The organism is Ruegeria sp. BH6, from assembly GCF_056538105.1.
The window spans coordinates 113,833-171,503 of record NZ_JBQFSR010000008.1 but is presented as its reverse complement, the minus strand read 5'-3'; the positions used below and the strand labels follow the sequence as shown (position 1 = coordinate 171,503).

53 protein-coding genes (2 of these 53 only partly in view) are annotated in these 57,671 nt (G+C 57.7%); 27 read left to right on the top strand and 26 right to left on the bottom strand.

From position 1 onward, the window contains the following. The 11 genes from ACR0B8_RS16410 to ACR0B8_RS16360 form a co-directional block, all read right to left on the bottom strand. Positions 1–117, bottom strand: the start of a protein-coding gene (locus tag ACR0B8_RS16410) for an alpha-hydroxy acid oxidase (RefSeq protein ID WP_170362146.1). Its footprint begins 984 nt before the window's first position; the window shows 117 of its 1,101 coding nt (coding positions 1–117); the start codon lies at positions 115–117; its stop codon lies off the left edge, out of view. After that, positions 117–671: a sulfopyruvate decarboxylase subunit beta gene (gene comE, locus ACR0B8_RS16405; protein ID WP_170362111.1), complete on the bottom strand. Its 555-nt coding sequence runs from the start codon at positions 669–671 to the stop codon at positions 117–119. The genes ACR0B8_RS16410 and comE overlap by 1 nt, the downstream gene beginning before the upstream one ends. Then, complete coding sequence (gene comD, locus ACR0B8_RS16400) at positions 668–1,174, bottom strand: sulfopyruvate decarboxylase subunit alpha (protein WP_170362110.1); 507 nt, start codon at positions 1,172–1,174, stop codon at positions 668–670. The genes comE and comD overlap by 4 nt, the downstream gene beginning before the upstream one ends. A gap of 48 nt (positions 1,175–1,222) precedes the next feature. After that, a complete protein-coding gene (locus tag ACR0B8_RS16395; RefSeq protein ID WP_170397855.1) occupies positions 1,223–1,633 on the bottom strand; it encodes a universal stress protein in 411 nt (136 codons plus the stop codon). A 23-nt stretch (positions 1,634–1,656) separates the two neighbouring features. Further along, entirely contained in the window at positions 1,657–2,637 is a 981-nt protein-coding gene (locus ACR0B8_RS16390; RefSeq protein ID WP_170350912.1) for an alcohol dehydrogenase catalytic domain-containing protein, read from the bottom strand. Further along, a complete protein-coding gene (locus ACR0B8_RS16385; protein ID WP_170362107.1) occupies positions 2,634–3,395 on the bottom strand; it encodes an SDR family NAD(P)-dependent oxidoreductase in 762 nt (253 codons plus the stop codon). Before ACR0B8_RS16385 ends, ACR0B8_RS16390 begins: the two co-directional genes overlap by 4 nt. After that, positions 3,388–4,695, bottom strand: a complete 1,308-nt coding sequence (gene hisD / locus ACR0B8_RS16380) for a histidinol dehydrogenase (protein WP_170350910.1) — start codon at positions 4,693–4,695, stop codon at positions 3,388–3,390. Before hisD ends, ACR0B8_RS16385 begins: the two co-directional genes overlap by 8 nt. Positions 4,696–4,707: 12 nt before the next feature. Beyond that, entirely contained in the window at positions 4,708–6,036 is a 1,329-nt protein-coding gene (locus ACR0B8_RS16375; RefSeq protein ID WP_058282850.1) for a TRAP transporter large permease, read from the bottom strand. 11 nt (positions 6,037–6,047) lie between these two features. Next, positions 6,048–6,560, bottom strand: a complete 513-nt coding sequence (locus ACR0B8_RS16370) for a TRAP transporter small permease (RefSeq protein WP_170350908.1) — start codon at positions 6,558–6,560, stop codon at positions 6,048–6,050. Between the two features lie 111 nt (positions 6,561–6,671). Next, entirely contained in the window at positions 6,672–7,817 is a 1,146-nt protein-coding gene (locus ACR0B8_RS16365) for a TRAP transporter substrate-binding protein (protein ID WP_170350907.1), read from the bottom strand. A 25-nt stretch (positions 7,818–7,842) separates the two neighbouring features. Further along, entirely contained in the window at positions 7,843–8,028 is a 186-nt protein-coding gene (locus tag ACR0B8_RS16360; RefSeq protein WP_170350906.1) for a hypothetical protein, read from the bottom strand. A gap of 138 nt (positions 8,029–8,166) precedes the next feature. Between ACR0B8_RS16360 and ACR0B8_RS16355 the strand changes: the two genes are divergently transcribed. Further along, a complete protein-coding gene (locus tag ACR0B8_RS16355; protein ID WP_170362105.1) occupies positions 8,167–9,192 on the top strand; it encodes a LacI family DNA-binding transcriptional regulator in 1,026 nt (341 codons plus the stop codon). On the opposite strand, the gene ACR0B8_RS16350 is transcribed toward ACR0B8_RS16355, so the two are convergent. Together ACR0B8_RS16350 and ACR0B8_RS16345 are read right to left on the bottom strand one after the other, a co-directional pair. After that, positions 9,189–10,160: a LysR family transcriptional regulator gene (locus ACR0B8_RS16350; RefSeq protein WP_170350904.1), complete on the bottom strand. Its 972-nt coding sequence runs from the start codon at positions 10,158–10,160 to the stop codon at positions 9,189–9,191. The genes ACR0B8_RS16355 and ACR0B8_RS16350 overlap by 4 nt on opposite strands. A 90-nt stretch (positions 10,161–10,250) precedes the next feature. Then, on the bottom strand, positions 10,251–12,686 hold the full coding sequence (locus ACR0B8_RS16345; RefSeq protein ID WP_480659021.1) for a GcvT family protein: 2,436 nt from the start codon (positions 12,684–12,686) through the stop codon (positions 10,251–10,253). Between the two features lie 182 nt (positions 12,687–12,868). Here ACR0B8_RS16345 and ACR0B8_RS16340 point away from each other — a divergent pair, with 182 nt between their 5' ends. Beyond that, the gene (locus ACR0B8_RS16340) at positions 12,869–14,389 is read left to right on the top strand and encodes a trimethylamine methyltransferase family protein (protein WP_226689657.1); all 1,521 of its coding nucleotides are present in this window, start codon (positions 12,869–12,871) and stop codon (positions 14,387–14,389) included. A 72-nt stretch (positions 14,390–14,461) separates the two neighbouring features. Continuing rightward, positions 14,462–15,433, top strand: a complete 972-nt coding sequence (locus ACR0B8_RS16335; protein WP_170413463.1) for an agmatinase — start codon at positions 14,462–14,464, stop codon at positions 15,431–15,433. On the opposite strand, the gene ACR0B8_RS16330 is transcribed toward ACR0B8_RS16335, so the two are convergent. The 7 genes from ACR0B8_RS16330 to gntH all read right to left on the bottom strand — a co-directional run bounded on the left by ACR0B8_RS16330 (position 15,430) and on the right by gntH (position 24,969). Continuing rightward, positions 15,430–16,410: an arginase family protein gene (locus ACR0B8_RS16330; RefSeq protein WP_226689656.1), complete on the bottom strand. Its 981-nt coding sequence runs from the start codon at positions 16,408–16,410 to the stop codon at positions 15,430–15,432. The genes ACR0B8_RS16335 and ACR0B8_RS16330 overlap by 4 nt on opposite strands. Positions 16,411–16,464: 54 nt before the next feature. Continuing rightward, entirely contained in the window at positions 16,465–18,054 is a 1,590-nt protein-coding gene (locus ACR0B8_RS16325; RefSeq protein ID WP_170362101.1) for an ABC transporter permease, read from the bottom strand. After that, a complete protein-coding gene (locus ACR0B8_RS16320) occupies positions 18,047–19,084 on the bottom strand; it encodes a quaternary amine ABC transporter ATP-binding protein (protein ID WP_170350898.1) in 1,038 nt (345 codons plus the stop codon). The genes ACR0B8_RS16325 and ACR0B8_RS16320 overlap by 8 nt, the downstream gene beginning before the upstream one ends. A gap of 77 nt (positions 19,085–19,161) precedes the next feature. Beyond that, entirely contained in the window at positions 19,162–20,112 is a 951-nt protein-coding gene (locus ACR0B8_RS16315; RefSeq protein WP_170350897.1) for an ABC transporter substrate-binding protein, read from the bottom strand. Positions 20,113–20,506: 394 nt separating this feature from the next. Next, a complete protein-coding gene (locus tag ACR0B8_RS16310; protein WP_226689655.1) occupies positions 20,507–21,757 on the bottom strand; it encodes a HupE/UreJ family protein in 1,251 nt (416 codons plus the stop codon). Further along, on the bottom strand, positions 21,754–23,511 hold the full coding sequence (locus ACR0B8_RS16305) for a hypothetical protein (protein ID WP_480659017.1): 1,758 nt from the start codon (positions 23,509–23,511) through the stop codon (positions 21,754–21,756). The genes ACR0B8_RS16310 and ACR0B8_RS16305 overlap by 4 nt, the downstream gene beginning before the upstream one ends. Before the next feature lie 129 nt (positions 23,512–23,640). Continuing rightward, on the bottom strand, positions 23,641–24,969 hold the full coding sequence (gene gntH, locus ACR0B8_RS16300) for a guanitoxin biosynthesis MBL fold metallo-hydrolase GntH (RefSeq protein ID WP_170552735.1): 1,329 nt from the start codon (positions 24,967–24,969) through the stop codon (positions 23,641–23,643). Between the two features lie 306 nt (positions 24,970–25,275). Here gntH and ACR0B8_RS16295 point away from each other — a divergent pair, with 306 nt between their 5' ends. Next, entirely contained in the window at positions 25,276–26,490 is a 1,215-nt protein-coding gene (locus tag ACR0B8_RS16295) for a tetratricopeptide repeat protein (protein WP_226689652.1), read from the top strand. Positions 26,491–26,645: 155 nt separating this feature from the next. Then, positions 26,646–27,515, top strand: a complete 870-nt coding sequence (locus ACR0B8_RS16290; RefSeq protein ID WP_170413467.1) for a bifunctional allantoicase/(S)-ureidoglycine aminohydrolase — start codon at positions 26,646–26,648, stop codon at positions 27,513–27,515. Between the two features lie 178 nt (positions 27,516–27,693). Here the strand turns inward: ACR0B8_RS16290 and ACR0B8_RS16285 are convergent, their stop codons facing one another. Genes ACR0B8_RS16285 through puuE form a run of 3 tightly spaced genes read right to left on the bottom strand, consistent with a single transcriptional unit; the run spans position 27,694 to position 31,067 of the window. Beyond that, the gene (locus ACR0B8_RS16285; protein ID WP_170362095.1) at positions 27,694–29,118 is read right to left on the bottom strand and encodes a uracil-xanthine permease family protein; all 1,425 of its coding nucleotides are present in this window, start codon (positions 29,116–29,118) and stop codon (positions 27,694–27,696) included. A 54-nt stretch (positions 29,119–29,172) separates the two neighbouring features. Further along, complete coding sequence (locus ACR0B8_RS16280; RefSeq protein ID WP_170362094.1) at positions 29,173–29,658, bottom strand: ureidoglycolate lyase; 486 nt, start codon at positions 29,656–29,658, stop codon at positions 29,173–29,175. After that, on the bottom strand, positions 29,655–31,067 hold the full coding sequence (gene puuE / locus ACR0B8_RS16275) for an allantoinase PuuE (RefSeq protein ID WP_226689651.1): 1,413 nt from the start codon (positions 31,065–31,067) through the stop codon (positions 29,655–29,657). Before puuE ends, ACR0B8_RS16280 begins: the two co-directional genes overlap by 4 nt. A 147-nt stretch (positions 31,068–31,214) precedes the next feature. Between puuE and uraH the strand changes: the two genes are divergently transcribed. Further along, on the top strand, positions 31,215–31,568 hold the full coding sequence (gene uraH, locus ACR0B8_RS16270) for a hydroxyisourate hydrolase (RefSeq protein ID WP_170362092.1): 354 nt from the start codon (positions 31,215–31,217) through the stop codon (positions 31,566–31,568). Between the two features lie 8 nt (positions 31,569–31,576). Here uraH and ACR0B8_RS16265 read toward each other — a convergent pair whose 3' ends face one another. Further along, positions 31,577–32,494: a LysR family transcriptional regulator gene (locus ACR0B8_RS16265; RefSeq protein WP_170350890.1), complete on the bottom strand. Its 918-nt coding sequence runs from the start codon at positions 32,492–32,494 to the stop codon at positions 31,577–31,579. A 101-nt stretch (positions 32,495–32,595) separates the two neighbouring features. On the opposite strand from ACR0B8_RS16265, the gene ACR0B8_RS16260 reads away from it, so the two are divergent. After that, positions 32,596–33,828: a urate hydroxylase PuuD gene (locus ACR0B8_RS16260; protein WP_480659013.1), complete on the top strand. Its 1,233-nt coding sequence runs from the start codon at positions 32,596–32,598 to the stop codon at positions 33,826–33,828. Positions 33,829–33,886: 58 nt separating this feature from the next. Here the strand turns inward: ACR0B8_RS16260 and ACR0B8_RS16255 are convergent, their stop codons facing one another. Beyond that, positions 33,887–34,795: a LysR family transcriptional regulator gene (locus ACR0B8_RS16255; RefSeq protein WP_480659011.1), complete on the bottom strand. Its 909-nt coding sequence runs from the start codon at positions 34,793–34,795 to the stop codon at positions 33,887–33,889. A 156-nt stretch (positions 34,796–34,951) separates the two neighbouring features. On the opposite strand from ACR0B8_RS16255, the gene xdhA reads away from it, so the two are divergent. The 10 genes from xdhA to ACR0B8_RS16205 all read left to right on the top strand — a co-directional run bounded on the left by xdhA (position 34,952) and on the right by ACR0B8_RS16205 (position 46,482). Next, complete coding sequence (gene xdhA / locus ACR0B8_RS16250) at positions 34,952–36,415, top strand: xanthine dehydrogenase small subunit (protein ID WP_170362089.1); 1,464 nt, start codon at positions 34,952–34,954, stop codon at positions 36,413–36,415. A gap of 14 nt (positions 36,416–36,429) precedes the next feature. Beyond that, on the top strand, positions 36,430–38,748 hold the full coding sequence (gene xdhB / locus ACR0B8_RS16245) for a xanthine dehydrogenase molybdopterin binding subunit (RefSeq protein WP_170362088.1): 2,319 nt from the start codon (positions 36,430–36,432) through the stop codon (positions 38,746–38,748). A 3-nt stretch (positions 38,749–38,751) separates the two neighbouring features. Next, complete coding sequence (gene xdhC, locus ACR0B8_RS16240; RefSeq protein ID WP_170362087.1) at positions 38,752–39,630, top strand: xanthine dehydrogenase accessory protein XdhC; 879 nt, start codon at positions 38,752–38,754, stop codon at positions 39,628–39,630. Between the two features lie 43 nt (positions 39,631–39,673). Beyond that, positions 39,674–41,275: a xanthine/uracil/vitamin C permease gene (locus tag ACR0B8_RS16235; RefSeq protein ID WP_170350884.1), complete on the top strand. Its 1,602-nt coding sequence runs from the start codon at positions 39,674–39,676 to the stop codon at positions 41,273–41,275. A 64-nt stretch (positions 41,276–41,339) separates the two neighbouring features. Continuing rightward, entirely contained in the window at positions 41,340–42,677 is a 1,338-nt protein-coding gene (gene guaD / locus ACR0B8_RS16230; protein ID WP_226689650.1) for a guanine deaminase, read from the top strand. A gap of 230 nt (positions 42,678–42,907) precedes the next feature. After that, positions 42,908–43,498, top strand: a complete 591-nt coding sequence (locus ACR0B8_RS16225) for a TetR/AcrR family transcriptional regulator (protein WP_226689649.1) — start codon at positions 42,908–42,910, stop codon at positions 43,496–43,498. Continuing rightward, the gene (locus ACR0B8_RS16220; protein ID WP_170350881.1) at positions 43,495–43,758 is read left to right on the top strand and encodes a hypothetical protein; all 264 of its coding nucleotides are present in this window, start codon (positions 43,495–43,497) and stop codon (positions 43,756–43,758) included. Before ACR0B8_RS16225 ends, ACR0B8_RS16220 begins: the two co-directional genes overlap by 4 nt. 9 nt (positions 43,759–43,767) lie before the next feature. After that, complete coding sequence (locus tag ACR0B8_RS16215; protein WP_170362084.1) at positions 43,768–44,919, top strand: aromatic ring-hydroxylating oxygenase subunit alpha; 1,152 nt, start codon at positions 43,768–43,770, stop codon at positions 44,917–44,919. Positions 44,920–44,937: 18 nt separating this feature from the next. Beyond that, positions 44,938–45,411 (top strand): hypothetical protein, encoded by a 474-nt coding sequence (locus ACR0B8_RS16210; RefSeq protein WP_170362083.1) that lies wholly within the window; start codon positions 44,938–44,940, stop codon positions 45,409–45,411. 12 nt (positions 45,412–45,423) lie between these two features. Continuing rightward, on the top strand, positions 45,424–46,482 hold the full coding sequence (locus tag ACR0B8_RS16205) for a ferredoxin--NADP reductase (protein ID WP_170362082.1): 1,059 nt from the start codon (positions 45,424–45,426) through the stop codon (positions 46,480–46,482). A gap of 31 nt (positions 46,483–46,513) precedes the next feature. Here the strand turns inward: ACR0B8_RS16205 and ACR0B8_RS16200 are convergent, their stop codons facing one another. After that, complete coding sequence (locus tag ACR0B8_RS16200; protein ID WP_170362081.1) at positions 46,514–47,047, bottom strand: ZrgA family zinc uptake protein; 534 nt, start codon at positions 47,045–47,047, stop codon at positions 46,514–46,516. 235 nt (positions 47,048–47,282) lie between these two features. Between ACR0B8_RS16200 and ACR0B8_RS16195 the strand changes: the two genes are divergently transcribed. The 10 genes from ACR0B8_RS16195 to speB form a co-directional block, all read left to right on the top strand. Beyond that, positions 47,283–48,554 carry an imelysin family protein gene (locus ACR0B8_RS16195; protein WP_170362080.1) on the top strand — a complete coding sequence of 424 codons (1,272 nt, stop codon included), beginning with the start codon at positions 47,283–47,285 and terminating at the stop codon, positions 48,552–48,554. Positions 48,555–48,686: 132 nt separating this feature from the next. After that, the gene (locus tag ACR0B8_RS16190) at positions 48,687–48,980 is read left to right on the top strand and encodes a (2Fe-2S)-binding protein (RefSeq protein WP_170350875.1); all 294 of its coding nucleotides are present in this window, start codon (positions 48,687–48,689) and stop codon (positions 48,978–48,980) included. After that, complete coding sequence (bfr, locus tag ACR0B8_RS16185) at positions 48,928–49,413, top strand: bacterioferritin (protein WP_170350874.1); 486 nt, start codon at positions 48,928–48,930, stop codon at positions 49,411–49,413. The genes ACR0B8_RS16190 and bfr overlap by 53 nt, the downstream gene beginning before the upstream one ends. Next, positions 49,373–50,914 (top strand): di-heme oxidoreductase family protein, encoded by a 1,542-nt coding sequence (locus tag ACR0B8_RS16180; RefSeq protein WP_226689648.1) that lies wholly within the window; start codon positions 49,373–49,375, stop codon positions 50,912–50,914. Before bfr ends, ACR0B8_RS16180 begins: the two co-directional genes overlap by 41 nt. 3 nt (positions 50,915–50,917) lie before the next feature. Beyond that, entirely contained in the window at positions 50,918–51,928 is a 1,011-nt protein-coding gene (locus ACR0B8_RS16175; protein WP_480659009.1) for an imelysin family protein, read from the top strand. A 4-nt stretch (positions 51,929–51,932) separates the two neighbouring features. Beyond that, positions 51,933–53,015, top strand: coding sequence for a DUF1513 domain-containing protein (locus ACR0B8_RS16170; protein ID WP_480659007.1), 1,083 nt, complete (start codon positions 51,933–51,935; stop codon positions 53,013–53,015). Between the two features lie 100 nt (positions 53,016–53,115). Next, complete coding sequence (gene speA / locus ACR0B8_RS16165) at positions 53,116–55,005, top strand: biosynthetic arginine decarboxylase (protein WP_170362076.1); 1,890 nt, start codon at positions 53,116–53,118, stop codon at positions 55,003–55,005. Between the two features lie 22 nt (positions 55,006–55,027). Continuing rightward, positions 55,028–56,251 (top strand): saccharopine dehydrogenase family protein, encoded by a 1,224-nt coding sequence (locus ACR0B8_RS16160; protein WP_170362075.1) that lies wholly within the window; start codon positions 55,028–55,030, stop codon positions 56,249–56,251. A gap of 75 nt (positions 56,252–56,326) precedes the next feature. Next, the gene (gene nspC / locus ACR0B8_RS16155) at positions 56,327–57,496 is read left to right on the top strand and encodes a carboxynorspermidine decarboxylase (RefSeq protein ID WP_170362074.1); all 1,170 of its coding nucleotides are present in this window, start codon (positions 56,327–56,329) and stop codon (positions 57,494–57,496) included. Further along, positions 57,493–57,671, top strand: the start of a protein-coding gene (gene speB / locus ACR0B8_RS16150; RefSeq protein WP_170362073.1) for an agmatinase. Its footprint extends 664 nt past the window's final position; only the first 179 of its 843 coding nucleotides appear in the window; its start codon is at positions 57,493–57,495; the stop codon falls past the right edge of the window. Before nspC ends, speB begins: the two co-directional genes overlap by 4 nt.

Genomic DNA, 57,671 nt, shown 5'->3' with positions numbered 1-57,671 from the left:
GGCCGCGCCGGTTCCAAGCCCCGCCGCGCCATCAATGTAGTCGAATACCATCCACGGCAGACGCCGCCGCGAAATGCGGCGAGCGTCTTCTGCGCTGTGGATCGCGTTGCTTGGGATCAAACCTGAACGGCCTTCATAAAGCGGTCACGGATGACTACCGGATCCATTGTGATGACAGGCATCTTGGCATTCCCGCTTTCGCATTTGCTGACAATGATGGTCATCTGTTTGGCATCCAGCGCCTCTTGCAGCACACGGCCTGTATCTTCGGCCTGGCATTCGATCACACGTTCGCACCCGGCAGCCTCGGCCATTTTCGCCAGAGATGTTTTTTGCCCTGCATAGGTCGGTTGATCCCCGGTTGAGCCATAAGAGCCATTGTCGACGATCAGCAGGATATAGTTATCGGCCACGTTGTTGGCGATGGTCGGCAGCGTGCCAAGATTGGTCAGGATCGAACCATCCCCGTCAATCACGATCACCGGCTTCGGCTGCGACAGCGACAGCCCAAGACCGATGGATGAGGCCAGCCCCATCGTGCCCAGCATATAGAAATTGGTCGGCTGATCATCGATTGCGTGCAGTTCCTGGCTGGGGATACCGATGTTGCAGACAACCAGTTGATCACGCAGGATCGGGGCGATTTCTTTCAGAATCTCAGAACGGATCATTGGTCGCCGTAGCCTCCCCAGAAATTGGCATCGGTCAGGATTGCGACCGGCTTGTTGCACATGAAGGTGTATTTCAGGATCGCATCCAGTTCCTCGACATCCGCCTGATGGTGAAAGTGGTAGGTCGGGATGTTCATCTGCGCCAACAGGGCCTTGGTATGCACCGCCATTTCCACCTGACAGGCAACGGGTTCGCGCAATTCTCCACGGTATGAGATCAGCATGGGCAGCGGCATGCGATAATACTGGATCAGCGTTGCCAGCGTGTTGATGGTCACACCAATCGCCGTGTTCTGCATGATGATGGCCGGACGCTTACCGCCCATCCACGCGCCTGCGCACAGGCCCATCCCTTCGTCTTCCTTGTTTGACGGGATGTGGAAAATCTCGTCCCGCGCGTCGATCTCCTCGATCACGCCAGCAAGCTGCTTACACGGGACGGTGGTCACAAACGAAATATCGTTCGCCACCAGATCGTCAGTGATCTTCTTGTCTATGTTCATTTCCGGTCTGTCAGTCCTGTTTGGGGCGCCCGGGGCGCGATTGATGGTTCAGATGCTGCGATGCACATGCACCGCGCATCCGGCATGACGGACGACGCGCGACGCGGTCGATCCCAGAAAATAGTCGCTGAGGCCCGGCTTGTGCGAACCGATGACGATGCAGTCAAAATTATTGCTGTTGGCGTAGTCAATGATGCTCCGGGCGGTGTGGCCCTTGACGATCTCAGGCTGGATGCCCTCAAGATCCTCAGTCTTTTCTTTCAATACTCTGGCAGCGGCCCGAAAGCCTTCCGCGACCATCTCTTTGTCCAGATAGGCACTGACCGAACCCTGTGGCATCTCATAGACGTGCAGCGCGACGATCTCGCCGCCCTCGGCGGTCAGCGCGCGGGCGACCTCTAGCGTGTGTTGCGAAATATCGTGATCCAACGCCATTGGAACCAGAATTTTCTTATACATGAATCCCTCCGTTTCTTCCGGGCCTATGCCCACGGCATGAGGATGATTTTCGGTGCCGCAACGACCCCATTGCGCAAGTCACGAAACGCCTCGGCGCCTTCAGACAGGGCCCGTTCTTCAACCCAATCCAAACCACCCAATCGGCCATCAAAAATGGCCTGCGCGGTTTGCCGGAAATCCTCGGCCGTATATGTATAGGTGCCGATAAAAGTGATTTCCTGCAAGGTCATGCGGCGTATATCCAGCCCTCCGGCGTCTTCTCCCAACCCGACATGGGCAATTACCCCGCCCGGCTGAACCATCGTTGAGGCCATGGACCTAGTGGCAGCAAAACCGACCGCGTCGATCACAAGGGGGAAGTCTTGCATCGTCTCTTTGACCACGTTGAACGCACCAGTGCTCTGCAAATATGCGCGCCGTCCGTCGCTGGGTTCAACGATAACCACATCATCAACATCCATCGCAGACAATGCCAGCGCTGCGGCCACACCGATGGCGCCGCCGCCAATCACCAACGCCTTGCGATCCATCGTGGGATGCAGCGCCTCAAGGCCAAGCCGGACCGCGTGCCAACTGACCGCCAGAGGCTCGGCCAGCGCAGCCATTGCAAAGCTCACGTGTGCCGGGACTTCGACCAGATTGCTGGCGGGCATGGCGACATATTGGGCAAAGGCCCCTTCACGCGGTGGCATTGAAATGATCTGACGGTCGGCGCACAGGTTCTCGCGCCCCGACTTGCACGCGCTGCACTTGCTACAACTCACCAGCGGGTTGATGGTGACGCGCGCGCCATCGCGTGGGCCGCCTACAATCGTGCCTGCGGCCTCGTGCCCAAGGATCAAGGGTGCCGGGCGGCGTGCATCGTGGCCCAAATAGGCGTGCATGTCCGATCCGCAGATGCCAGCGGCCTCGATCCGGATAAGATGTTCGGCTTCTCGCGGCGCAGCATCCGGGACATCCCGAAAGGCCACTTGTTCTACACCTTCATAGACCAGAGCTTTCATTTCGCCGTAAACCCTCCGTCAACCATCAGCACCTGCCCGGTGACGTAATCCGAGGCTTTCGAGCACAAAAACAGGATCGGCCCGTCGATATCCTCAACCCGCCCGTTGCGCTGGGTACAAGTCTGAGCCGCGTTGCGAGCGGCCCGTTCGGGATCATCGAACACGGCTTGGGTCAGTTCGGTCGGGAAGAACCCCGGCCCGATGGCGTTGGCGGTGATCCCGTGCGGCGACCAGGCCTCGGCCATGGCGCGGGTTAGTTGCCCGATCCCGGCCTTGGTTGCACCATAAGCAATGCCCCCCGGAAAAGCCCGTGTGGTTTGCAGCGAGGCGAAATTCACAATCCGTCCCCAGCCGCGTTTCTTCATGGCAGGCACCATCGCCTGGCTCAGGAAAAACGGCGCGCTGAGGTTCAGCGCGAGCGTTGCATCCCAACCTTCGGCGGTGACATCATCCGCTGCTTCGCGCGTGTTTACCCCGGCCGCGTGAATAATAATGTCCGGCGATCCGAATTTCGAGCCTATCTGTTCCACCAACGCCCCTGTTACCGCTCGATCGGCCACATCGGCAACCACGGTTTCGGCACGCTCACCGATTTCGCGTTTCAAATCTGACAGTGCCTCGGCCCGGCGGGCCACGCCAACCACCTGAGCACCGGCAGCAGCCAGAACAACCGCCACCCGGCGACCAAGCCCCGAACTGGCCCCGGTCACGCAGGCCACCTGCCCCGTCAGATCAAAGAGAGATCGGGGGTCATCCATCTGAGGTCAGGTCAAACTGTTCATCAGGAAAATACTTGGCCAGACGAACATCTGCCGCCCGGGCGTGCCCCTCCATCCCTTCCAGGCGGGAAATCCGGGCAGTTGCCACAGCAATAGGCTTTGAACCTTCGCGCGTGGCCCTCTGCCAGGTGACGATTTTCATGTACTTGTGAACACTCAGCCCGCCGGTATAGCTAGCGGCACCCGATGTCGGCAGCACATGGTTGGTTCCGGTCGCCTTGTCGCCGTAAGAAACCGTCGTTTCCTCACCCAGAAACAAAGAGCCATAGCAGGTCAGCCGGTTCAGCCACCAATCCAGATCTTCGGCCTGAACGGTCAAATGCTCGGGCGCGTATTCGTCAGAACAGGCCGCCATTTCTTCACGATCCGAACAAACGATCACCTCGGCATAATCACGCCACGCGGCCGAGGCGTTTTCGCGGTTCAGTTCCGGCAAGTCTTCGATAAGCGTTGGCACCAACTCCATCACTTTTTCGGCCAGGGCACGATCATCAGTGACCAGCCAAACCGGCGAGTTATAGCCGTGTTCAGCCTGAGAGACCAAATCGGTCGCAACCACATGCGCATCGGATGAACTGTCGGCAAGGATCAGGCTGTCAGTAGGCCCTGCGATCATGTCGATGCCGACCTTGCCGTAAAGGATACGTTTCGCTTCGGCGACAAACTGATTGCCAGGGCCAACAAGGATATTGGCGCGCGGCAATCCGAACAGGCCATAGGTCATCGCGGCCACACCCTGCACGCCGCCCATGGCCAGAATGCTGTCAGCACCACAGATATGCGCCGCATAAACTATCGCCGGGGCCACCCCTGCACCAGGGCGTGGAGGGGAACAGGCCGTGATATGGCGGCACCCGGCAACCTTGGCCGTCGTGACCGTCATGATCGCGCTGGCGATATGGCTGTACCGGCCACCAGGCACATAGCATCCCGCCGCATCCACCGGGATCGCCTTTTGGCCAGCGACGAAACCCGGCACGATCTCCATCTGAACATCGGACACGGTTGCCTTTTGCGTTTCCGCAAAGCGGCGCACGTTATCATGGGCAAATCGGATGTCAGCCTTCAGTTTTTCCGGCACCAGCGCGATGGCGGCGTCAATCTCGTCCTGCGTCATCAGGACATTGCCGTCGAATTTGTCGAACTTGGCGGCATATTCCATGGCCTTGGCGTCGCCACCTGCCTCGATATCGGCAAGGATGGTCTTGACCGTTTCATGCACTTCGGACGCATGAGATTCAGGGGTCAGCGTCGCCTTTTTCAGATAGTCACGAGGCATAGTCAGCAAGTCCTATTGGTAGATTTCAGGTAGCAAAGTGGTCGACACCGCCGGGACATACGCGATCAGCAAAACCACGATCAGCATCGTTAATACGAAAGGCACAGCACGGGCGGCAATCTTCAGAATGGACTCGCCTGTAATGCCAGATACGACAAACAGGTTCAGGCCCAGAGGCGGGGTAATAAAACCCACACCCAACGCGGTGATCATCATGATACAGAACTGAATTTCGTTCATGCCGATATTGTCCGCCAACGGCTTGAGGATGGGGGCAAGGATGACGATATTCGGTGTCGTTTCCATGACGCAGCCAGCGGCGATCAGGATGCCGATCATCAGCAGGATCAACAGATAGGGGTCATCGGTCAACGATGTGATCGAGGCCACGAACCCCTGCGGCACACCCATGATCGCCAGCGCCTCGGCTAAGGGAGCGGAGAAGGCGATGATGGGCAGGATAACGCCGTTCACCTTGGCGGAACTGACCAGCATTGAGGGGAAATCGGCCAGCGTCAGCGTACGCAGGATAAAGCCCATGATGATAGTGACAACAACGGCGGTGGCGCCGGCCTCGGTCGGAGTCAGACGCCCCGAGAAGATACCGTAAAAGATAATGCCTGGCACGATAAAGGCGTACCAGCCGGATTTCAGCGCTTTGCCTAGATTGGCCAGCCATTCGCCCATGGTCATCATGCCGCCGCCCTCATAGGCATAGAGGCGATTCATGATGATGTTGGTGACCAGAATCGACACCAGAATGGCCAGACCGGGGATCAACGCCGCCAAGAACAGGGTCGAGGCGGAAATTCCCAACACAAGACCGATGATGATGTAAGCAATGGAGGGCGGGATCAGAATACCAGTACAGGCACCGGCGGCCACCAGCGCGCAGGCATAGGGGCGCGGATAACCACTTTCGACCAGCCGGTTGATGGTCATGCGGCCCACTGCGGCAGCCCCCGCCGCGTCCGAGCCGGAAATGGCCGCGAACATGCCGCAGACCAAAACGGTGGCGGATCCGAAACCGCCCTTGGCGAAACAGGTCAGCGCCTCGGCTACATCCAGAAACTTGCGTGACAGCCCGGTGCGCACCAGCACGTCGCCGGTTAGGATAAACAGCGGCACGGCGGTCAGCGCAAAAGCGTCGATGCCGGTGAACAGGCTTTCGCCAACAAGGCTGAGCGGCAGGTCGCCCGACATAATCAGCATGACAATCGCAGCCGTACCAATCGCGGCCCATACCGGAACCGCAAGCGCGATCAGGCCCACGAACATGATTACAGGCAGATAAAAATCCCAGCCCAGCTCAACGGTTTGATTGAGGGAATTCCAGAGCATCCTGTTTCTCCTCAGTCAAACAGCTTGTCGCCTTCGAAAACGGGCGTGCCGTCACGAAGGGATTTCAAATCACGCAGGAAGGATTGGATCAGACGCCAGATCATCAGCGCGAATCCGGTGGGCACCGCCATCAGGAACCACACCTTGGACACTCGCAGCCCGTCCGTCACCGAGCCGAACTTGGCCGAAACGTGGACCGCCTCAAACGACCAGTATAGTGCAATGATCGCCACGACGAACATCACAAGGTCACCGAAGATATACAACAGCGCTTTGGGTCGTTGCGGCAGGTAATGCATGATTACGTCAATGCGGATATGGGCGCGTTCCCGGACCGCAGCCGCAGCCCCGATCCAGGCAAGATAAATGAAGGAATAGCGAACGATTTCCTCACCCCAGATCGAGGAAAACGCGAAAATCTCTCGCCGCAGAACCTCGATGGCCATTGTAATCACCAGCATCACGTAGAACACCAGCAGCAGCCAGCGTTCGGCGTTGCGGTCTATGTTTTGAAGAACGGTCATCGTATCCCTCGACAAAAGAGCAGTCAGGCGTTGGCCTTCTGTTACGGGCCGGTTTCGGCCTGACTGCTAAGGATGATAGCGGGCACGTTGGCTGCGCCCGTCGGCTTGGTATTACGCGTCGTGGACGTAGTATTTGCCCTGCGTTCCGGCCGCTTCGACCAGCTTTTCAAAATTGTCCATTGATCCGGCCAACTCGGTCTTGAACGGATCCCATTCCGACCGCTGATAGCCACCGACGTCTTTCCACTCGGCCAACTGATCATCTGTCAGCGACTGGAATTGCACACCGGCCTTGTTCAGTTCAGCCATGGCAAAGGCGCGGGCCGAGGGTACTTTGGACAGGTTCTGGTGGCTGGTCATTTCCGCCCCCCACATGATGCCTTCCTGCACATCCGCAGGCATCGAGTTGAACCATTCCAGGTTACAGGAATAAACCTGACTGTCCGGCACCGCCTGCGTGAAGGTCACGTTGCTGAGAATGTCTTTAAACCCAAAGACATAAAGCGCGCCGACCGACGGATCCAGCGCATCGGCCACGCCTTGTTTGATTGCCGAAGGTGTTTCACCCCAGGCCACCGGCGTCGGGTTCGCGCCAACCATCCGGTAGTATTGTTGCAGCATTTTTGAGCCCGGCACACGGAACTTCACGCCGCTCATATCTGCTGGTGTGACAATGGGGTTCCCGCCCTGACGCACCGCAACGACACGCGGGTCGATCACCACATAGAACAGCGCCTTGAACCCGGCGGCCTCGACCTTGGGATGGACCTCATTCTTCCAAGTTTCGGAATGCACCAGGTTGGTGAAACGCTGGTTCGAGCCGCACAGATACGGCATGTTAATCAGGTCAACGGTGGACGCGAAAGGCGCAAAGTTCGACAGCGAATGTTGCGCGGCCTGAATGGTGCCACCTTGCACTTTCTGCACCAGCGAACCGCCTGCACCCAACTGACCACCCGGCGCCAGTTTCACATAAACTTTGCCGTTGGTGGCATTCTGGATGTTTTCCTTCAGATCCAGCTGCATGATCGGATAGCTGCGCGACGCGCCCAGCACATAGGCCGTGGCGATCGTCATCACATGATCCGCAGCGTTTTCACGCTCTTTTTCCTCTTTTGCGGTTTGCGCTGCCGCTTCGGATGACCACAACACGCCGCCTGCTCCGGCCACGAGTGCAGCAGTGAATGCACCGCTAGCGCTGAGCTTCAGGAAATTGCGGCGCTCTGCTGAGGCCAGTTCTTTTTTGTCGTTGTTCATTAATTGCCCTCCCAAGCAAAAAAAGTCAGCCGTCGCTTTCTGCGTCGCGGTCAGCTTCCCTTTTCAGAATTGCGACAACGAACAGGATCGACGCCGCGAACAGGACCAACATCTCTCCTACGTCCCCAAGAAACGCGCTGCCTGCAAATGCCCCCATGGCAACGTTCGCAAAATAGATGACGAACACGATGATGGATGCGGTCAGAAACATTTCTCAGGACTCCCTTTGGAATCGGTCCGGTCTCATTTGTAAGCGCTTACATGAAAAATGCAAGCGCTTACATAACGGCTTTCCTTGCGACCCGGTTAAGTTTAGACTTATTGGCAAAAGTAAATGGCGGATTTGAAAATGTCGAAACTTGGATCGGCGCCAACATTGGATGATGTGGCCAAACTGGCTGGCGTTTCGACCGCAACCGTATCACGTTGCCTCAACAACCCAGATCAGGTGGTCAAGGCGACGCGCCAGCGCGTTCAGTCAGCTGTAGACGCGCTGGGTTACGTGCCAAACTTTGCTGCGCGCGTGATGGCAGCCAAGCGGTCCTCCACGATTGGTGCGATTATTCCGACGATGGAGAACGCCATCTTCGCCCGTGGCCTGCAGGCGTTTCAGGAAGAATTGCACCAGCACGGATATACGCTGCTGGTCTCAAGTTCGGCCTACAAACCGGAGATCGAGGAAGAGCAGATCCGAACGCTGGTCGCGCGTGGCGCGGACGGCTTGCTGTTGATCGGACATGATCGCAAACCGCAGATTTACGAAAACCTTGAGCGATGGAAAATTCCAACTTTGGTCGCTTGGTCATACCTGCCCGATGGGCAGCTTCCCTGTATCGGCTTTGACAACCGTGCGGCAATGGCCGAACTGGCAAACCGTGTGATCGGTTTGGGCCACAGAAGGATCGGCGTGATTTCAGGCATCAGCGCAGGCAATGATCGCGCACGCCTGCGGATCGAAGGTGTACAGGATGCGATCAGACAGAATGATCTGACCTTGTCAGACCTGACTATCATCGAAACCCCTTATGAGATTGAAAACGGGGCCGCGGCCTTCTCGGGCTTGATGGCGCAGGATATGCCACCCACCGCGATCCTGTGCGGCAACGATGTTTTAGCCGTGGGCGCCCTGCATCGGGCGCAGGAAATGGGATTGAATGTGCCCGGGGATGTCTCCATCACCGGATTTGACGATATCGAGCTGGCCCGGATTGTCACGCCCCGCCTGACAACCGTACACGTCCCGCACCGGGAAATGGGTCGCAGGGCCGCATCAGAGCTGATCGGAATGCTTGAAAACCAGGCAGGTGGCAGCGGTAAGCGGCTAGACACACATATCGTAGAGGGCCAATCCCTCGGGCCGCCTGCTAACAGCTAGGCGGCTTCGGCCTCCATGGTGCGGAAATCATCTTTTAGCCAGGCATGACTCGCACTCATGGGGTCGGTGAAATGCTGCCGTATCAGCGTCGCCATTACCTTTTGGATCAGTTTCGAGGTTGTTTCGGGATACACCTCGGTTGTGAACAGCGACACGGTGCGCACAAAGTTCCGCCCCGGAAACGGGATCGCCCTAAGACTGTCGTGGAACCTCTGAGCGCGATGGAAACAGGCGGCGGTCGTAATTGCCCAGCCGCTACCCTCGGCAACCAGCCCGATGATCGAGTGATTGCATTCCAATTCGAACCGGTTGGGCAGGTTGTATTTGCTGCGGGTCAGCTGAATCTCAATCTGTTTGCCGATCATAAGGTCGCGTGAATAGCGCAGCAGAGGCAACTCTGCATCAGGCGTCAGCAGATCTTCGGGTGTACCCTGATATCCAATGGGCAGGATCACAATAAACGGATCGCGCATCAGCGGGTATTCGATCAGCCCTTCCGTCCGTTCCGAAGGCCGCGTGGCGACGCCAGCGTCCAGTTTATGCTCTTGCAGGTTGGCGATGATCTCGTGACTAGGGCGCGTATAATGGCGGAAACTGCATCGCGGCAGGGCCTGAGCCAGAAAGCGGAATAAATCCGGCGCGATCTGATTGTCGAAATCGTCGATCAGGGCCAGCCGCAGGTCTGTTGCATGCTGCCAGTTGCCGGATCGGATTTCAGCCTCGCCCCGTTTCAGCACAGTCAGCCCATCGCGAACATATCGCGCAAAAACCTCACCCGCAGGGGTCAGACCCATTGGGCGACGCCCGTGATCGACCAGATCGACGCCCAGCGCGCCCTCAAGGCTACGCAGGTGGTTCGAGACGGTGCTGATCGACAGCCCCGTCTCGGATGCGACCTGTTGGATCGACCCTGATTTGGCCACCAGCCGGAAGACTTCCAGCCAACGAAGGCTCAGAGATTTCGACACCGCAAACACCCAATGTTTCGATTTCTTCGAAACGAACCCAAGCAAAGTTTTGCGCTGGCGGCAATGGTGAAGTCGACTGACGGGCTGGAATTACTCTCGCATCCGCTCGAATCCCGGATCGTAGGGTGACGGCGGTATGACCGTAGCGCGCACGCGATGACCGCAGGAATCCAGCTCCATTTCAGCCCCGATATCGGCCAGTTCGGGATCGACAAACCCATGTGCCAGATTGAGCCCGGTGCGGTGCCCCCAATCGCCCGAGGTAATTGTGCCCACAACACGCTCACCTTGCATCAATGACGCGCCGGGATGCGCAGGCTGTTGTGTTGCGTGGACCTGCAGAGCAACCAGTTTTTTGCGCGCACCCTCTGCCTGCCGTTTCAGTAATGCGTCGCGCCCGATAAATTCACCCTTGTTCAGCTTCACAAAGCGATCCAGCCCCGTCTCAAACGGATCAAATTCGGTGATCAGATCGGCCTTCCAATGTAGAAAGCTCTTCTCCATGCGCATGGATTCCACTGCCCGCGCGCCGAACAGTTTCAACCCGTACGCGCCCCCGGCCTGACGCAATGCCAGATAGGCTGCATAAAGCGAGGCGTTGGGCACATGTATTTCATAAGCTAGCTCGCCCGAGAAACTGACACCCATTACCGTCGCCGGGGCGAACCCGACAAAACATTCCCGCACGCTGAGCCATGAAAAAGCCGCGGCGGACCAATCGCCACGTGCGCAGACGGACAATACTTCGCGGGCATTCGGGCCAGCAAGCACCAGAATGGTCTGATCGCTGGTCAGGCTGCGCAGTTGCACATCTTCACTGGCCCTAACATGCTGTGCCAGCCAATCCATGTCGTGAAATTCACTGGCGGCGGCCGAGCCATACCACAGACGGGCGGGGCCCCGATCGCTGGCGGGCAGGTTGGCAACGGTCGCCTCGGCCTTGACCATGCCGTGATGGTTCAACAAATACCCCAGCCCCACCCGGCCCTCGCGCCGGGTGACGGTGCCGCAGAACATCCGATCCAGAAATGCGTGCCGATCCGCACCCGTGATTTCGATCCGGTTGAAACCATTCACCTCGGCCAGCCCGACGCCGGTTTGCACACTTGCCACCTCAGCCGCGACCAGATCAAAGGTTTCGTCAAAATCGAAACTAAGCGTCGGAGAAAAGCTGGGGGAAGGCCTGATGTACTCCACCCTTTCCCACCCGTTGACCACGGTGAATTCCGCCCCTTCTGCCGCCAACACCGGCGTTAACGGCGTCGTCTTGGCCGGTCGTCCGGCAGGGCGGTGTTCATGGGGGAAGTGAAACCGGAATTCGTTCTGATAGTCTTCAATTGCTTTCAGCGCCGTGAGTTCCACATTCGCATGACCCGTGAATCGGCGCGGGTCCAGACACCAAGTGTCATAACAGGCCTCTCCATGCACGATCTGCTGGGCCAGCAGCCAACCGTGGCCGCCCCCTTCACCCAACCCCGCACGCAACCCGATGATACAGAACGCATTGCGTTTGCCGGGGATCGGCCCAACTAAAGGCGCGCCGTCAATGGTATAAGTGATCGGCCCGTTGACAATCGTATGAACCCCGACCTCCATCAGTGCGGGCATTCGGGCAAACGCGCCTTCGAGCACGTCAGTCACCCGATCCAGATCATCCGGGCACAAGGCGTTGACGAAGTTTGGGTCGATCCCGTCCATCCCCCAGGTCTTGCAATCCTGCTCATAAAACCCCAGCAGCAGCCCGTTTTTTTCCTGTCGGCAGTAATAGTCGCTGATCGGGCAGCGCAGCAGAGGCATCCGGTGCCCCGCATCTCGGATGGCCGGGATTTCTTCGGTCAGGAAATACTGATGCTCCATCGACGCGACCGGATGGTGAACCCCCATCATCGCGCCAACCTCGTTAACCCTGTAGCCGCAGGCATTCACCACAACATCGCAGTCGATGTCGCCATGTTCGGTATGCACGGTCCAAGTGTCGTCGCTGTGTTGTGTCAAGGCCGTAACGGGGGTGTTGCGATACACCTCGGCCCCGGCTTTGCGCGCCCTGCGCGCCAGCGCCTGACACAGCTGGGCCGGGTCGATGTCTCCATCCATGGGATCCCACAGCCCGCCAATCAGGTTCTCGGTCGAGATCAAAGGGTGGCGGCGGGCGCATTCCTCGGCGTCGATCACTTCGAATTCCACATCCATCCCGCGTGCCATCGATGCGAAATGGCGATAGCCTTGCATCTGGGCCTGCGTGTTGGCGAGACGGATACCACCATCGCCATGATGATAGTTGATCGGATAATCCGGGTCCTCGGCCAGTTCCTTATACAACCGGATCGAATGAGATTTCAGACCGACCATTGTCTGGTTCATGCCGAAATTCGTAACCTGTGCCGCCGAATGCCATGTCGTGCCCGAGGTCAGCTCGTTCCGCTCGACCAAAACCACATCCGTCCACCCTTCTTGCGTCAGGTGGTACAGCGTCGAACATCCGGCGATCCCGCCACCGATGACAACGACCTTGGTGCGCGACTTCATAGCTCTGCTCCCTCTTGTCCCCGACAAGTCTTGCGGAAAAAAGGGCTGAGCCGACAACAGAGGCATCGACTGTATTGAAAAATCGAAACTGCGATTGAGGATTTTGAAATTCGCAAATCCCCTTTGCCGTAGACTGGATTTGCCGATTAGGGTTTCCGAAAGACGTGCGGGAAAGGAAAGGGATGTCCTCGGAAGGTGCCAAACGAAGCGGTCGGCGAGCCCGGCATGCGCAGCGCGCGGCCAAGCCTGTGATCGATCCCTGTCCGCCCGGTCAAAAAGGCGGCGCGTTCAAGCCATTGACGCAGCCCGAGATCACACAAATCTACGACACCGCCCTGCGCCTGCTGGAAACATTGGGCATGGGCGAGGTGCCGGATCGGCTGGCCACAGATCTGCGGGCGGCTGGCGCGCAGCCGGGTGAACAGGGTCGGTTGGTGTTTCCGCGTGAAATGGTAGAGCGCGTAATCCAGGGCGCCGCCAAGACATTCACCTTCCACGGTCGGGACGAAACCCGATCCATTCAGGTTGGCGGCGACCGCGTGTTCTTTGGCACCGGAGGGGCCGCCGTACAGACCCTGGACATGGATACCGGTCTGTACCGGCCTTCGACATTGGCTGATCTGCATGATTTCGCGCGGTTGCAGGACACGTTGGCCAATGTCAGCTGGTTCACACGCTGTTGTGTGGCAACCGACCTGCCGGATGTGCGCGATCTGGACATCAACACAGTCTATGCACTGGTGCGCAACACGACCAAACCAGTGGCAACTTCATTCACGCTGGCCGAGAATGTCGCCCCGATTGTCGAGATGCTGGATATCGTGGCCGGCGGGCCGGGTGAGTTTGCAAAACGCCCCTTTCTGAAGGCCCATATCAGCCCGGTAATATCTCCGCTGCGTTTCGGCGAAGATGCTGTGGACGTGGTCTATGAATGTATCGCAAACAACATACCCATGTCCTGCATCACCGCAGCGCAAGCAGGTGCAACCGCCCCTGCAACACTCGCGGGGTTTCTGGCGCAATCGCTGGCCGAGACACTGGCCAGTTTGGTCATGGTCAACGCGATCCAGCCCGGCTTTCCGATGGTGTTTTCCAACTGGCCCTTCATCGTGGACCTGCGCACCGGCTCGTTTGCCGGGGGCAGCGGTGAAACCGCCATCCTGAACGCCGCCTCGGCGCAGATCACAAACTGGCTGGGTCTGCCCTCGGGTGTCGCGGCGTCGATGGCCGACGCAAAGGCCATCGACGCGCAATACGGCGTGGAAAAGGGAATGACATCGCTGGCTGCCGCACTGGCCGGGGGCAACCTGATCTATGAAAGCTCGGGCATGACTGCCTCGCTATTGGGTGTCAGTTTCGAGGCTTTTGTGTTGGATAACGAAATGCACTCGCACACCTACCGGGCGTTGCGTGGGATCGAAGTGACTGAGGAAAACCTGGGCTTCGACGCGATCTGCCATTCAATTCTGGGAGACGGTCATTTTCTGGGCAGTTCGCATACGTACGCGGCGATGGAGCGGGATTACTTCTACCCGGACCTGGCCGATAGGAACGAGCCGCGCACGTGGCAGGAAGAAGGCGCACCAGACGCTTGGTCGGCGGCACGCGAAAAGGCCAAAGAGGTGTTGGCCACGCATCATCCGAAGTATCTGACCGACGCTCAGGATGCCGAAATCCGCAAACGCTTTCGCATTCTGATCTGAACGCGCCAGACCATTTTCAATCGACAATTCTGCCGCTAGGCTCACCCGCAACCGACAGAGAATGGGGACCTCATGACCAATTCGTTTTTTCAGCCGGTCTCGGCGATGGAGCTTGCCCGGTTCGCCGGCATTCCCACCTTCATGCGGCTGCCCAGCATGACACTGGATCACGACCGCATTGCCGAGGTTGAACTGGGTCTTGTTGGCATTCCTTGGGATGGCGGCACCACCAACCGCCCAGGCGCGCGCCATGGTCCGCGTCAGCTGCGGGATTTCTCGACAATGATCCGCGCGATGAACCCGGTGACCGGGGTCGCGCCATTCTCAATGGTCAATTGCGCCGATCTCGGCGACGTCGCGCCGAACCCGGTGGATATCGGGGATACGCTGGAGCGGGTGACCGCGTTCTACTCGGATTTGCAGGATCGCGGCATCACCCCCCTGACCGCTGGAGGGGATCACCTGACCACCCTGCCCGTCCTGCGCGCGATGGCCAAATCCGGCCCGCTTGGCCTGATCCAGTTCGACAGCCATACCGACCTGTTCGACACCTATTTCGGTGGTCATAAGTTCACCCACGGCACCCCGTTCCGCCGCGCGGTCGAAGAAGGACTGGTCGACCCGAAACGTTTTGTTCAGGTCGGCATTCGCGGTACCGCCTATAACACGGAAGACATCGAATGGGGCGAGGCGCAGGGCATCCGCATCATCCGCATCGAGGAACTGTTCGATCGCGGCATCGACGACGTCATGACCGAAGTGCGTAGTATTGTCGGAACGGCACCGACCTATTGCACCTATGACATCGACTTCGTCGACCCGACCTATGCGCCCGGCACCGGCACGCCCGAAATCGGCGGACCGAACAGTTTTCAGGCGCAGCAGGTCATTCGCAAGATGGCTGGCGTCAATCTGGTCGGGGCCGATCTGGTCGAGGTCGCGCCGCCCTTCGATCCCGAGGGCGGCACAGCCTGGCTTGGTATTTCGCTGATGTTCGAACTGCTCTGCGTGCTGGCGCAGGCAGTGGATGCGCGGCGACCTTAGGCCCCACTGACGTTCTCAGCGATCATCGAGATCATCTCGAACATCACCGCTGCTGCTGTCAGGGCGGTGATGTTGTTGGGGCTGTCCTTGGTGGGCATCATGCAGACGACGTCGCCGCCCACAATGTTCAACCCGCGCGCGGCGTGCAGAATGCCGACGGCTTCGTCTATGTCGAAGCCCTTCTCACCGGGCTCCAGATTGGACACCGCAGGCGCAACCGTCGGGTCGAGGCAATCTAGATCAAAGGTGATATAGACCGGACGATTACCCAGAACCTCTTTAGTCTGCGCCACCACATCTGCAAGCCCGCGCTGGCGGAATTCGCGCATGGTGACGATGTTATACCCATAGTCGTATGAGGGTTGCAGCCAGTCCAGACTGCGCGGATGGCCACGAAGACCGATCTGCATGGATCGTGTCGGGTCGACCTGCCCCTGATCGGCCAGATAAGCCCCCCAATGCGCCGCCGATTTCTTGGCACCCAGAAAGTGATCGACCTTGGTGAACACATCCGTGTGGGCGTCCAGATGCAGAAAGCTAATCGGCTCACCGCCCGCCAGCTTGCCCCGGCCCAGCGCCTGCACGATCCCGCCTGTTATGGAGTGATCGCCACCCACCGAAACAGGCCGCGCACCAGCCGCATCGATATCTTTGTAAAACTGCGTGATGCGCTCAATGCAGTCCTCGTTGTCATTGGCTTTGGGGAATGGCACGTCGCCCACATCGGCAATTCGCGTACTGTTCCAGGGGTCGATCCCGAACAGTGAATGCACCCGGCGCTGCACGGCCGAGACATGGCGCAAGGCGCGCGGACCGAGATGCTGATCCCGCTCGGTCGTGCCATTGCCGGTGGAATGGGGCACGCCAGCCAGCGCGATATCCTGCCCTTCAGGCCCGACATTCGGGCAGCGGAACAGGGTGGGCACCCCCCACCAGTAAAGGTTTTCCATCATGGATTGTTCATAACGGTCTGTCATTGTTGTCCCCGGTAAAAGAAAAACGCCCCCGGCGGAAACCGGGGGCGAGTATGTTCAGAGTTTCTCGTCTTCTCGCCGGAAGGCCCCTTGCACGATCCGGTCCATGACCATGGCCAGGAACAGGATTGCAAAGCCGCCCAGCAGGCCCGGACCCTTGGCGGCGTATTGCAGCGCCTCAAGGATTTCCTTGCCCAAACCACCACCGCCGATCAGCGAGATGATCACCACCATCGACAGACACATCAGGATGGTCTGGTTCACCCCGGTCATGATGGACGGCAAGGCCAGCGGGATTTCCACATCTTTCAGCAACTGCCATTTGGACGCGCCAAAGGCGACGGCCGCTTCCTTGATGCTTTCCGGAACCCCGCGCATACCCAGCGCAGTCAGACGGATCACCGGTGGCATGCCAAAGATGATCGTGGCCAGAATGCCCGGCGGGTTACCCGTGCCAAAGAAGGCAATGATCGGGATCAGATAGACGAAGGCCGGAAGCGTCTGCATCAAGTCCAGCACAGGTTCCGCTGCGCGATAGGCGCGCTTGGACTTGCCAAACCAGATGCCCAGCGGGATGCCGAACACAACACACAGCAGCACCGCAGCCCCAACCAGGGCCACTGTCTCCATCGCCACATCCCAGTAGCCCAGCAAGGCGATATAGGCCAGCGAAGACGCGGTGAAGATCGCCACGCGCGGACCCGCCGCACGCCATGCGGTCACGCAGATGACCAGCATCACAACCGGCCACGGCGACCCGATCAACGCCACCGTCAACGCATCCAGAACCGAACGGACACCGGCGACAATCCCGTCAAAGACGTCTCCCCCAGCAGCGGCAGCGGCGTCAATCCTCGCCTCCATCCAACTGGCCAGGTTAGAAAACAGCGTTCCCTCGCCCGGGCCCAAAATGATCTCGGAAACCTGTTCCTCGGGGAAGGCATCCAACAAGGGCAACGAAGCGTTCACCGTGAACTTATAGACGATCAATGGCGCAATCGCGGCCACCAGAATGGCACCCATCACTGTGTTGCGCGTGGAACGGCCGCTTTCCGTACTGGCCGGATCCGTCCGCCATTTCGAATACTGCTTTTCATAGACCCGGTCCGCATAGAACCCCTGCACCAGTTTGAACACCAGCAGCATCAGCAGGCCAGTGACCATAATACCCACAGCCTCGGACTGTGCAGCAGCAGCCTTTTCAAAACTGGAATCGGCGGCCTTTTGGATGTTTTCAGCCAGTTTGGTGAATCGGTCTATGTCGGCCTTTTCCGTGGCTTCCCCAGCCCGTTCCAGCAGCTCGTTCGCGCGGGCCTGCTGGCGCTCGGCACGCTCGGCCAAGTCGGCCCCGGGGTTACCCCAGGCCCCACGTCCGATCTGAACCCACGCGATGATTTCCAGGATCAGGAAGGTCCAGAACATGCCCCAGATTGCGCGCGACGCCGACCAGAAAGGCCCAAGCACCGCTGCCCACAGGTTGAACGTGTTCGGAACCGGGCTGGTCGCATCATGGATTTTGTGGAACGCGTTGACATAGTAATCACCGCTCGGCCCGACGAAATCGTGAATGGACTGGTCCAGCGCCTCGCGGTCGACCTCGATATCTGAGGCGGCCGTTACTTTGACCTCTGTGGTTGCATCAGTCATTTTTGCCCCCCTGAATTCCGCGCAGCAGGCGTGGTTTGGTCACAACGCCCACATCGGCACCCGCGTCAGTGATGATCACTGGCATATCCGTATTGACAGCCAGGTCGATCAACTGATCCAGATCCGCCCCTTCGTCTGCACGTGGCGCGCCCTCGGTCGGGCCGGAATAGCTTTCCATGGGTTCCATGATCGAATGCGCCTTGACCAGTTTGAGCTTGGAGATGCCCTGCACAAACTCGCGCACATAGTCGTCCGCCGGGTTCATGACGATGTCTTCCGGCGTGCCGATCTGAACAATCACGCCGTCTTTCATGATCGCAATCCGGTGACCGATGCGAATGGCCTCATCCAGATCGTGAGTGATAAACAATGTCGTCTTCTGCAACTGCGCCACCAACGCCTTGAACTGATCTTGCAATTGCAAGCGGATCAGCGGGTCAAGGGCCGAAAACGGTTCGTCCATCAGCAGAATTTCCGGGTCTGAAGCCAACGCGCGGGCAATCCCCACCCGCTGCTGCATACCGCCCGACAGTTCTTTGGGCAGGCGATCCTCATATCCAGTCAGGTCCACCAGACCCAGCGCGTGATCGGAAACCGCCCAGCGTTTCGATTTGGAAACCTTTCGAATTTCCAGCGGATAGGCCACGTTATCGCGCACCGAACGGTGCGGCATCAGCGCCATATGTTGGAACACCATCCCGATCTGCTGTGCCCGAATGCGCCGCAGTTCATTTTCGGAAATCTTGGACACGTCGTGCCCCAGAATTTCGATCTTGCCTGCAGTCGGCTCGATCAGGCGGTTCACGTGCCGCACCAGCGTCGACTTGCCAGAGCCCGATAGGCCCATGATGCAGAAAATCTCTCCCCGAGGCACTTCGAAGGTGGCACCCTGCACACCCACGACACAATTAAATCTTTCCAGAACTTCGGGCTTTCCTATGCCCTCGTTCCGCACAGCGGTCATGGCTTCTTCGGCCCGTGCGCCAAAGATCTTCCAGACATCCGTCAGTTTTACGACTGTTTCTGTCATTTTTGTCCCTTCGATGCAGAACAGGCCGCCGGTCAACTCCGGCGGCCTGTCCGAGTTTCAGCCCTGATTGGCGTCACTCACTGTGACATCCAGTCCAAAACGGCATCTTCGTTGGCTGCCACCCACTCTTCCGCATAGGCAGCAGGCTCTTTGCCTTCGATCACCAGCGCATAGGTCATGGCGGAAACCGAATCGGTATCCAGCTTCATGTTGGCCAGCAATTGGGCAACCTCGGGGTATTCATCCTCAAGTGCCTTTGCATAGTGCAGGTGCAAATAGGCCAGATCCCAGGCTACACCGGCCTCGGACTTTTCAAGCCAATCCGGATCGTCGGTGGGCTGAAGCACATTCCACTTGGACGCGTCGTAGGCCGGCTCTTCCAGAATCTGCATATCGTGCAGGGCAAACACGTAGTGCGGCGTGTAGCAGAACCCGACCCATGGGTCGCCTGCCTTGATCGCATTGTCGAGGTTCGCATAGGCGACGGTCTCGTCAATCTCGGTCAGCTCCATAACCTGATCGTAGCCGTAGGACTTGGCCCGGATTTTTTCGACATTGGTCGAGGCCCAACCCGGCGCACCGATCCATACTTCACCCTGGCCGTCACCATTGCTGTCGAACAGCGCGGCAATGTCGGGGTTGGTCAGATCGTCGATCGAACGGATGTCGTTGGCATCCGCTGTCGCCTTGTCGACACACATGCCCTGGAACGCTTCAACACCATTGGGGTTGAACGCAACGGTGCCTTTGTCGGTCACATAGGTGTCGTGCAGATTCTGCTGGTTCGGCATCCAAACTTCGGGGTGAACGTGCATCGCACCGGAATCCATCGCCTCGAAAACGATTGGGTTGGTACCGTTCTGTAGTTCGACCTCAAGCCCGAGGTTCTGTTCAATCGCTACCTTCAGGATATGCGCTGTCGCATTCACCGATGGCCAGTTCGGCACACCGATCACGATGTCCGCGGCCATAGCAGGCCCGGCGATCGCCATTGATGCGCCTCCCAGTAGCGTTGCAAATTTTTTCATCTGATATCTCCATGTTGGTCGTCTTTAGTGCTTATTGTTGTCCCCGGTCTGACCGAGACGCACCTTTCGAACAAATGCCGGAAAGCCGAATTACCTGTCTTCTTAGGTAAACAACTTGCTACTCCGGGATTGCCCGAAAATTCAAACATGCCAGCACGCCGCCCATCAAGAGCTTCGCGCGACAAATTCCTTAATACGACATTATCGTAGGTTAGTTTCGCTTTTTTGCAAATTGAATGGCTGTGACGCCTGAATTTTTCGCATGAAGGCTTCTGGCATAGCTTTGTCGATTTTGTTTCGGAAGAAAACCACCGTAATGATATCCACGAAAAAGTTGCGTTTCACACTGTTGATCCCTTCGCGCTATGCATCGCGACCGCTTGGGAAATGCGCATCACAGGAAAAATTCTGCCCGTTCCACGACCCAGACCATCGCGATCAAGCTGGCACAGACTGCGACTGCAGCGCGAGAACCTATCCAGACACGACCCGGCTGTTTGCGCAAAAACAGAACCAGCGGCCATACCAGCACAACAATCATCAACTGCCCAAGCTCGACACCGACATTGAAAGCCAGCAGGCTTTGCCACACGTTGGGTGCATCCACCCGCAAAATCTGGTGCAACATGAAGGAAAACCCGAACCCGTGCAGCAGGCCAATGCCCGAGGTGATCGCAAATGCCTTCAGGTCCCCGTGTTCTTGGTCAGGAGGTTGAACAGCCATCACAGCCGCGTAGATGATCGACACTGCAATCGCTAGCTCGACGGTCGGGATGAACCACGCGCCACTGGGGGCGATACCAAAAAAACCAAGGATCAGCGTTACTGTATGGCCAAGGGTGAAACCCGTGACACGCGCCAGGAGACTTTTCAGATTCAACGCACCGATGATCATGCACAACACGAACAGCACATGATCGGGGCCTTCCAGAATATGCCGAATACCTTCGACCACAAAGGTCGAAGCCGCAGCGGTGGCTGACCCGGATATTGTGATCGGATCATGCATTAGGCCAGTTGCGCGGAAGGTTCGGATTTGCCCGTTATTGTAGTCGAGGATCAGGTTCGCTGTTTCGTCTTGCCCCGGCAGACCAGGGTTTGATCTATGGGACATGCTGTAGGTGCCCACAGGCCCAGCGGCATAGCGTATATGCAGGTCCAGCATGACGTCGCCAACATAGGTCTCACCAACTGCTGTTGGATACACGTCCCCTGCGGTGGTCGCATCTTGCGCCTCTGAGAGGGTTGCAAAGCCCGGCTCAGACCCCAGCGGGTACAGGCGCATGGACATTACGGTTGCTAGTTGGAGCTGCCCGATGGCGGAAAGATCAACTGTGTCAGCCGCCAGAATGGCCAATCTATCAGGATCGCTCAGCAATGCGGCTTGATCCAGGTAATGCATCAGCGCGCCGTCTTCGATCTGATTGTAGGTATAGGGCGCGGGAACAGGCAGTCCGTCTTGCCCTTCGGGCCCCACTAGTTCCGACAACAGATAAGACAAGGGCATGCGCAGATAGACGTCCAAGCCCGCGTCGGAATGCGTCACGTGATGCACCCGCACGTTCTGATTCAGCTTGAAATGCGCAAGCACCGGATGACTAAGCAAACCGAAAAGAGCCGCTAGAAAAATGAAAACAGGCCTCATGAGTTGCCTCCCGCCGATAAAGGTTGAGGGTCAATTCGAGCTTCAAGGATGGTCAGTCCTGACAAAAACCACGCGTCGGCATCATGTTCGACATCCATCAACGCGCGATACGACACGGTGCGGCGATGCATGTGCCCCCAATGCCCGCCAGTGACCAAAGCATCCCAACGGGCCAGAATTCGATTTCCGCCATCCACCAGGGGTTCGATGCGCTCCACGACCAGCCCGTCGATGGATTTTATCTGAGCCATCGCCCCCGACGGCAAAGTTACAGACAAGCCCCTACGGATTTCGGTTTCAACGTCTTTCAGCGCTTTTGCCATGACAAATTTGCGCAGTGCCTTCGACATCTGCGGGCCTTGCGTTTCCAATCGCGCAATGGCCAGATTTGAAACGATTACCTCGGTGACTTGCGCTGCCGCGGTTATATCCGAAAGAGTTTTGGTCGGAGTTGTCACCTCGACCGTCATTGTTTTCAGAGCGCCAGAAGCGAGACAGATTAACAGGGCGGCTGCCGCCCACCCCTGCCAGTGATGCGAACGGTTTCGCCAAGCAAACACTGCAAGAAATGCCGCGACAAAAACAAGACCGAATGACATAAGTGGCACTGAAATGGAACGCATTGCGGCGACTGTAACAGGCTGAGTTTTGGGGTCGCTCCACTTAAGGATATAGTTTTTCCAAGTGATGTTAGGTGCCTCGCGGGTCACTTGGCCGGGCACCGCCCCGGCGGGATCTGTGATTTGAACCGGAATTGTGTCTGTCTCTTCGGTGAACAAATCCCATTTCAGGGAAACATAATTGGGCAACGCATCGCCCGCGTATGACAGAACAATGCCCAGAATGGCGGTGGCCCGGTTTGTTTCCGACGGGTTTTCCAGAACTTTCAAACCTTCGACACCCACGGACAGTTGTTCAACTTTTGCCAAGCTTGGCAACACAACCGAACCGTCGATTGTCAGCGGATTGCTGTGCGAAAACAGGTCGATAGCCTGCCGCTTGATCTTCGCCATGGCGTTGGCATCAAGTAGCGTTTCGTCGCCGAGTTTTAGATCAAGCCAGCCCTCCAGATCGCGCAGGCGGAAGATCACTTCGTGTCGAACCTCGCGCGGCTCAACGGACACGAACGACATCAATGCAGATTTGTGGTGCCGGGTCAGATTCGGATTCTCGAACCTGCTGTACCACGGGTCGTTCCAGTTGGGGTAAAAGACTTCAGACCGGGACAGATAACGGTAATCGGTCACAGCTACGCCAAGGTGATCGAAAATCACACCGATGGCCGCAGTTGGAATTCCATCAGACGTGAGCGGCGGCTTAAAGGTTATTTCCGCTGGTTTGTGATCAAGAGGATAATCAAGAACAACGTACACGACTTGGGCGGAGCGCCCGTTCTGCCGGGTCAGGCCGTAGCTTGGCCTGAAAGCCGTCACTCGGGGTTTTCTTGGCCGAACCTCAAGTTGAACCGTCTGCGGAACAAGTTCTGCGCCGTCGGCAAGAACCTCGAAGGCTTTGCCCGTGCGTTCTGAAAAGTTGCTTGCTGGGCCTTCATCCTGCGGTGCTTTCGCCAAAAATCCGTGCACATCGCCCAAATCAATTTCCAACGCGACCCGAACCCGATCTTTCAGCACCGAGATTTCCGCAAAATTTGCCGCGGTTTCAGCACCGTTCGCCGGCAACAGGTCGGCGCGTGTGATCAGCGGATGCGAGGCCAGAAAAACTGTCAAAATGATCAAACGCTTAAGGTTCGCCATCAGAGGGACCTCCTATGCTGGATCCACTCTGTGCTTCTCGCTCCAAACCCGAGGTTCAGCCTGAAGAAATGAAGCACAGAGACCGGCGCCAGATGGCAACGCCTAAAAGCGCCGGTTGGTCTTGAGGGATTATTTGGGTTCGGATTTTTCCGGGTAAGGGAAATCCTGTCCCAATGCTTCGCTGGCCTCTTCGTAAATCGGTCGCAAAACATCTTCGACGTCCCAGACACCACCGGCGACAAAGTCGCTGAAATCCAGCGTCTCTACACCCAACTTGTCAGCCATCGCCGTTTTGTCTTCCACATTTGGCGGCTCTGCTGGGGCGGCCAACGGGGGGGCCCATGTTCGTTCCTCAGTCGCGGCCATACGAACGACTATGTCGTCCTTGGTCACGTTCCAGACCATGAAGTCCTCTGACAGGCTAAGCGGGCCATCATAGGTGGACCGGATGCGTTCATACACACCGTTGACCGTGTCGAAGTCATTGAAGAAGTGATAGGCGACCGCCATGCGGGGTTTGATTTCGCTCATGACCTTGCCGAACGCCTCGGGGGCGGTGTGAACCTGCGTGCCAACCTGAAGGGCCGATTCCGGTGTGAACTTCATTTTGCTGACCAGTTCCGGCACAGCAATAAAGCACTCATGGATGACCAGATCAGCGTCTCTGGCATATTCAACGAACCATTTGTTGGGATACGTGTCCGAGCTAAAGACGAACTTCAGATCATTCCATTCCAAGGCGTAACTGACTGAACCGTCGATGGAATGGATTGCGGGAAATGTGCGGATGACAACGTCGTTTTCCTCGTAGATCGGTTCGTTCTCAAGTTTGTAGTCGAATTCGGTCACATCCATGACATAGCCACGGAAGTCCACGTTTCCGGCCCGACCCGCTAGGTCCCACGATAGCATTTCCTGCATACGGTCTAACGCATAAGCCGTGCCAAGCTCCGGTACAGCGCCACTTGGCCCCCACACCCGAAGGGGAACATTGCGTCCCATCAAGGCACCACCGATGAACAGGTCATGCAGCGCGCCAAAATGGTCGGTATGCAGGTGACCGATGAACACTTTGTCGAGGTAGTTGTACGGGATTTGCAGCGACGAAATTCGCTCGGCTGAACCCGACCCGATATCGAACAGGAACTTGTCTCCATTCCCAAGCTCGACCAAGAAACAGGCTGCGGCTTGCGCGGCGCGGGTCGTTGGCATTCCGGTTCCACAGGCAATTACCCGCATTTCATCTGGCTTCAGGTCTTCACTGTTTGGGTAATACGTATCTCTCTCCCTCGCCTTGACCGGCGACACCTCGGGTGTCTCCTGCGCCAAGGCCATGGAAGGGCCGAACGTGTCACCAAGGATAGTCAGCCCTCCGTTAGGGGCGGCAAGCCAGAATCCAAACGTCACCCCGGCGGCCAAATAGACCGAGTACTTCAATAGCCGTTTTCGTCTATTCATGATTTGCACTCCCTTGCTGAAATCGCCGACAGCTTCGGTGAAAAAGAAAAGTCGTCGTCGGCAGGGCATCGTGTGCGATGCAAGGTCAGTGTCCCGCAGGTTTTTCTTCGAGGTAACGGAATCACGGTGACACAGGGGTGACTCACGCTGATTTCAGGTGCATTATTATATTCGAATACGATCTGAAAACCTTGCAAACATAGGGGTTTAATGGCGTCAGATATTCGACACACCGAAAAGACCAACGCAATGCTAGCGGTTTGCGGCAGCGAGCTATTCGCCCATCTGGACCGCCTGTGTGCCTTTTTGAAATACATCGTCACTGAGGAACTGGAAGGCCGCGGCGCGCTTATCATGGGCAAAACCATCGCCCAAGATGTATATGATCGGGACCCTGCCGAAGAAGGCGACATAAACAATGTCGTCAGGGTGGACGCGCGACGCCTGCGGCAAACCCTCGAACATTACTACGATACGGCAGGACGTACTGATCCCGTCAGAATTTATGTCGACACAGGAGGGTACAGGCCACGTTTCGAACGGGTCGCGATTGCCTCATCTGATAAGAGCGAGAACCCTCATCGCTCCCTCGGGTGGGCGGCGCTGTCCTTTGTTGTCGGAACCGGGATCGGTATTGGTATCGCAATCATCGGCCTGGGGGAAAAATCCGAAACACAGATTCACCAGAGTACTCAAAATCCAACGCAGGACTCGTTGAGGCGTCAGGCCGTGATCGAACAGTCGGCATCTTCTCTGCAAGCCATGAACCTGGCCGATCAAGCCAGAAGCATGATGTTTCCTATCTTTGACCGCCCGCGCCAACAATTGGTGACAGAGGTATTCCGCCGCGTTATCGAGTTGGGCCCTGATTATTTCGGGGGCTATGCGGGGGCAGCTCAGGCGCTTGCGACCCTTGCCATAGTGTCACCGCCAGGCCCTGAAAAATCGGAGTTGACCAGTGAAGCCATGACCATGGCTGACAATGCGTTGCGTCTGGCACCCGCTGACCCGTGGGCTCAGTCCGCCCAGGCATGGGCCAAATTTGCGAACAGAGAATATGATGAGGCCATGAGGATATCGAAAAGGGCCGTAGCACTAGCCCCTGACGATGAACATGTTCTGGACATTCACGGCTCGATCGCGCTGTTCTCCGGTCATTTTGCCGAGGCTGCAAGCCATGCGAAAAAAGCCATGAACGGCGGTCGAAGCAACCAGAGATTTGCGAACCGCAATATTTTTGGCGCCGCGAATTTCCATCTTGAAAACTACCAGACGTCTTTGGATGCCTTTTCGGCAGCAGCGAGTTACGGGGATCCGATCAGCGCGCCCTCTTTCGCCTATCAGACCGCCGCTCTTTATGAATTGGGTAAAACCAAAGAGGCCGTGCGCAAATATGCCGAGTTAAAGAGTTCATGGCCCGATGCGGATGTGGAAAAAATGCTGACAGGCATCTTCAAAGACCCGTCACACGCCGAAAAGGTTATCAAAAGCATGAAGGCTTTGGAAAGCAATCCAAACTGACCCAATTGTCCAAAGGCAACCACCATTGGGCGAGGCAGGCTTTGACAGCGGGCACTTTCAAATCTTTTCGAATAGAGCTGTCGCCTCTTTGTGGGTGGTCGATGGATGTGACCGGCGCATATTTTAGAGCAAACGGTTATTCTTCAGGAGCATACATGAACACCAAGTATTTCGCGCCGCACGGGGGCCATCCCGCGCAGGACCAACTGTTGACTGACCGCGCTGTTTTTACGGACGCTTATGCCGTCATTCCCAAAGGCACAATGCGGGACATCGTGACCAGCTTCTTGCCGTTTTGGGACGACACGCGCTTGTGGGTAATCTCGCGCCCGCTGAGCGGCTTTGCCGAAACATTCTCGCAATACATAATGGAGGTGCAGCCGGGCGGGGGTTCTGACCGGCCTGAGGTCGACCCCGAGGCCGAAGGCGTTTTGTTCGTTGTCGAAGGAACAGCGACGTTGAACGTCGAAGGCGAAACCTACGAATTGACCCCTGGTGGCTATGCCTATTTGCCTTGTGCAAGTGAATGGACGCTGCACAACCACGCTGAAGAAACGCTGCGGTTCCACTGGATCAGAAAAGCCTATGAGGCGGTCGAAGGGCTGGATAAGCCCGATGTTCTGATCCTCAACGAAAACGATATTGAGCCGACAACCATGCCCGGCACAGACGGCAAATGGGCCACAACACGGTTTGTCGACCCAAGTGACCTGCGTCACGACATGCATGTCACGATTGTCACGTTTGAGCCGGGTGCAGTCATCCCATTCCTCGAGACGCATGTAATGGAGCACGGGCTCTATGTCCTCGAAGGAAAAGCTGTTTACCGGTTGAACAATGACTGGGTCGAGGTTGAGGCCGGCGATTACATGTGGTTGCGCGCGTTTTGCCCCCAGGCCTGTTACGCAGGTGGTCCGGGCAAGTTCCGGTATCTTCTTTACAAGGATGTAAATCGACACATGGCACTGAGACCGGGATCGGTGGCCTACCCTCAGCAAAAGCGCCTCAGTACGGCGGCTAAATAGCAACTATATAGCCAGGAACATACGATGGGCCGCCTCGATTTCGAGGCGGCTTGGTCGTTCGGCCTCTGGTTCCTCAAATCTGATCCTGACAGTAGGATTTAGGAACAAACAAAAGCGGCGCACCTCGGCACGCCGCCTTTTTTTTACTGTGTCACGTGGAATGCCATTTCAGGCATCATTAGACGTGATCGTCATGTCCAATCGACCCCTGACCGTGACCCGCCATACCACCTGAAACCTCTTCGGTTGCCTCGTCCGAAAGTTCCTCGGGCAGAACCAGGTTCAAAACAATCGCGATGACGGCGGCGGGAAGGATACCCGAGGTGGCCAGAACCTTTAATGTGCCGGGCAGATACTGCAAAGCACCGGGCTCAAGCTGCAATCCAAGGCCAAGGCTCAGCGCAATCGCAAAGATCACCATGTTGCGACGGTTCCAGTTCACGTCAGACAACATCGAGACACCCGCCGCGACCACCATGCCGAACATAACGATTACGCCACCGCCAAGCACTTCGATCGGGATGGATGAGATAATTGCACCAATTTTCGGGATCAGACCACAAATGATCAAGAAAAGCGCACCGATGGTGACAACCATGCGGCTCATGACACCGGTCATGGCAATCAGACCGACGTTCTGGCTGAACGATGTATTCGGCAACGCGCCAAAAAGGCCCGAGATTGCGGTGCCGACACCATCGGCATAGGTCGCGCCCTGAATTTCCTTGTCGGTCGCTTCTCGTCCAGCGCCGCCCTTGGTGATACCGGAAACGTCGCCCACCGTTTCGACCGCTGATACAAAGGACATCGCGCAGAAGCCAATGATCGCCGCGACCGAAAATTCAATGCCGAAATGCAGCGGGTTCGGCAGTGCGAAGGAAGCCGCGTTGCCAACATTGCCCAGATTCACCTGACCAAGTGCAAATGCCACCGCGTACCCGACCAACAGGCCGATCAGCACCGCCGACACAGACAACATACCCCGCGCAAAGAACTTCAGACCAAGCGTGACCACGATCACGGTGCTGGCCATGAACCAGTTCAGGCCCGAACCGTATTCTTCGGTACCAATGGCGGGCACACCGCCAGCGGCGTATTGAACGCCGACCTTCACAAGCGCCAAACCAATCATGGTCACCACAAGACCTGTCACCAGTGGCGGCAGCGCAAATCGAAGACGTCCGATGAACAGCCCCAAGAACGCATGGAACAGCCCACCAACAACAACGCCGCCCATCAGGACAGCAATGGCATCAACGCCCTTTCCAACCACCAGCGGGATCATGATCGGGATGAAGGCGAACGATGTCCCCTGCACGATGGGCAAACGGGCTCCGACAGGACCCACACCAATGGACTGGAACAACGTGGCGACGCCCGCAAAGAACATCGACATCTGGATCATGTAGATCATCTGCGGAAAATCAGGACTGTTCGAGCCGAACCCAAATCCGGCCGCGCCGCAAACGATAATGGCTGGCGTAACGTTCGAGACGAACATCGCCAGCACGTGCTGAATGCCCAGTGGGACCGCTTTGATAAGTGGTGGTGAGTAATTCGGATCGCGGAGCTGCTCCGGCGTTCCGATGGTTGTATCTGACATTTTGTCTTTCCTCCCTTGAGAGACGTTAACCGGCTCCTCTTCCGGCTAGGTTTCTCATTCTGTGATTGTGAAGGGCTCCTCGAACCAATGCTCCTCAAGGTTGGTCCCGGTTCCAATTCGGTCGACCACTGCAAAAAGCCCGGGCGCGTGAAGAGGGGTCAAAACCCCATGCCACGTGTTGCGGTGGTAATTCACGCCCTGCCCCGGTGCTGTTTTGAATGCGATAGGCTGTCCGGGGACTCCATCTTCGTCGGGCGCCACGACCACAACAAAGGGTTTGTCCGACAAGGGCAGAAAGGCCTGACTTCCATCCGGGTGACGTTCGACCATGTCCAGTTTGATCGGCAGGCTGAACGCCTCGGACTGAAACACGCTGATCCCTGCGCGCCCGTCGTTGAAATCCAGCGCGGCGCGGTCATGATACCGCGCGCACTTGCCCTGATTGATGTATTTGTCCACGTCACCAGCCACTTCGATGACATCGCCGAATGGCGCAAAGGCCTCGGACGTCAGGGGCAGAAGATTCAGGACGGTCGTCATCCCGCGAACTTCTCGATCAGGCGCAGTTCCGCGATCCGTTCGACCTGGCGGCAGGCTTCGGCAAATTCGGTGTCGCGGTCGCTATCGATACGGCGGTGGAAGGCGTCTAGAATGCTGGCTTTAGTGTTGTCCTTGACCGCAATGATGAAGGGAAAGCCGAACTTGGTTGTGTATGCCTCGTTCAGCGCTGTGAAATTCGCGCGTTCTTCGTCCGTCAGCATATCCAGACCGGCCCCGGCCTGTTCAGCCGTGCTTTCCTTGGTCAGACGACCTGCTGCGGCAAGCTTGCCCGCCAGATCCGGGTGGGCAGTCAGAACACCCAGACGTTTTTCGGCAGAGGCCGTACGGAACACCCGCGCCAGCGCGTTGTGAACTCCGGCAGCATTGTCATGGGTCGGCCCAAGCTCCAGATCATACGCGCCTTCGGCAATCCACGGGCTGTGTTCGAATATGCCGCCGAATTCGGCAACAAAGGTGGGCTGGTCCATTTCGGACGGGGTGAGGCGTTGCATCGGGGGGTGTTCCTTTGCCCAGTGATCGGCAATCTGTTCGCGCGTCGCGAACCAGACACCGTCATGTTTCATGAAATGCTCCAACGCGCGTTTCAGCGCCATGGCGCGGCCCGGCCGGCCAATCAACCGACAATGCAGACCAATTGAGAGCATCTTGGGCGCACCGGCTTCGCCTTCGGCATACAGCATGTCGAAGCTGTCTTTCAGATAACTTTCGAACTGGTCGCCAGTGGTGAACCCCGCCTGAATCGCAAAGCGCATGTCGTTGCAGTCCAGCGTATAGGGCATGATCAACTGATCTTTGCCACCGGCCTTTGTCCAATAGGGCAAATCGTCGGCATAGCTGTCTGCGATATAGGCAAAGTCGCCTTCCTCGGCGGCCAGATCGACTGTATTCATCGAACAGCGGCCCGTGTACCAACCGCGCGGCGGCTGGCCCGTGACCTCGGTATGCAGACGGATCGCTTCGCGGATTTGCGCGCGTTCTTCGTCTGGGCTCATGTCTTTGTGTTCGATCCACTTCAGGCCATGGCTGGCGATCTCCCACCCTGCGTGTTTTATCGCTGCAAGCTGCGCCGGCGCACGGGCCAACGCGGTGGCAACGCCATAAACGGTTATAGGAGTGTCCTGCAAAAGCTGGTGAACGCGCCAGAATCCGGCACGGCTGCCGTATTCATAGATCGTCTCCATGTTCCAGTGTCTTTGGCCGGGCCAAGGGGCGGCACCGGTGACCTCGGACAAAAACGCTTCGGACGCGGCATCACCATGTAAGATGTTGTTTTCACCACCCTCTTCATAGTTCAGCACAATCTGAATCGCGATCTTGGCATCATTGGGCCAGTTGGCTTTGGGCACTTGCCCGCCATAGCCGGTCATATCTCGTGGATAACGCGTCACATCAATTTCCTTCTTCTTGAAATGATGAATACCCCAGATAATCGACGATGTTTTTCAAAAAATACAACAAAGAGTTTCGGCCAGTCAGCCTTTGCCTCTTGGGGAGTATTCGGATTAGTAATTTCCAAGTTTTATAGAGAGGCGCAAATGTCAGGTTACCTAACTACACATGTTCTGGACACGGCGCGGGGGTGCCCTGCCGAGGGTCTGAAAATCGAACTTTTTCGAATTGAGGGGACTGGCCGTACATTGCTGAAAACCCTGGTCACCAATGACGACGGCCGCACGGATGAACAAATCCTGCCCGAAGCCGAGTTTTCATTGGGCGAGTACGAATTGATTTTCTACGCCGGGGAATACTTGGACGCATCTGGCACTCCGCCCGAGGATCCACGTTTTCTGAACGTAATCCCAATCCGCTTCGGGATGTCCGAACAGTCGCATTACCATGTGCCGCTGCTTCTTTCGCCCTTCGGGTACTCAACCTATCGCGGCAGCTGAGCCGCCTTTTAGGGCGTGTTTGTCTCAGCAATCGTTGAACCAATACGCTCGATTATGAACTCCATGAACAGGCGTGTCTTGGGGTCCTGCATACGACGGTGGGTAAACAAACACGCCATTTGAATCGGTTCCGGTGGTGTTTTAACCGCGACCGGAACCAAAGTACCGGCGTTGAGGTACTTTGAAATCTCAAATACCGGCTTCAACGCGATGCCGTGCCCGGCCAAGGCCCAATCCGTCAACACGTCGCCATCGTCTGACTCGTACCGCCCTGAAACACGGAATCGCTTTGGTCCGGTTTCGGTTCTCAAAAGCCACTGGAATTCAGTGGCACCGGGAAACCGCAGGCTGAGGCATTCATGCCCGTTGGCGACAATATCGTCGCCACTTTCTGGCATCCCATGTTTCTTGATGTATTTCGGGGAAGCACACAGAACCCGTTCCACGTCAGCAATCTTTCGAATGCGCAAATTGCTGTCTTCGGGCTGACCAAGGAAGAAAGCCAAATCCAGGCCTTCGGTCGTGATATCCACATTTCGGTCAGTCAATCTGAGCCGAACATTCACCTCAGGGTATTCAGCCAGAAATTTTGGCACCTGCGGTGCTATCAGACGCCGACCAACCCCCAAGGGGGCGGCGATATACAGCGATCCCTTGAGGTTCTCGGTGATATTGACGATTTGCGCTTCGGCGTTCTGGACGGCTTCAAGAATTTCCGTCGCCCCCCGATAAAACGATTTTCCCTGTTCTGTCGGCGTCAGGCTGCGCGTTGTACGTTGAAACAGACGTACACCAAGATGTTCTTCAAGCTGGGAAATCCTAGCCGAGGTTACAGCCGGTGAAACCCGCAAATCGCGGCCCGCGGCAGACATGCTGCCCAATTCATAGACACGGACAAAAGTGCGGATGTTATCGAAGTAGGACATTTTTTTGCATTTTTTGATACTGCTTGGTCTTTCGCAGCAATACCAGAACAAACCTCTATCGCATAGAGTGCACAGGAACTTTGAACTTTAGGAGCAATGCCATGTACGACTTGGCCGTAATGTGGGAGTGGATCGCCTTTTCTGTCCGCTGGCTGCATGTGATCACCGCGATGGCGTGGATTGGCGCGTCATTCTATTTTATCGCGCTGGACCTCATGCTTAAGCCAAACCCTGCCCTACCGGACGGGGCTTATGGCGAAGAATGGGAAGTACATGGCGGCGGGTTCTATCACACCGTCAAATACCTTGTGGCGCCTGCCCGGATGCCGGAACATCTGACCTGGCACAAATGGCAGAGCTATACGACCTGGCTATCTGGAGCGGCCCTTCTGATGATCATCTACTGGGTCGGCGGTGAGCTGTTCCTGCTTGATCCAACCAAGGTGGATTTGGCGCTGTGGCAAGGCATCCTGATCTCTGGCGGTTCGCTGACTATCGGATGGTTGCTGTACGATCAGATGTGCAAGTCCAAGCTCAGCGACCACCCGACCGTGTTGATGCTGTTGCTGTTCGTGATCCTGGTGATCATGTCTTGGGGTTATAACCAGATCTTCACTGGCCGCGCTGCGCTTTTGCACCTTGGTGCGTTCACGGCAACGATCATGACGGCCAACGTGTTTTTTCAGATCATGCCGAACCAGCGGATCGTGGTCGAAGACCTCAAGGCCGGTCGGACGCCCGACGCGAAATACGGCAAGGTCGCCAAGGTGCGTTCGACGCACAACAACTATCTGACCTTGCCGGTCGTTTTCCTGATGCTGTCGAACCACTACCCGCTGGCTTTCGGAACCGAGTATTCGTGGATCATTGCCAGCCTGATCTTCCTGACAGGCGTGACCATCCGGCATTACTTCAACACCATGCACTCGACCGGGGAAGGCCCGCACTGGACCTGGGCTGTCACGGTCATTCTCATGGTCATAATCGCTTGGCTGTCTTCGGTCAGGCCAACAGAAACATGGGAAGACGCCGAAGCCCGCGAGCTGACGCCATATGAACAGAAATATGCGTCAGCCGCCGGTTTTGAGGCCGCGTATGACACGGTGCTGGGCAATTGCTCCATGTGTCATGCGCGCGAGCCGGTCTACGGCACCATGAAATGGGCACCCAAGAAGGTTTACCTTGAAACACCCGGTGACGTGGCCCGGCAGGCCGACCAGATTTATCTGCAGGCTGGGATCAGCCACGCGATGCCGCCACCATCGGCGGTTCAGATGGATGAAGAAGCACGCCAGACCATTGTTGCGTGGATCAACGAAGTCAGAGATCAATAGCACCAACAGAGAAATTGATGACAGGCAAACTGGGTTTTCATACCCAGTTTTTTGTTTTTCAGCCCGGCGCGAAAAAGCGTTTGCTGTGCTGCGCGATATGTTCGACGAAAAGGCGCACCTTGGGGTCCTGAAGCTTTTTATGCGGATAAAGGCACCCGAAAATCGTCGGCACTGGGGGTGTCTTCGGTAGGACCTCGACCAGTCGACCGTCCTCAAGATATTCCCGCACGTCAAAGCGTGGTTTGTTAACGATCCCTTTGCCCGCCAGCGCCCAGTCCGTCAGCACGTCCCCATCGTCCGCATCGTATTTACCGTGAACTTCCAGCTTTCGCGGTCCCATGTCGGTGTTGAGGGTCCAGAAGTATTCGGGCGATCTGGGATACCGCAGCAAAAGGCAGTTATGGGGCGTATGCAGAAGGTCATCCGGCGTATTGGGCACGCCAAAGTTCGACAGATATTCCGGAGACGCGCACAGCACGCGATCGCAATCCGCAAACTTCCGCAGTTTCATGGTGGAATCGCCGGGCTCACCGATAAAGAACGCGATGTCCAAACCGTCGACCATCATGTCCACCTTGCGGTCCGAAAGACGCATGCGAATCTCTGTTTCGGGGTAGAGTTCTGAGAATTCCGGCACCAGAGGCGCGACGATTCTACGCCCGACACCCAGCGGCGCGGTGATGCGAATGGCACCTCGCGGGGCATCGGAAAAGCTGGCAACGCGCGCTTCGGCGTGATCGATCGCCAGCAGAACGGCTTTGGCCTCATCGTAGAAAACCGATCCAACTTCTGTTGGGGTCATCGACCGGGTGGTTCTGTTGAACAGCCGCACACCCAAATGGTTCTCAAGTTCTTTCAATCGTTTGCTGGCCACCGCCGGGGTTAACCGCAGGTCGCGCCCGCCGGATGTAATGCTGCCCAGCTCCATCACTCTGACAAAAACACGCAGGCTTTCGATGTACGACATTCGATCCTCTCCTTGCGGAAAGACTGCGCCATGGCGTTTTGTTTTTCAACGATCTGTTGAAAGTATTTGCCGTTTCCGACGATTTTAAGACTCAATCGTTGCGCCTATGGTCCCCCCGATCACCCACCTGAAAGGCAGGGGCATAGGGAGAATACCATGACGCATCGCACCGACATCCAATTTGTCCTGAATGGCAAGGATGTGTCCGTTCCAAACGTATCCGCAGACCAGACGCTTCTGGATTTCCTGCGGTTGGAGCGTCGGCTGACAGGCACAAAAGAAGGCTGCGCCGAGGGCGACTGTGGCGCGTGCACCGTTCTTGTTGGACGGCTTGGCGGTGAAGGTCTGGCCTATGTTCCCGTGAATGCCTGCATCCGGTTTCTTGCCTCGGTCGATGGCTGCCATGTCGTGACGGTTGAACACCTGTCCGGCCCGGACGGTCGTCTGCACCCGGTACAACAGGCGATGATTGATCACCACGGCAGCCAGTGCGGGTTCTGCACGCCGGGCTTCGTCATGGCGCTATATGCACTGTGGATGCAAACGCCCGAGCCGACCAAAGCGCAGGTTGAAACCGCGCTGCAGGGCAACCTGTGTCGCTGCACCGGGTATGAGCCAATCATCCGTGCCGCCGTTGCCGTCAGCCGCTATGGCACCCCGGCATCGGACCACCTGAATACCGAACGTGAAACCATGACCGCACGTCTGGCCGCGCTCAAGGACGATCAGCGCGTTGTATCCGGACCGGAAGACAACCTGAGCATTATCCCCTCCAGCGTTGATGACCTTGCCGATTGCCTGCAGAACTATCCCAAGGCCACGATCGTGGCCGGTGCCACGGATGTGGGTCTTTGGGTCACCAAATTCCTGCGTAACATCGGGCCTGCCATCTTCACCGGTCATCTCGAAGACCTGAAAACAGTCGAAAGACAGGGTTCCCTCCTCCTGATCGGTGCTGGCGCCAGCTACACCGATTGCCAGGAACTTCTGTCTGAACACCTGCCACACCTGTCCTCCTACTGGGATCGCATCGCAGGGTGGCAGGTGCGGAATATGGGAACCGTCGGCGGAAATATCGCCAATGGCTCGCCCATCGGGGATACGCCGCCGGTTCTTATCGCGCTTGGAGCGGAAATCACGCTGCGGCGCGGTTCCGAAAGCCGGACGCTGCCTCTCGCTGAATTCTTCATCGACTACGGAAAGCAAGACCGCCAACCCGATGAGTTCGTCGCAAGCATCCATGTGCCCCTGCCCGGACCCGATGATCTGAATGCGGCCTACAAAATTTCCAAACGTCGTGACGAGGACATCTCCTCGGTCGCTGCTGGCATTCACATGACGGTCAAGGACGGCACCATCAGCAATGCGCGCATCGCATTCGGCGGTATGGCTGCCACGCCCAAGCGAGCCGCTGCTGCCGAGGCGGCGCTGAACGGTCAATCCTGGTCGCGGGAAAGCTTTGAGACCGCCGCCGAGGCGTTGGCTGAAGATTTCAGCCCTCTCACCGATTGGCGCGCATCGTCTGACTACAGAATGCTATCCGCCCAAAACCTGCTGCGTCGCTTCTACCTTGAAAACGACGCCCAAACCGACGCCCCCGTTCAACTGGCTTGCGCCTGATAAGGAGACAAAAAATGAAGGATAACGTTTCCATCACCGGGGCGGCCCACACCAATGTCAAACATGACAGCGCGATCAAGCACGTCACCGGACGAGCCGATTACACCGACGACATTGCCCAGCCCGAAGGCACGCTGCACGCGTATCTCGGCGTCTCGGACGTAGCGCACGCCAAGCTATTGGGCATCGACTTCACCGACGTTCTGGCCACGCCCGGCGTTGTCGGAGTGTTGACCGCGGATGATGTGCCGGGCGCCAATGATATCAGCCCGACACATCTGAACGATGAACCGGTTTTCCCGACCGATGCCATTCAGTTTCATGGGCAGCCTTTGTTTGCCGTTGTTGCCGAAACCCGCGACATCGCGCGCCGGGCCGCAGAACTGGCAAAAATCAACTACGAAACTCTGCCCCATGCGCTGGACCCGATTGCCGCGCAGGAGGCCGGTTACCCGCATGTCACGGCACCGCTCAAGCTGGAGCGCGGAGATGTCGCCCCGGCGCAGGCTGCCGCCCCCAACCGGATCAAGGGCCGCATGAGCGTTGGCGGCCAGGATCACATGTACCTCGAGGGTCACATCGCCTTTGCCATTCCGGGCGAAGACGACGATGTGGTCGTGCATTGCTCAACCCAACACCCGTCCGAGGCGCAACATATGGTGGCGCATGTCCTGGGCGTGCCGTCCAACGCCGTTGTGGTCAACGTGCGCCGTATGGGCGGTGGCTTTGGCGGCAAGGAAAGCCAGATGAACCTGTTCTGCGCGGTTGCTGCCATGGCTGCCAAAAAGTGGAACCGCGCCGTGAAAATCCGCCCCGACCGGGATCAGGACATGACGGCGACCGGCAAACGCCATGACTTTGTGATCGATTATGACGTCGCCTTTGACGATGATGGCCGCATTCAGGCTGTCGAAGGCAGCTTTGCCGCGCGCTGCGGGTTTTCAGCAGACCTTTCGGGGCCCGTGACCGACCGGGCGCTATTCCACGCGGACAACGCCTATTTCTATCCGAACGTGCGCCTGAACAGCCATCCGATGAAAACCAACACGGTTTCGAATACCGCATTCCGTGGGTTTGGCGGCCCCCAAGGCGTGATCGCGGCAGAGCGGATGATCGAAGAGATTGCCTATGCCACCGGGCAGGACCCGCTGGATGTGCGCAAGGTTAATTTCTACGGCACCACGGACCGCAACATCACCCCCTACCACCAAGAGGTCGAAGACAGCATTCTCGACCGGTTAATCGGAGAGCTGGAAGAGACATCGGATTATCGCAAGCGCCGTCAGGAGATCATCGAATTCAACAAGACGTCGCCGATCCTGAAAAAAGGCATCGCGCTGACACCAGTCAAATTCGGCATTTCCTTTACAGCGACTTGGTACAATCAGGCTGGCGCACTGGTGCATGTCTACAATGACGGTTCGATCCACCTAAACCACGGTGGCACCGAAATGGGGCAAGGCCTGAACACCAAGGTCGCGCAGGTCGTGGCCGAAGCCTTTCAGGTCGATTTCAGCCGGATCAAGATCACCAAAACGACCACCGAGAAGGTTCCCAACACCTCAGCCACGGCTGCCTCGAGCGGGACTGATCTGAACGGCATGGCTGCGTTGAACGCGGTCGAGCAGATCAAAGCGCGTCTGGTGAAATTCGCCGCTGAGAACTGGGATGTTACACCCGAGAACGTGGCCTTTCACGCCAATCAGGTGCATATCGGCGACGAAGTTCTGCCTTTCGACACGTTCATCAAAAAGGCCTATCTGGCACGTGTGCAACTTTCGGCGGCCGGGTTCTACAAGACGCCGAAAATCCACTGGGATCGGGCCAAAGGACAAGGCCGCCCGTTCTACTATTACTCCTATGGCGCGTCCTGTTCGGAAGTGACAATTGACACCCTGACTGGTGAGTACCGGGTAGAGCGTACTGATCTTTTGCACGACGTTGGACGCTCGTTGAACCCTGTGCTGGACAAGGGCCAGGTCGAAGGCGCGTTTATTCAGGGCATGGGGTGGCTGACCACCGAAGAGCTTTGGTGGGACGACGCGGGCCGTCTGCGCACCCATGCGCCGTCGACCTACAAAATTCCGCTCGCGTCCGACCGTCCGCGCATCTTCAATGTGAACCTCGCCGACTGGTCGGAAAACCGCGAGCTGACCATCAAACGCTCCAAGGCTGTTGGCGAGCCGCCGTTCATGCTGGGCATTTCGGTGTTCGAGGCGCTGTCGATGGCCGTGGCCTCTGTTGCTGATTACCGCGAATGCCCGCGCCTTGACGCGCCAGCCACCCCCGAACGTGTGCTGATGGCAGTTGCGCGGCTGCAAGCGGGGCCCTGAGCCATGACTGCCCCCGGTTCCCTTAGCGAATTCCTGTCCACGCAGCACAGCGTGATCTGCATTGCGCTGACACGCGTGCGCGGGTCGTCGCCGCGCAACGAAGGGACCGAGATGTTCGTGGCACCCGGGGCGCTGTGGGGAACCATCGGTGGTGGCCAATTGGAGTTCATGGCCATCAACGCCGCCCGCGACATGCTGCGCGACGGGGTGTTGCATCAGGATCTGGATGTGCCGCTTGGCCCGGAAATCGGCCAGTGCTGCGGTGGGCGGGTCGAGATGAAACTGACCCGCATGCGTGCGTCCGACAAATGGGCCGCCGCAGAACGCGCGACCCAGCGCGACGAGGCTTTGCCACACGTCTATGTCATGGGCGCAGGTCACGTGGGGCGCGCTTTGGCCAATCAGTTTCAGCATCTGCCGGTGCGCTGCATCCTCGTCGACACCCGACCCGAAGAGGTCGAGCTTTGCACAGCCAATGTCGAAACCCGCGTCAGCGCGATCCCCGAGACGGATATCTGGGGTGCGCCTGCGGGCAGCGCCTTTATCGTTCTGACACACGATCATGGATTGGATTTCCTGCTGACATCCGCCGCACTGGAACGTCAGGACGCCGCTTATGTGGGGATGATCGGGTCCGCCACCAAGCGGGTAAAGCTCAGGAACTGGGCGCACAAACACTGTGACGGACAGTCTATCGAACACTTGAAATGCCCTATCGGGGCAAGCGGTAGCCGCGACAAGCGGCCCAGCGTCATCGCCACCTTCGTGGTGGCCGAGGTGATGGCTGAATTGACCTCTGAAACTGCCGCGACCGCCCCGACCGGGGCAAACCAGGCGCCCCTGCGGGGCCACCATCACGACCGGAAAGGGAGATCGGCCTGACATCTGTCGGGTCATTCCGGTCACATCAGAGGAGGAGACCGTCATGGACGGGAGGACCTACGAATACAAGCTGTTTACCCGCAGCGACTTCAGCGCTTTCTGGGCGCTGTTTACTGACAACCTCGTGAATCTGCTGATCCTTTCCGGGGTCTGCCAGTTCGTGTTTCAGATGCCCGCCGAAATCGTGTTTGGCCGCATTGTTCCCGGTGCCGCCGTCGCGATTTTAGCCGGTGTTGCCGTTTATACGTACCTCGCCAAATGGGCCGCAAACAAACGGGGTGAAGACGTCACCGCCTTGCCCTACGGCATCTCGACGCCGGTTATGTTCGTCTACTTGTTCGGTGTGATCGGACCCATCTACTGGGCAACCAATGATCCCATGCTGGCATGGCAAGTGGGCATCGGCGCCGGGTTCATGGGCGGCATCGTTGCGGCCTTGGGTGCCATTGTCGGGCCTTATCTGAAGCGGATCACGCCGCGCGCCGGGATGCTGGGCACGCTGTGCGGTATTGCGCTGGTCTTTATCGGTTCCGTTCCGTTGGCCGAGGTGTTCGAAAACCCCATCATCGGCTTCACGTCGCTGCTGTTTATCCTGTGGGGTCTGATCGGGCGTTTTCGCCTTCCGGGCAATGTTCCGGCCGGTTTGGTCGCAATTGCTGCCGGTACGGTGATTGCTATCATCCTTGGTGAATCCAAAATCGACGTCAGCGGCATCGGCTTTTACCCGCCGGTCCCCTATTTCGGTGACCTCATCGCCGGTGTGCAATACCTGTTCGCCAACCCCGAGCTGTTCCTGGTGCTGATCCCGGTACAAATCTACAACTTCATCGAAACCATGAACAACGTGGAATCGGCCGAGGCTGCAGGCGACCACTACCCGGTTGGACTGTGCCAAGTAACGGACGGCGCAGGCACAATGTTGGGTGCGCTTTTTGGTTCGCCCTTCCCGACAACCGTTTACATCGGGCACCCTGCCTACAAGCGGCTTGATGCACATGCCGGTTACATCGTTGGTGTGGCTGTTGTGATCGCTGCCGCCGCTTTCCTGGGCTTCTTGTCCTTCCTTGCGGGCCTGATCCCGATTGCGGCCGCGGCTCCGGTCCTGGTTTTTGTTTCGGTCAGCCTGATCACCAACACGGCCTGGGCTGTAAAGCCGATGCACATGGCTGCCGTATCCTTTGCGATCCTGCCTCACATCTCGGCCTTCCTGATGGTCAAGTGGGGGTCTCTGATGAACGCTCTGCGCAGCACCGGTGTCGAGGGACTGCCCTCGCTGGGTGACGAAGGCCTGACCGCAGCACTACTGATGGAAGGTGCCCATTACGAAGGACACCTTGCCCTGAGCCAAGGTGCGATCATCACGGGTCTGGTCTGGGGTGCCATTGTGGCCGACGTAATCGACGGTCGGTTCCGGATGGCGGGCGCGTTTGCTGTCGCTGGTGGGCTGATGTCCTCTGTCGGGATCATCCATTCCTACACGTTGCAGGTGCCTCAGTTCGACGGGATCACCATTGGTTACTTGATCATCGGCGCGTTCCTCTACGTCTATCCGATGTTCGCACCCAAAGAGGATCTTGAGCATCGTGTGATCGTACCGGATGAGCCTGATCTGATCGACGACGACTCACCTGCACAACAGGCCTAATCCATAGCGGGGCAGTCGCAGGGCTGCCCCCTACTCTTTCCCTATCCTACAAACGAGACCTTTCATGACACAGAGATTGCTTCGCGGTCGTCTGCTGACCTTTCATCGCGAACCCCTAAGCGGCGAAGATTCCGGCGCGTATACCTATCTTGAGGACGGTGCCCTGCTGATCCAGGACGGCATCATTCAGGACACCGGACCCTTCGCCGAGATCAGCGCCAAAGCCGGGGATGTGCCTGTGACAGACCATCGCCCACACCTTATGATGGCCGGGTTTATCGACACGCATATTCACTTCCCCCAAGTGCAGGTGATCGCCTCATGGGGCGCACAGCTTTTGGACTGGCTCAACAATTACACCTTCCCGGAAGAAACCCGTTTTGCTTCGGATGCACACAGCGCGAACATGGCGCGGGCATTCTACGATCAGCTCATCACCCACGGCACCACGACCGCCGTGGCCTATTGCTCGGTCCACAAGACCTCGGCGGATGCGTTCTTTACAGAAGCAACCAGACGAAACATGCGCATGCTTGGTGGTAAGGTCCTGATGGACCGCAATGCGCCAGAAGGTCTGCAGGACACGCCGCAAACCGGGTACGATGACACCAAAGCCTTGATCACCGACTGGCATGGCAAGGGCCGCAACGGCTATGTCATCACACCTCGGTTCGCGATCACATCGACGCCGGAACAGATGGCCATGGCGCAGGCCTTGGCGCAGGAGCATCCGGATTGTCACGTCCAGACGCATCTGTCGGAAAACAAAGATGAGATTGCCTTTACCAAGCAGCTTTATCCGCAGGCGCGGGATTATCTGGATGTCTACCAATCCTTTGGTCTGCTGGGGCAAAAGACTCTGTTGGGGCACTCGATCCATCTGGAGGCACGCGAGATCGACGCGCTTGCAGAAACCGGTGCACATCCCGTGTTTTGCCCGACCTCGAACCTGTTCCTGGGCAGCGGCCTCTTTGATCATGGCGGGCTGAGCGCGCGCGGTATCTCGAACGGGATCGCAACGGATGTCGGTGCTGGCACCAGCTACTCGATGCTGCAAACCTTGAACGAAGGGTACAAGATTCTGCAATTGCAAGGGCTGGCTCTGCATCCCCTGCAGGCCTTCCACTGGGCTACGCGCGGTAATGCCTGCGTTCTGGGTCTGGAAGACAAAATCGGAAACCTCGACCCCGGAACCGAGGCGGATGTCGTTGTTCTGAACGCCCGCAGCACCCCCGCCATGGCCCTGCGAATGGATCGCGTTGGCAGTCTTGCAGAAGAATTGTTCGTCCTGCAGATGATGGGAGACGATCGCGCTGTTGAAGAGGTCTATGTATCAGGTACGCCCAGCAAGTCTGTGACCGGCCAAACCTCCGAAACCAACTTTGCGTTCGATCCCGCGTAAATGATAACTGACCTGTGTTTGGCCGTTCCGTGACCGGTTAACGGCCAAGCATTTCACCGAACTGCCGGTGCAGCCCGGTGCGGCCCGGCGCAACTAACGATCCTTTCCGCTTTCCATCATTACTAACCGAGATCGGGTTTTCACCGCTCTCAGTTCGAAAAATAAATTGTCATGGTTGACAAAGTATATTTCTCGATTATTTGTCATTCGTGACAATAAACGAGATCCTGATGCCCAGACCTTCTCTAAAAGACCAAAGATCGCACGAAATACTCGACGCCTATCTAACCTGCGTGGCGCGGTTCGGGCTGGAAGGCGCGACCCAGGCGCGGATCGCCGATGAAGCCGGCGTCAAGCGACCGCTCTTACGCCATTACCTTGGAAACAAGGACGAAATGATAACCGCGCTGGCCGAATACGTGATTGCCGGATTTACCGCGTCATTGGACGGTTTGCGTCAGGCTTTGCCAGACACGGCGACACCTTCGGACCTGGTGGACACCTTGTTTTCCGAAGATAGCGGAACCGATCCACGGCTGATGCTGGCCTATCAGGCACTGGTCACCACAGTGCCCGATCGCCCCGATCTGCGCCAAGGTCTGATGGACAGCCTCACAGATTTCTTCGACGTGGTCGAAGCAATCCTGCGGCGCGCGGCACCAATGGCACCAGACGCAAGCATACGCGCAGCAACACAGGGCATTTCGGCAATCTTTGTCAGTATGGACGCCCTGACCCCGCTGGACCCGCCCGAAGCATGGCGCGCCGAATTGAAACTGGCCGCCTCTCTACTGGCATCGACACTGGAGGCTAAAGTATGACCCCGACGCGAACGGTGAACTACATTGCCCTGCCCATCCTGCTGGTGGCCACTGTGCTTGGTCTCTACTGGGTTTGGGGGCTGCTCTTTGTCTGGTGGATCGTCCCAACCATCATGAACGGACAAGCCTTTCTGGTGTTCGAAATTAACCGCGACGATGACCCGGTTCTGTACTGGGCCATCGTCTGCCTCTGGGCTGTGCTGGGTCTGATGATGATCGCCGCCAGCCTGTTTCCCCAATATGCCCATCTTCTTGCCTGAGGTACTCTGATGACCAAAATGTATCACCATCTACCGGTTGAAGCTTACACCTCGCAGGACTGGTTCGACCGCGAACAGCGCCAGATCTTCTCGCGCACTTGGCGTTTTGCCGGGCTGGTCGAAGATATCGAAGGACCGGGCCATTACCTGTCGGTTCAGGCCGGGCTGAACAATCTGTTCATCGTCATGGGGCGCGATCACCGGCTGCGCGCCTTTCACAACATCTGCCGGCATCGGGGTACCCAGTTGATCCGCGCGGTCGGCAAGACACAAAAAGCGCTGACCTGCCCTTATCACGACTGGACCTATGATCTTGAGGGCAACTTGATCTCGGTCCCGGATGAGGCCTCTGAATTTCCCGGCGGCGTCGACAAATCCTGCCTTGGCCTCAAACCGGCCAGCGTGGATGTCTGGCGCGGGATGCTGTTCGTGCATCCGGACCCTGACGCCCCCACCCTTGCCGAATGGTTCGGAGAGGTCGATCCCCTGTTGGGCCCGCACAAGCCCGAGGAACTGGTCGAGTATACCGACGGGCGCAACACCTATGAAATCAAGGCCAATTGGAAGATCGTTGTCGAGAATTACATCGACGTCTACCACTTGAGCCATCTGCATTCGAATACGCTGCATATGTATGACCATGCCAAGGCGGAATACGGATGGAAGGGGCCGCATTACCACTTTTGGGAACCCCCGTCCGAGGCCTACGCGAAGGACCACGAAGCCAAACTTCCGATGCCGCGTGTGATCGCTGAACCTCATACCGGTGCGTGGGTTCCGATGCTGTTTCCCGGCATTGGTATCGGGGCCAGCGAAGAAAGCTGGAATCTGTTCATCATCACACCGTTGGCCCCCGATCTGACACGGATCGAGAACCGCACAAAGGTTGCCAACGCTTCGAACTGGGAGTTCCAGAAGCAACAGTGGAAAAGCGCGGGCTTTTGGAGGGATTTTGGCGGCCCGAAATATCAAGGCGACGATGCAGCAGGCGCAGATGATCCGATGGCATCGGGCGATTTCACGACCGAAGATATCTATGCTTGCGAACAGCAACAGAAATCGCTGAAAAGTCCGTATCTGGAAATCGGCCCCGCTGGGATTGGCGAAAGCCCGATCACGCAGCACCAGAAAGCGGTGCTGGATTTCATGCAAGACAGCTGAATGCCCCGGAGATTGATCATGAAACCAATCCAAGCCACCCTGATCGGAGTTGCGCTTGCATCGGCTCTGGTGCTGACGGCGCAAGCTGACGCACCGGAAGACATTGCCACGCGTATCCTACAAGCGCAGGATGAACAAAGCCTGCTTGCCACCTGGAGCGACTGGCACCCCGATGCCACGCATCAGATCATCCTCAAATACGGGATGGGGCAGCCGGACGACGTGTTCTCGTACCGTGTCGGGGATGACACCGACGCGGAAGACCCCGAGATCGCGAAGGCGTTGGAAGGTTACTCAGAAACAGCCCGATCAGCGCCCGTGATTTCATCGCACACCGAGGATGGCGTGTCGCACGTCACAGCCGTGACCGATGTCGATTATGATTGGCAGGGATACAGCGGCAGAATGCGTCAGACAGACAACTTTGTCTTTGCGCCTTATCTTGGCGGGACGGTGATCCAGTCCTTGACCACGACCTATGATTACCGATGACGGGACCTTGTTATGCAACGTGACTTTCATACCCTGACCGTGTCCGACACTCGCCGAGAGATCGGCGGCGCGGCCACCAGTGTAACTTTCGACGTCCCGCCCGATCTGACCGATCTGTTTCAATGGACGGCCGGGCAACATCTGACGCTCAGGTTTCAGATTGCCGGTGCGGAGCAAAGGCGCAGCTATACCATCTCGAACCCGCCGGGATCGGCGCTGCGTATCACGGTCAAGCGCGTAAAGGATGGGATCGTTTCCAACCACATAGGCGACACCCTGTCGCCCGGTGGCACGGTCGAGGTCATGCCCCCATTCGGGCATTTCACCTTACAGCCCGGAGCCCTGAAACGCCGCACCCACTATTTCTTTGGAGCCGGCAGCGGTATCACGCCGCTTTACGCGATGATCAATTCCGTTCTGACCGATGAACCCCATTCTTCGGCCCATCTGGTCTTTGGCAATGCCAATGCGAACAGCATCATTTTCCAGGATGAGCTTGAGCAGTTGCTGGAACAACATCCGAACCAGTTCACCCTACGCCATGTCCTGTCGCACCCCTCCATGCTCAGCTGGTTTTCACCGTGGCGCACAGGGCGGTTGGACGCAGATGTCATTCAGGCGGCAATCACTGAAACGCCTCCGGTGGCGCAAGACACTCACTATTGGATCTGCGGCCCCGGCAGTATGAATACGGATATCCGGGCGGCGCTGCGGAATCTGGATGTGCCAGACGATCGCATCCACATGGAAAGCTTCGGCGGAGACGCCCAAGACGACCTGAGCGAACCCGGCATGGCCGCAACCGCCCGGATCAGGCTTGACGGCAAGGTCTCGGAGGTGCCTGTTGCTGCTGGGCAAACCCTCCTTGACGCGGCGATTGCAGCCGGTCTGAACCCACCGTTCAGCTGCCAATCCGGTGTGTGTGGTGCCTGCGTCGCCCAGCTTGAGGACGGCGCCGTTCATATGCGCAACCGGATGGCTCTGGAGGATCGTGACGTCGAGAAGGGGTTGATCCTGTGTTGTCAAAGCGTCGCAACACAAAAGGAGCTATCCCTGCAGTTCGAAGATTAGGTTATGTCAGGGCGTTTTGACATAACCCACCTTACTTGAACGTCAGATCAGGTGCGCCGCGCGTGACATTTTGCGTGCGGCTTTTACCAGCTTGATCAACCCGCACGGCCAGATTTTCAGCCGTCGGGAATCGTTCGAAATATGCAAAGTGGATGGCCTCAATCACGTCGATATTCTTGCATCTTATCAGGTATTCAGCCTGAAATTCGTTTGTGTCATCACCATCCGTCCGCGTGGTGTCTGTGTCTTGCCCCAAACCTATGGCCGAAAGTGTGACATTGGCCATCGCGGCAAAACACTCGGCCTCTTCGGGCACAACAAACAACTCCAGAGGTTTGGACAGGTCGGAAATGGCGACGGCAATAGAGTCCCGCCCTTCATCGTTTTGTGCCGGCTTCTCGGTGCCAAGAATGCCGGCGGCGGGGACTGCCAGTGACAAGGTGAACTCGGCCCCGGAAACCACAATGTCCAGGTCACCCGCGGCATGATCCTGCGCGACAGCGGTATGAGCCTGCGACACAAAAACCGCAGAGATCAGGATCAGGGCGAAAGCTGCGCTTTTCATAAACAGGCACCACTAAACAAAGAATCACCCGGATTATTCTAATATGTTTCAATTCCCGTGCAATCTTGGCCCCACGCATCGCGCCCCACCAATATTGGGGAGTATCGGGGTGACCAATATTATCCGACTATAAAACTCAGGTTGACATAGGTGACTAATTCACTCAGTTAATACATCATACGCGCCACATAACCGGCGTATGAAAACCTTTTTCTGACTGGAAAGTGTCACCCCCATGACCCGATTTTTCACCGCCACCAGCATCCTTACAATTGGTGCTGCCTCCGCAGCTTTTGCAGCTGACGCACCCTCGAAAGCCGAAGTTCTGAATACCTACGCAAACATCGCCGAAGCCAAATATGACGATAGCTTGATCGCTGCCAAAGTGCTGCAAGAGGCCGTAAACGCGCTGATGGCCGACCCATCCGATGCCACCCTGAACGCGGCCCGCGCCGCCTGGGTCGCCGCCCGTGTGCCCTATCAACAGACCGAGGTTTACCGTTTTGGAAACGCTATCGTTGATGACTGGGAAGGCAAAGTGAACGCCTGGCCGCTGGACGAAGGCCTGATTGATTATGTCGATGCCTCCTATAGCGGACCCACTGATGAAAACGAGTTTGCCGCGCTGAATGTGATCGCCAATCCAAGCTTTGAGTTGTCGGGCGAGGCCATCGACGCCAGCGAAATCACCCCCAATCTGCTGGGCGAAACCCTGCACGAGGCTGACGGGATCGAGGCAAACGTCGCCACCGGTTACCACGCCATCGAATTCCTGCTTTGGGGTCAGGACCTGAACGGTCACGGCGCGGGCGCGGGCAATCGCCCGTATACCGATTATGTTCAAGGTAACGCCTGCACCGGCGGCAACTGTGATCGCCGCGCCCAGTATCTGAGCGCCGCGACCGCCCTGCTGGTCAGCGACCTGGAATGGATGGCCGCACAATGGGCCGAAGGTGGTGAGGCGCGCGCTGCACTGAACGCGAATGAAACCGCTGGCGTCAGCGCGATCCTAACCGGCATGGGCTCGCTGTCCTATGGCGAGCAAGCAGGTGAACGTATGCGCCTTGGCTTGATGCTGAACGACCCCGAGGAAGAGCATGATTGCTTCTCGGACAACACCCACAACAGCCACTATTACGACGGCTTGGGCATTCAGAACGTGTATCTGGGCAGCTATACCCGCATCGACGGCACCCCGGTTTCGGGCGCTTCGCTATCGGACTTGGTGATCTCGTTCGATCCGTCGCTGGACGCCGAGATGAAGGTCAAGTTGGCCAACACCATGCAGGCCCTGGGCCGCCTGAAGTCGACCGCCGAGGCCGGTTTCGCCTATGACCAGATGCTGGAACGCGGCAATGAGGGCGGCGAGCAACTGATCATGGGCGGCGTCAACGGTCTGGTCGATCAGACCAAAACGATCGAGCGTATCGTGACCGCTCTGGAACTGGATCAGATCGAGTTCGAAGGCTCCGACAGCCTGGATAACCCTGACGCGGTTTTCCACTAAGCAAACCCCGGATCGGGGCGTGCGCAAATTCACGCCCCCGGCTTTCCTGTCACGCAAAATTGTGACTTTCAGCTGGACCCGAAACAAATAACTTACTAATTAAGTAAGAAATCTATCGAGCACAGATTCGCTATGATCGTATGTCACTGCACAAATATAACTGACCATGATATCCGCGCCGCGATCGATTGGATGCGGACAGCAGATGCACACACGATCATCACCCCCGGCAAGGTCTACCACGCCCTTGGAAAATCGGCGGATTGTGGCGGCTGCATGCCGCTTTTTCTGGACACAATGCGATCGAACGATAATCTGGAAGTCCCCATGCAGCTCCGTGCCCTACGCACCAGAGCAACTCAGGAGAAAGCAGATGAAGGGCAACCCCAAGGTAATAGAATACCTCAACAAATCTCTGCGGCATGAGCTGACAGCCGTCAGCCAGTACTGGCTCCATTACCGCCTGCAGGAAGATTGGGGCCTTGGCCACATGGCCAAGAAAAGCCGTGAAGAATCCATCGAAGAGATGGGGCATGCCGACAAGCTAATCGAACGGATCATCTTTCTGGAAGGCCATCCCAACCTGCAGAAACTGGACCCGCTGAGAATTGGTCAGAACCCCAAGGAAACACTGGAATGCGACCTGGCAGCCGAGCAGGACGCGCGCGCGTTGTACGTAGAAGCGCGGGATTACTGTAGAGAAGCACAAGACTATGCCTCTATGTCGCTGTTCGAAGAATTGATCCGCGATGAAGAAAGTCATATCGACTTTTTGGAAACGCAGCTCGACCTGTACGAAAGGATTGGCGACGCCAATTATGCGCAACTCAACGCATCGAAAATGGACGAGGGCGAGTAGCCTTTTCATCCTGTCGGTGGTCGCCCTTGCGGCCACCCAAACCCCAGCCGCCGAGCTGCGGGACTATCACCTGAATTTCGAACCCAGAACCGAGGATGAGCGTGCGCGCATCGCCCGTGTCACCGCTGCGCCCACCGATTTCAGCACGCCCCAAAGGTTCGAGGACTTGCCCGCCGGTGCCGCCACCGTTCGCGCCCGTGCCGATGCTGACGCATTTTCGCAGCCCTCAGGCAACCTGAGCTTTGAGCAAGAGCTGGACTTTAAGGTTGGAAACGGACTGTTCAAGAAAATCTGGGTGTCTTCTCCGGCCTCAACTCTGGCCTCGGATGGGCTGGGGCCGCTGTACAACGCCCGGTCGTGCCAGCGCTGCCATATCAAGGACGGGCGCGGGCACACGCCCAACGGTCCGGATGACAATGTAATTTCGATGTTCCTGCGGGTCTCGATCCCCGGTGGCGGCGGATATGACGAGATCGAGGATTACATCGCCACCCAGCCCGAACCAAATTACGGCAGCCAGATGCAGGATTTGGCGCTGCCCGGTCATCCGGCTGAATATCGCCTGGATATCACTTACGAAGACGTCCCGGTCACTTTGTCAGATGGCGAAACCGTCACTTTACGCAAACCGGCCTACGCGGCGGCTGACCTTGGATACGGGCCGCTGCATCCAGAAGCGATGCTCAGTCCACGTGTGGCGCCGCAAATGATCGGCCTTGGATTGCTCGAAGCGATACCGGTCGCGGATCTGCTGGCCAACGCTGATCCCGACGATGCCGATGGGGATGGGATTTCCGGGCGTCCCAATATCGTCTGGGCGATGGAATATGGCGCCCCGATGATGGGTCGGTTCGGGCACAAGGCCGGGATGCCCACGATCATGGAACAATCGGCGGCGGCCTTTGCCGGTGATATCGGCATATCAAGCCCACTTTACCCCGCCAGCCACGGCGATTGCACCGATGCTCAGATTGGTTGTGCGACCGCCCCGCACGGGGACGGTGACGTGCGCGAGTTCGAGATCGACCAGATCGGAATGGACCTTGTTGCCTTTTACAGCCGCAACCTGGGCGTTCCCGCGCGACGGGACATGGACGACCCTCAGGTGCTGCACGGTAAGCAGGTGTTTTACGACACTGGCTGCGCGTCCTGCCACACGCCTGCCTTTGTCACTCATCGCATGTCAGACCGGCCCGAACAGAGTTTTCAGCTGATCTGGCCTTACTCCGACCTGTTGCTGCACGATATGGGCGAAGAGCTGGCTGATAACCGCCCCGAGGGTCGCGCCACAGGGCGCGAATGGCGCACGCCACCGCTTTGGGGCGTTGGGCTGACTGAACAGGTTTCGGGCCACACCCAGTTCCTGCATGATGGTCGCGCGCAATCCTTGCTGGAAGCCATCCTCTGGCATGGGGGTGAGGCACAGGCAGCCCGCGATACGGTCGTGGCCATGCCCAAACCCGACCGCGATGCCCTGATCCATTTTCTGGAAAGCCTCTGACACATGCGTATCCTTGTTGCTGCTGTCGCATTGACGCTGCCCCTAACTGCGCTGGCGCAGGACCGTGAGCCAATCTTGTCTGATGCGGTCGAAGGGCACATCCTTCCCGGCTTTGCCGCACTGGCTGAAACGACCGGGGTGTTGGCCCAAACAGCACAAACCGATTGCACCCAAACCTCGCCCGAATTGTGGGGCGCCTATCACGCGGCCTTTGACGACTGGATCTCGGTCAGCCATCTGCGCTTTGGCCCGTCCGAGGTGAACGACCGCGCCTTTGCGCTGGCCTTCTGGCCCGACACCAAAGGGTTCACCCCCAAAGCCCTGTCCAGCCTGATCGCGACCGAGGATACGGCTGTGGAAAGCCCCGAAGGTTTTGCCGAGACATCCGTCGCCGGACGTGGCTTTTTTGCGTTAGAGCAGATGCTTTATGAGCCCAATTTTGCCGATCAGGGCAACGCCACATATCGCTGCGCGTTGATACAGGCCATCACCACCGATATCGACAGCAATGCCCGCGCGATACACGCAGATTGGGGCGGCTATGCAACTGCCCTAACCCAACCGGGCGACGACAGCCCCTATCGGTCCGACGATGAGGCCATGCAAGAGCTTTACAAGGCATTGGTGACCGGACTTGAATTCACTGGCGACACCCGCCTTGGTCGTCCGATGGGCACCTTCGACCGCCCGCGCCCCAACCGGGCCGAGGCACGCCGTTCGGAACGCGCGCTTCGTCATGTGGAACTGTCCCTGATCGCCCTGCGCGATCTGGCCGCGCACCTGTCAACGGACCACCCCAAGATTGCCGCCGATCTGGACAGCGCCTTTGACAAGGCCATCATCCGCGCGCAATCGCTGGACGACCCGGTGCTGGCCGGGGTCGCCACTCCGCAGGGCCGCCTTAGGGTCGAGGCGTTGCAGCAAGCCATCAACGATATCCGTGCGATTGCCTCGGCCGAGCTGGGTCCGACTCTAGGCATCAGCGCCGGGTTCAATTCACTGGACGGGGACTGACCTGTTGCCCAGCCGTCGTCATTTTCTGGCCGGTCTGGCCGCGACCAGCCTTTCGCCGTTACACGGCTGGGCCGCAGTTGGTTCGCCCGACTATCTCGCCGCTGCCCTGTTCCCGGATGGCAGCTATCGACTAGCTGGGCTGGATACGGGTGGAAACATCCTGTTTTCCATACCTCTACCTGCGCGCGGCCACGCGGCGGCAGCCCATCCGCACCGCGCACAGGCCGTGGCTTTTGCCCGTCGTCCTGGCACCTTTGCGGTGGTCATCGATTGCGCCACAGGCACCGAAGTCACCCGACTTAACGCCCCACACGGTCGCCATTTCTATGGCCATGGCGTCTTTTCCCCCGACGGCACTCGTCTGTTCACAACTGAAAACGACTATGATTCCGGAGACGGCGTGATTGGCGTCTGGAACACAGACAGCTACACCCGCATAGGCGAGTTCACTTCGGGCGGGATCGGTCCGCATGACATGCGATTGATGCCCGATGGTCAGACGCTGGTCATCGCCAATGGCGGCATCGAAACCCACCCCGAGACAGGGCGCACCAAGCTGAACCTGCCAACCATGCAGCCGCAGCTGACCTATCTGGATTTGTCCGGCACGGTTTTGGAACAGGTGGAACTGCCACGCGCGTTGCATAAGAATTCGATCCGCCATTTGGCTGTACGGCACGACGGTTTGGTGGCATTTGCAATGCAGTGGCAGGGGGACAAGGTGCATCACCCCCCTCTGCTGGGCCTACATCGTCGGGGCGAAGCACCGCGTTTGCTTTCAGCGCCTGATGCCGCGCAAAGCACGTTGCAAGGCTACGCGGGCAGTGTCGCCTTTGCCGGGGATGAAACCACGGTTGCCATCACCTGCCCACGCGGCAACGCCTTGCACCGGTTCGACGTCGCGAATGACCAACTGAACGGGGATTTCCCGTTGGAAGACGTCTGTGGCCTTGGCTCCGGCCCCAAAGGGTTCGTTTTCACCACCGGCACCGGGATAGTCGGAGAGCTGACATCCACCCCCCGCATTTCAGCCCGTCCGGACTGTCATTGGGACAATCACCTGATCCCAATTCGCAAGCCTGCATAAACTCGGCAAATCCCCCCACATAGATTACACTTGGAAGAATCAAAATGCTGCCGTATTGGCGGGCGCTAAACCGGCACTTTAACCGCAAGGACTGACCTGATTGAAACAGACGCCCGACGCACCGCATTCCATCTACGGGGTAGAGAAATGGGGCAAAGGCCTCATTGAGGTGACGGAGCAGGGCGAGATCGGTCTGCGCAATCCCCTGGTGCCCGAGGCGGCGGCAATCAGCCTGCCAGGTATCCTGCATGATCTGGACGAACGCGGTATTAAGGCACCGATGTTGCTGCGCATCAGTTCGTATCTGGAAAACGAGATCGCGCATATCAACGAAAGCTTTCGCGATGCGATTGCACGTGTCGGCTACAAAGGCAGCTATCGCGGCGTATTCCCGATCAAGGTGAACCAGCAGGCCCAGGTGGTCGACCGGATCGTCGAGTTCGGTAAAAAGTATAACTATGGGCTCGAGGCTGGCTCCAAGCCCGAACTGGTTGTCGCACTGGCGCACCGTCTGGCCCGCGAGGCGCTGATTGTCTGCAATGGCGTCAAGGATGCCGAGTTCATCCAACTGGCCATCCTCAGTCGTAAGATCGGCTTCAACACGGTCATCGTTCTGGAAAGCCCGAAAGAGGCGGACACGGTGATCGAGGTCTATAACGAACTGGGCATCGAACCCCTGATTGGTGTGCGGGTCAAACTGACCAATCAGATCAGCGGCAAGTGGGAAGAAAGCTCGGGCGACCGGTCTGCCTTTGGCATGAACACTGACCAACTGGTCGCCACGGTGGACAAGCTGAAAGCGGCAGGTTTGCTGCATTGTTTGAAGCTGCAACATTCACACCTGGGCTCTCAGGTGCAGGACGTCAACGACGTGCGCCGCGCCGTTGGCGAGGCCTGCCGGTACTACACCGAACTGACGCGCGAGGGCGTGCCGTTGACCCATCTGGACCTCGGTGGCGGCATGGGCGTGGATTATACCGGTGAGAAAAAGGCTGCCGAGAACTCGATCAACTACACGGTCGAAGAATACTGCGCCAACGTGGTTGAAACCGTGGCCTACGCGATGGACGAGGCCGAGGTCGAACATCCAACGCTGGTGACCGAGAGCGGGCGCGCCGTGGTGGCGACGTCGTCGATGCTGGTGTTCAATGTGCTGGAAAGCACCTTGTATGACGCACCGAACGGCCCCGAGGTCGAAGCGGACGATCACCATCTGGTCTCAGACCTTGCCGCGATCAACGGGTACCTCAGTACCGAGCGTTTGCAAGAATGCTGGAACGACGCAAATTTTTACCGCAACGAGCTGCGCGCGTTGTTCCGCCGCGGCTATGTCGACCTGCGTCAGATGGCCCGCGCCGAACGCATCTATTTATCGCTGATGGCCCGCCTCAAGGCGCTGGCAGCAAGCGATGATTTGGAAACGGATGTGGACGACCAACTGGAAAAAGTGGCCGATATCTACCACTGCAACTTCTCGCTGTTCCAGTCGCTGCCCGATGTCTGGGCCATTGACCAGCTGCACCCTATCGTCCCGCTGCAGGGGCTGAACCAGACACCCGACCGCCGCGCGGTCCTGTCCGACATCACCTGCGACAGCGACGGTAAGATCGACCGGTTCATTCTGGCCGACGGTGTCTCACCCAGCCTGCCGGTGCATTCCCTGCCCGAAGATCAGGAATACCTGATGGGCGTGTTCTTTGTCGGTGCTTATCAGGAAACACTGGGCGATCTGCACAACCTGTTCGGGGACACCAATGTGGTAACCATCGACCTGCGCGCTGACGGTGGCTTTGACCTGCTGCACGAACAAGAGGGCGACACCATCAGCCAGGTCCTGTCCTATGTCGAGTTCGACCCCAATGATTGCGTCGCCGCCTTCCGCAAAATGGTGGACGAAGCGATCTCGACCGGTACTCTGATGGCCAAGGACCGCAAAACCCTGATGAGCGCCTATCGCGACTCGATCAACGGCTACACCTATTACGAATAACCCCAGAGAGGAGATTACCCCCATGGGAACTTTGAGTGGCAAAACACTGGTTGTCGGCGCGGGCGGCGTATCCCACGCTGCCGTGCACAAGATGGCGATGAATTCGGATATCTTCACCGAAATCACTCTGGCCAGCCGGACCAAATCGAAATGCGACGCCATCGCCAAAGCGGTGAAAGAGCGTGTGGGCGTCGATATCGCCACGGCGGAACTGGATGCCTACAAGGTTGAAGACACGGTCAAATTGATCAAGGAAACAGGGGCCGAGATTCTGGTGAACCTCGCCCTGCCCTATCAGGATCTGGTGCTGATGGACGCCTGCCTTGAGGCCGGGATCCACTACCTCGACACAGCGAACTATGAGCCCGAGGATGAGGCCAAGTTCGAATACCACTGGCAATGGGCCTATCAGGAGCGGTTCAAAGAGGCTGGGCTGACCGCCATTCTTGGATCGGGCTTCGATCCGGGCGTGACCAGCGTCTTTGCCAAATGGCTTAAGAAACACAAGCTGGACACCATCCGCCAGATCGACGTTCTGGATGCCAATGGCGGCTCGAACGATCAGGAGTTCGCCACCAACTTCAACCCCGAAATAAACCTGCGTGAAGTGCTGGCCGAAGTGCGCCATTGGGAAAACGGCGAATGGCACCATAGCCCGGCGCTGACCAACAAAGTCGAATACGACTTTCCTGCCATCGGGCGGAAAAACATGTACCAGATGTACCATGAGGAACTGGAATCGCTCTCGACCCATTTCCCCGAGATCGAGCGCGCCCGATTCTGGATGACGTTTGGCGACGCCTATATCAAACACGCGACCGTACTGCAGAACGTCGGCATGACACGCATCGATCCGGTCATGCATAACGGCAAGGAAATCATCCCGATCCAGTTCCTGAAAACCCTGCTGCCCGATCCCGGTGATCTGGGTGCCGAAACCAAGGGCAAAGCCTGCATCGGCGACATCGCCACGGGTCAGGCCAAGGACGGCTCAGGCGAGAAGACCTACTATATCTACAACATCTGCGATCACGAAGAATGCTATGCAGAAGTCGGCAGTCAGGCCGTCAGCTACACCACCGGCGTCCCCGCCATGATCGGTGCGGCGCAGGTGCTGAAAGGCAACTGGTCCGAACCAGGCGTGTGGAACATGGAACAGCTCGACCCGGATGACTTCATGGATATGCTGAACGAGCACGGCCTGCCGTGGCAGGTCCACGAACTCGACGGTCCGGTCGAGTTCTAACTTCGTCTTTTCCAAAATACTCCGGGGGTCCGGGGGCAGTGCCCCCGATCTCTCCACAATTTGGAGGTGCCGGACATGTCCGACATGATGACCACACAGGCCGGAGATGCCGGAGCCTTTCGCAGCTTTGACCTGAGCCGCGTGCCAAGCCCCTGCTTCGTGGTTGATGAAAAGGCCGTCGAGCGGAACCTGACCATTCTCGCCGATATTGGAACCCGATCTGGCGCACATGTGCTGAGCGCGCTCAAGGCATTCTCGATGTTCTCGCTCGCCCCGCTTGTCCGCCAACATCTTGGCGGCACATGCGCGTCCGGCATTTTCGAAGCACGGCTTGGTCGCGAAGAATATGGTGGCGAGGTCGCGACCTTCTGCGCCGGGTACAAGGACGCGGACGTCGATGAAATTCTGTCGCTGTCCGATCACATCATATTCAACTCACCAGCGCAAAAAGAACGGTTTCTTGCCAAAGCTCGGAACGCTGGCGTTCAGGTCGGTCTGCGCATCAACCCGGAACATTCCGAAGGCGAGATCCCAAAATATGACCCCTGTGCGCCCTGCTCTCGACTTGGCACCCCAATCAGTCAGTTGACGACCGACGAACTGACCGGGGTTGATGGCCTGCACATGCACACGCTCTGCGAACAAGGGTTCGCGCCATTGCAGCGCACTTGGCAGGCGGTCCTGCCAAAACTCAAGCCCTTCCTCGGCCAACTCAAATGGCTGAACTTTGGAGGCGGCCATCATATCACGCGCGACGACTATGACCGCGACGGGCTGGTGGCGTTCATCCGGGACATCCGCGAGACATACGGCATCGATGTCTATCTCGAACCCGGTGAGGCGGTGGCGCTGGACGCAGGTATCTTGGTCGGCGAAATCCTCGACCTGCCAACCAATGGCATGAACCTTGCGATCACCGATATCTCGGCCACCTGCCACATGCCTGACGTGATCGAAGCCCCCTATCGTCCCGCCCTGATGGATGAGGCCGAAGCAGGACATACTTACCGTCTGGGCGGCCCCTCCTGTCTGGCCGGTGACGTGATCGGGGATTACACGTGGGATCAGCCACTGGAAATTGGCCAACGCTTTGCCTTCCTGGATCAGGCCCACTATTCGATGGTCAAGACCAACACATTCAATGGCGTACCGCTGCCCACCATTGCCCTGTGGAATAGCGAAACGGACGAGCTGAAGATCATCAAACGGTTCGGCTATGACGACTTTAAGGACAGACTTTCATGAGCATTTTCCTCGACAGTGAACTGACCGCATCTGAGCGGACTGAAGATGCCCGCTTTCGCGTGATCCCGGTGCCGCTGGAGCGCACGGTCTCTTACGGCTCTGGCACGGCCAAAGGGCCTGATGCCATTATCGAGGCCAGCAATGAGCTGGAACGCATCACCGGACATGCTGAACC

Excerpts from the sequence above, each read along its gene's own strand:
- comE (WP_170362111.1), bottom strand. The coding sequence starts at position 671 with ATGATCCGTTCTGAGATTCTGAAAGAAATCGCCCCGATCCTGCGTGAT.
- comD (WP_170362110.1), bottom strand. The coding sequence starts at position 1,174 with ATGAACATAGACAAGAAGATCACTGACGATCTGGTGGCGAACGATATT.
- ACR0B8_RS16395 (WP_170397855.1), bottom strand. The coding sequence starts at position 1,633 with ATGTATAAGAAAATTCTGGTTCCAATGGCGTTGGATCACGATATTTCG.
- ACR0B8_RS16390 (WP_170350912.1), bottom strand. The coding sequence starts at position 2,637 with ATGAAAGCTCTGGTCTATGAAGGTGTAGAACAAGTGGCCTTTCGGGAT.
- ACR0B8_RS16385 (WP_170362107.1), bottom strand. The coding sequence starts at position 3,395 with ATGGATGACCCCCGATCTCTCTTTGATCTGACGGGGCAGGTGGCCTGC.
- hisD (WP_170350910.1), bottom strand. The coding sequence starts at position 4,695 with ATGCCTCGTGACTATCTGAAAAAGGCGACGCTGACCCCTGAATCTCAT.
- ACR0B8_RS16375 (WP_058282850.1), bottom strand. The coding sequence starts at position 6,036 with ATGCTCTGGAATTCCCTCAATCAAACCGTTGAGCTGGGCTGGGATTTT.
- ACR0B8_RS16370 (WP_170350908.1), bottom strand. The coding sequence starts at position 6,560 with ATGACCGTTCTTCAAAACATAGACCGCAACGCCGAACGCTGGCTGCTG.
- ACR0B8_RS16365 (WP_170350907.1), bottom strand. The coding sequence starts at position 7,817 with ATGAACAACGACAAAAAAGAACTGGCCTCAGCAGAGCGCCGCAATTTC.
- ACR0B8_RS16360 (WP_170350906.1), bottom strand. The coding sequence starts at position 8,028 with ATGTTTCTGACCGCATCCATCATCGTGTTCGTCATCTATTTTGCGAAC.
- ACR0B8_RS16355 (WP_170362105.1), top strand. The coding sequence starts at position 8,167 with ATGTCGAAACTTGGATCGGCGCCAACATTGGATGATGTGGCCAAACTG.
- ACR0B8_RS16345 (WP_480659021.1), bottom strand. The coding sequence starts at position 12,686 with ATGAAGTCGCGCACCAAGGTCGTTGTCATCGGTGGCGGGATCGCCGGA.
- ACR0B8_RS16340 (WP_226689657.1), top strand. The coding sequence starts at position 12,869 with ATGTCCTCGGAAGGTGCCAAACGAAGCGGTCGGCGAGCCCGGCATGCG.
- ACR0B8_RS16335 (WP_170413463.1), top strand. The coding sequence starts at position 14,462 with ATGACCAATTCGTTTTTTCAGCCGGTCTCGGCGATGGAGCTTGCCCGG.
- ACR0B8_RS16330 (WP_226689656.1), bottom strand. The coding sequence starts at position 16,410 with ATGACAGACCGTTATGAACAATCCATGATGGAAAACCTTTACTGGTGG.
- ACR0B8_RS16325 (WP_170362101.1), bottom strand. The coding sequence starts at position 18,054 with ATGACTGATGCAACCACAGAGGTCAAAGTAACGGCCGCCTCAGATATC.
- ACR0B8_RS16320 (WP_170350898.1), bottom strand. The coding sequence starts at position 19,084 with ATGACAGAAACAGTCGTAAAACTGACGGATGTCTGGAAGATCTTTGGC.
- ACR0B8_RS16315 (WP_170350897.1), bottom strand. The coding sequence starts at position 20,112 with ATGAAAAAATTTGCAACGCTACTGGGAGGCGCATCAATGGCGATCGCC.
- ACR0B8_RS16310 (WP_226689655.1), bottom strand. The coding sequence starts at position 21,757 with ATGAGGCCTGTTTTCATTTTTCTAGCGGCTCTTTTCGGTTTGCTTAGT.
- ACR0B8_RS16305 (WP_480659017.1), bottom strand. The coding sequence starts at position 23,511 with ATGGCGAACCTTAAGCGTTTGATCATTTTGACAGTTTTTCTGGCCTCG.
- gntH (WP_170552735.1), bottom strand. The coding sequence starts at position 24,969 with ATGAATAGACGAAAACGGCTATTGAAGTACTCGGTCTATTTGGCCGCC.
- ACR0B8_RS16290 (WP_170413467.1), top strand. The coding sequence starts at position 26,646 with ATGAACACCAAGTATTTCGCGCCGCACGGGGGCCATCCCGCGCAGGAC.
- ACR0B8_RS16285 (WP_170362095.1), bottom strand. The coding sequence starts at position 29,118 with ATGTCAGATACAACCATCGGAACGCCGGAGCAGCTCCGCGATCCGAAT.
- ACR0B8_RS16280 (WP_170362094.1), bottom strand. The coding sequence starts at position 29,658 with ATGACGACCGTCCTGAATCTTCTGCCCCTGACGTCCGAGGCCTTTGCG.
- uraH (WP_170362092.1), top strand. The coding sequence starts at position 31,215 with ATGTCAGGTTACCTAACTACACATGTTCTGGACACGGCGCGGGGGTGC.
- ACR0B8_RS16265 (WP_170350890.1), bottom strand. The coding sequence starts at position 32,494 with ATGTCCTACTTCGATAACATCCGCACTTTTGTCCGTGTCTATGAATTG.
- ACR0B8_RS16260 (WP_480659013.1), top strand. The coding sequence starts at position 32,596 with ATGTACGACTTGGCCGTAATGTGGGAGTGGATCGCCTTTTCTGTCCGC.
- ACR0B8_RS16255 (WP_480659011.1), bottom strand. The coding sequence starts at position 34,795 with ATGTCGTACATCGAAAGCCTGCGTGTTTTTGTCAGAGTGATGGAGCTG.
- xdhA (WP_170362089.1), top strand. The coding sequence starts at position 34,952 with ATGACGCATCGCACCGACATCCAATTTGTCCTGAATGGCAAGGATGTG.
- xdhB (WP_170362088.1), top strand. The coding sequence starts at position 36,430 with ATGAAGGATAACGTTTCCATCACCGGGGCGGCCCACACCAATGTCAAA.
- xdhC (WP_170362087.1), top strand. The coding sequence starts at position 38,752 with ATGACTGCCCCCGGTTCCCTTAGCGAATTCCTGTCCACGCAGCACAGC.
- ACR0B8_RS16235 (WP_170350884.1), top strand. The coding sequence starts at position 39,674 with ATGGACGGGAGGACCTACGAATACAAGCTGTTTACCCGCAGCGACTTC.
- guaD (WP_226689650.1), top strand. The coding sequence starts at position 41,340 with ATGACACAGAGATTGCTTCGCGGTCGTCTGCTGACCTTTCATCGCGAA.
- ACR0B8_RS16225 (WP_226689649.1), top strand. The coding sequence starts at position 42,908 with ATGCCCAGACCTTCTCTAAAAGACCAAAGATCGCACGAAATACTCGAC.
- ACR0B8_RS16220 (WP_170350881.1), top strand. The coding sequence starts at position 43,495 with ATGACCCCGACGCGAACGGTGAACTACATTGCCCTGCCCATCCTGCTG.
- ACR0B8_RS16215 (WP_170362084.1), top strand. The coding sequence starts at position 43,768 with ATGACCAAAATGTATCACCATCTACCGGTTGAAGCTTACACCTCGCAG.
- ACR0B8_RS16210 (WP_170362083.1), top strand. The coding sequence starts at position 44,938 with ATGAAACCAATCCAAGCCACCCTGATCGGAGTTGCGCTTGCATCGGCT.
- ACR0B8_RS16205 (WP_170362082.1), top strand. The coding sequence starts at position 45,424 with ATGCAACGTGACTTTCATACCCTGACCGTGTCCGACACTCGCCGAGAG.
- ACR0B8_RS16200 (WP_170362081.1), bottom strand. The coding sequence starts at position 47,047 with ATGAAAAGCGCAGCTTTCGCCCTGATCCTGATCTCTGCGGTTTTTGTG.
- ACR0B8_RS16195 (WP_170362080.1), top strand. The coding sequence starts at position 47,283 with ATGACCCGATTTTTCACCGCCACCAGCATCCTTACAATTGGTGCTGCC.
- ACR0B8_RS16190 (WP_170350875.1), top strand. The coding sequence starts at position 48,687 with ATGATCGTATGTCACTGCACAAATATAACTGACCATGATATCCGCGCC.
- bfr (WP_170350874.1), top strand. The coding sequence starts at position 48,928 with ATGAAGGGCAACCCCAAGGTAATAGAATACCTCAACAAATCTCTGCGG.
- ACR0B8_RS16180 (WP_226689648.1), top strand. The coding sequence starts at position 49,373 with ATGCGCAACTCAACGCATCGAAAATGGACGAGGGCGAGTAGCCTTTTC.
- ACR0B8_RS16175 (WP_480659009.1), top strand. The coding sequence starts at position 50,918 with ATGCGTATCCTTGTTGCTGCTGTCGCATTGACGCTGCCCCTAACTGCG.
- ACR0B8_RS16160 (WP_170362075.1), top strand. The coding sequence starts at position 55,028 with ATGGGAACTTTGAGTGGCAAAACACTGGTTGTCGGCGCGGGCGGCGTA.
- nspC (WP_170362074.1), top strand. The coding sequence starts at position 56,327 with ATGTCCGACATGATGACCACACAGGCCGGAGATGCCGGAGCCTTTCGC.